The organism is Campylobacter sp. 2014D-0258 (genome assembly GCF_008000495.1).
Classification (GTDB): domain Bacteria; phylum Campylobacterota; class Campylobacteria; order Campylobacterales; family Campylobacteraceae; genus Campylobacter_D; species Campylobacter_D jejuni.
This window is the reverse complement of record NZ_VOAR01000025.1, coordinates 230,277-287,947: the sequence shown is the minus strand read 5'-3', so window position 1 is coordinate 287,947 and position 57,671 is coordinate 230,277. Positions and strand designations below refer to the sequence as shown.

At 30.7% G+C, this 57,671-nt stretch carries 57 protein-coding genes and 1 tRNA gene (2 of these 58 cut by a window edge); 23 read left to right on the top strand and 35 right to left on the bottom strand.

What is annotated here, in order from left to right; genetic code table 11:
- Positions 1-507, top strand: the 3' portion of a protein-coding gene (gene cybH, locus SR62_RS06240; protein WP_002855770.1) for a Ni/Fe-hydrogenase, b-type cytochrome subunit. Its footprint begins 186 nt before the window's first position; only the last 507 of its 693 coding nucleotides appear in the window; the start codon falls outside the window, past its left edge; the stop codon is at positions 505-507.
- Positions 504-1,040: a HyaD/HybD family hydrogenase maturation endopeptidase gene (locus SR62_RS06235; protein WP_002859319.1), complete on the top strand. Its 537-nt coding sequence runs from the start codon at positions 504-506 to the stop codon at positions 1,038-1,040. The genes cybH and SR62_RS06235 overlap by 4 nt, the downstream gene beginning before the upstream one ends.
- Here the strand turns inward: SR62_RS06235 and recR are convergent.
- The 3 genes from recR to SR62_RS06220 are packed head-to-tail and all read right to left on the bottom strand — an operon-like array spanning position 1,037 to position 3,512.
- Complete coding sequence (gene recR, locus SR62_RS06230; RefSeq protein WP_002853446.1) at positions 1,037-1,609, bottom strand: recombination mediator RecR; 573 nt, start codon at positions 1,607-1,609, stop codon at positions 1,037-1,039. The two genes, SR62_RS06235 and recR, sit on opposite strands and share 4 nt — an antisense overlap.
- Positions 1,609-2,844, bottom strand: coding sequence for an ArsS family sensor histidine kinase (locus tag SR62_RS06225; protein ID WP_070317211.1), 1,236 nt, complete (start codon positions 2,842-2,844; stop codon positions 1,609-1,611). The genes recR and SR62_RS06225 overlap by 1 nt, the downstream gene beginning before the upstream one ends.
- Positions 2,841-3,512, bottom strand: a complete 672-nt coding sequence (locus SR62_RS06220; protein ID WP_002874431.1) for a response regulator transcription factor — start codon at positions 3,510-3,512, stop codon at positions 2,841-2,843. Before SR62_RS06220 ends, SR62_RS06225 begins: the two co-directional genes overlap by 4 nt.
- Before the next feature lie 156 nt (positions 3,513-3,668).
- Between SR62_RS06220 and dnaJ the strand changes: the two genes are divergently transcribed.
- Positions 3,669-4,790 (top strand): molecular chaperone DnaJ, encoded by a 1,122-nt coding sequence (gene dnaJ / locus SR62_RS06215; RefSeq protein ID WP_002867350.1) that lies wholly within the window; start codon positions 3,669-3,671, stop codon positions 4,788-4,790.
- Between the two features lie 115 nt (positions 4,791-4,905).
- Here dnaJ and porA read toward each other — a convergent pair whose 3' ends face one another.
- Positions 4,906-6,201, bottom strand: a complete 1,296-nt coding sequence (gene porA, locus SR62_RS06210) for a group 2 major outer membrane porin protein PorA (RefSeq protein WP_002912362.1) — start codon at positions 6,199-6,201, stop codon at positions 4,906-4,908.
- Between the two features lie 251 nt (positions 6,202-6,452).
- Positions 6,453-6,908, bottom strand: coding sequence for a low molecular weight protein-tyrosine-phosphatase (locus SR62_RS06205; protein ID WP_002853170.1), 456 nt, complete (start codon positions 6,906-6,908; stop codon positions 6,453-6,455).
- Positions 6,909-6,961: 53 nt separating this feature from the next.
- Between SR62_RS06205 and SR62_RS06200 the strand changes: the two genes are divergently transcribed.
- Both SR62_RS06200 and SR62_RS06195 read left to right on the top strand, forming a co-directional pair.
- Positions 6,962-8,146: an MFS transporter gene (locus SR62_RS06200; protein ID WP_002878587.1), complete on the top strand. Its 1,185-nt coding sequence runs from the start codon at positions 6,962-6,964 to the stop codon at positions 8,144-8,146.
- Positions 8,147-8,163: 17 nt separating this feature from the next.
- Positions 8,164-8,826: a DUF4230 domain-containing protein gene (locus SR62_RS06195; RefSeq protein WP_002859315.1), complete on the top strand. Its 663-nt coding sequence runs from the start codon at positions 8,164-8,166 to the stop codon at positions 8,824-8,826.
- A 43-nt stretch (positions 8,827-8,869) separates the two neighbouring features.
- Here the strand turns inward: SR62_RS06195 and SR62_RS06190 are convergent, their stop codons facing one another.
- From SR62_RS06190 to guaA, 7 genes are all read right to left on the bottom strand, one after another.
- The gene (locus SR62_RS06190) at positions 8,870-9,352 is read right to left on the bottom strand and encodes a DNA-deoxyinosine glycosylase (RefSeq protein ID WP_002892777.1); all 483 of its coding nucleotides are present in this window, start codon (positions 9,350-9,352) and stop codon (positions 8,870-8,872) included.
- Positions 9,349-11,508, bottom strand: coding sequence for a polyribonucleotide nucleotidyltransferase (locus tag SR62_RS06185; protein ID WP_002892775.1), 2,160 nt, complete (start codon positions 11,506-11,508; stop codon positions 9,349-9,351). Before SR62_RS06185 ends, SR62_RS06190 begins: the two co-directional genes overlap by 4 nt.
- A gap of 69 nt (positions 11,509-11,577) precedes the next feature.
- Positions 11,578-13,626, bottom strand: a complete 2,049-nt coding sequence (locus SR62_RS06180; RefSeq protein ID WP_002892772.1) for an LPS-assembly protein LptD — start codon at positions 13,624-13,626, stop codon at positions 11,578-11,580.
- Positions 13,616-14,068: an RDD family protein gene (locus SR62_RS06175; RefSeq protein ID WP_002853161.1), complete on the bottom strand. Its 453-nt coding sequence runs from the start codon at positions 14,066-14,068 to the stop codon at positions 13,616-13,618. Before SR62_RS06175 ends, SR62_RS06180 begins: the two co-directional genes overlap by 11 nt.
- Positions 14,065-15,315 carry a phosphoribosylamine--glycine ligase gene (gene purD / locus SR62_RS06170; RefSeq protein ID WP_002859311.1) on the bottom strand — a complete coding sequence of 417 codons (1,251 nt, stop codon included), beginning with the start codon at positions 15,313-15,315 and terminating at the stop codon, positions 14,065-14,067. Before purD ends, SR62_RS06175 begins: the two co-directional genes overlap by 4 nt.
- Before the next feature lie 239 nt (positions 15,316-15,554).
- Positions 15,555-17,015 (bottom strand): hypothetical protein, encoded by a 1,461-nt coding sequence (locus SR62_RS06165; RefSeq protein WP_002892769.1) that lies wholly within the window; start codon positions 17,013-17,015, stop codon positions 15,555-15,557.
- Positions 17,016-17,100: 85 nt separating this feature from the next.
- Positions 17,101-18,636 carry a glutamine-hydrolyzing GMP synthase gene (guaA, locus tag SR62_RS06160; RefSeq protein ID WP_002872471.1) on the bottom strand — a complete coding sequence of 512 codons (1,536 nt, stop codon included), beginning with the start codon at positions 18,634-18,636 and terminating at the stop codon, positions 17,101-17,103.
- A gap of 138 nt (positions 18,637-18,774) precedes the next feature.
- On the opposite strand from guaA, the gene SR62_RS06155 reads away from it, so the two are divergent.
- The 3 genes from SR62_RS06155 to SR62_RS06145 are packed head-to-tail and all read left to right on the top strand — an operon-like array spanning position 18,775 to position 22,262.
- Positions 18,775-19,269 (top strand): hypothetical protein, encoded by a 495-nt coding sequence (locus tag SR62_RS06155; protein ID WP_002892767.1) that lies wholly within the window; start codon positions 18,775-18,777, stop codon positions 19,267-19,269.
- The gene (uvrC, locus tag SR62_RS06150) at positions 19,262-21,064 is read left to right on the top strand and encodes an excinuclease ABC subunit UvrC (RefSeq protein WP_002892765.1); all 1,803 of its coding nucleotides are present in this window, start codon (positions 19,262-19,264) and stop codon (positions 21,062-21,064) included. Before SR62_RS06155 ends, uvrC begins: the two co-directional genes overlap by 8 nt.
- 1 nt (position 21,065) lies before the next feature.
- Positions 21,066-22,262, top strand: a complete 1,197-nt coding sequence (locus SR62_RS06145; RefSeq protein ID WP_002892763.1) for a hypothetical protein — start codon at positions 21,066-21,068, stop codon at positions 22,260-22,262.
- On the opposite strand, the gene SR62_RS06140 is transcribed toward SR62_RS06145, so the two are convergent.
- The 5 genes from SR62_RS06140 to SR62_RS06120 all read right to left on the bottom strand — a co-directional run bounded on the left by SR62_RS06140 (position 22,259) and on the right by SR62_RS06120 (position 26,363).
- A complete protein-coding gene (locus tag SR62_RS06140) occupies positions 22,259-23,161 on the bottom strand; it encodes a radical SAM protein (RefSeq protein ID WP_147502309.1) in 903 nt (300 codons plus the stop codon). The genes SR62_RS06145 and SR62_RS06140 overlap by 4 nt on opposite strands.
- Complete coding sequence (gene hemE / locus SR62_RS06135; RefSeq protein ID WP_002859305.1) at positions 23,158-24,180, bottom strand: uroporphyrinogen decarboxylase; 1,023 nt, start codon at positions 24,178-24,180, stop codon at positions 23,158-23,160. The genes SR62_RS06140 and hemE overlap by 4 nt, the downstream gene beginning before the upstream one ends.
- A gap of 72 nt (positions 24,181-24,252) precedes the next feature.
- Positions 24,253-24,786 (bottom strand): hypothetical protein, encoded by a 534-nt coding sequence (locus SR62_RS06130; protein ID WP_002892759.1) that lies wholly within the window; start codon positions 24,784-24,786, stop codon positions 24,253-24,255.
- Between the two features lies 1 nt (position 24,787).
- A complete protein-coding gene (locus tag SR62_RS06125; RefSeq protein WP_002892758.1) occupies positions 24,788-25,108 on the bottom strand; it encodes a hypothetical protein in 321 nt (106 codons plus the stop codon).
- A 55-nt stretch (positions 25,109-25,163) separates the two neighbouring features.
- Complete coding sequence (locus SR62_RS06120; RefSeq protein ID WP_002892757.1) at positions 25,164-26,363, bottom strand: MFS transporter; 1,200 nt, start codon at positions 26,361-26,363, stop codon at positions 25,164-25,166.
- A 113-nt stretch (positions 26,364-26,476) separates the two neighbouring features.
- Between SR62_RS06120 and SR62_RS06115 the strand changes: the two genes are divergently transcribed.
- Positions 26,477-27,079: a hypothetical protein gene (locus SR62_RS06115; protein ID WP_002892755.1), complete on the top strand. Its 603-nt coding sequence runs from the start codon at positions 26,477-26,479 to the stop codon at positions 27,077-27,079.
- Here the strand turns inward: SR62_RS06115 and pdxA are convergent.
- Positions 27,069-28,163, bottom strand: coding sequence for a 4-hydroxythreonine-4-phosphate dehydrogenase (gene pdxA / locus SR62_RS06110; RefSeq protein ID WP_002892754.1), 1,095 nt, complete (start codon positions 28,161-28,163; stop codon positions 27,069-27,071). The two genes, SR62_RS06115 and pdxA, sit on opposite strands and share 11 nt — an antisense overlap.
- On the bottom strand, positions 28,160-28,933 hold the full coding sequence (locus SR62_RS06105; RefSeq protein ID WP_002892753.1) for a pyridoxine 5'-phosphate synthase: 774 nt from the start codon (positions 28,931-28,933) through the stop codon (positions 28,160-28,162). Before SR62_RS06105 ends, pdxA begins: the two co-directional genes overlap by 4 nt.
- Positions 28,934-28,988: 55 nt before the next feature.
- Between SR62_RS06105 and SR62_RS06100 the strand changes: the two genes are divergently transcribed.
- Entirely contained in the window at positions 28,989-29,963 is a 975-nt protein-coding gene (locus SR62_RS06100; RefSeq protein WP_002892752.1) for an exopolyphosphatase, read from the top strand.
- Here SR62_RS06100 and SR62_RS06095 read toward each other — a convergent pair.
- The 8 genes from SR62_RS06095 to SR62_RS06060 are packed head-to-tail and all read right to left on the bottom strand — an operon-like array spanning position 29,960 to position 37,649.
- Positions 29,960-30,910, bottom strand: a complete 951-nt coding sequence (locus tag SR62_RS06095) for an SAM-dependent methyltransferase (protein WP_002892751.1) — start codon at positions 30,908-30,910, stop codon at positions 29,960-29,962. The genes SR62_RS06100 and SR62_RS06095 overlap by 4 nt on opposite strands.
- Positions 30,907-31,728, bottom strand: a complete 822-nt coding sequence (locus SR62_RS06090) for a M23 family metallopeptidase (RefSeq protein WP_002892750.1) — start codon at positions 31,726-31,728, stop codon at positions 30,907-30,909. The genes SR62_RS06095 and SR62_RS06090 overlap by 4 nt, the downstream gene beginning before the upstream one ends.
- The gene (glyS, locus tag SR62_RS06085; protein ID WP_002892748.1) at positions 31,725-33,719 is read right to left on the bottom strand and encodes a glycine--tRNA ligase subunit beta; all 1,995 of its coding nucleotides are present in this window, start codon (positions 33,717-33,719) and stop codon (positions 31,725-31,727) included. Before glyS ends, SR62_RS06090 begins: the two co-directional genes overlap by 4 nt.
- Before the next feature lie 55 nt (positions 33,720-33,774).
- A complete protein-coding gene (locus SR62_RS06080; RefSeq protein WP_002892746.1) occupies positions 33,775-34,395 on the bottom strand; it encodes an HAD family hydrolase in 621 nt (206 codons plus the stop codon).
- Positions 34,392-34,724, bottom strand: coding sequence for a hypothetical protein (locus SR62_RS06075; RefSeq protein WP_002853180.1), 333 nt, complete (start codon positions 34,722-34,724; stop codon positions 34,392-34,394). The genes SR62_RS06080 and SR62_RS06075 overlap by 4 nt, the downstream gene beginning before the upstream one ends.
- A gap of 9 nt (positions 34,725-34,733) precedes the next feature.
- The gene (locus SR62_RS06070; protein WP_002892745.1) at positions 34,734-36,359 is read right to left on the bottom strand and encodes a cation:proton antiporter; all 1,626 of its coding nucleotides are present in this window, start codon (positions 36,357-36,359) and stop codon (positions 34,734-34,736) included.
- Between the two features lie 6 nt (positions 36,360-36,365).
- Entirely contained in the window at positions 36,366-36,740 is a 375-nt protein-coding gene (hspR, locus tag SR62_RS06065) for a heat shock transcriptional regulator HspR (RefSeq protein WP_002861924.1), read from the bottom strand.
- 15 nt (positions 36,741-36,755) lie between these two features.
- Complete coding sequence (locus SR62_RS06060; RefSeq protein ID WP_002876803.1) at positions 36,756-37,649, bottom strand: DnaJ family protein; 894 nt, start codon at positions 37,647-37,649, stop codon at positions 36,756-36,758.
- 199 nt (positions 37,650-37,848) lie between these two features.
- Here SR62_RS06060 and htrA point away from each other — a divergent pair, with 199 nt between their 5' ends.
- The 4 genes from htrA (at position 37,849) to SR62_RS06040 (ending at position 41,428) form a co-directional block, all read left to right on the top strand.
- Positions 37,849-39,267, top strand: coding sequence for a serine protease HtrA (gene htrA, locus SR62_RS06055; protein ID WP_002892744.1), 1,419 nt, complete (start codon positions 37,849-37,851; stop codon positions 39,265-39,267).
- Positions 39,268-39,342: 75 nt separating this feature from the next.
- The gene (locus SR62_RS06050) at positions 39,343-40,017 is read left to right on the top strand and encodes a response regulator transcription factor (protein WP_002853196.1); all 675 of its coding nucleotides are present in this window, start codon (positions 39,343-39,345) and stop codon (positions 40,015-40,017) included.
- A complete protein-coding gene (locus SR62_RS06045) occupies positions 40,014-41,261 on the top strand; it encodes an ArsS family sensor histidine kinase (RefSeq protein ID WP_002892743.1) in 1,248 nt (415 codons plus the stop codon). The genes SR62_RS06050 and SR62_RS06045 overlap by 4 nt, the downstream gene beginning before the upstream one ends.
- Positions 41,262-41,353: 92 nt before the next feature.
- Positions 41,354-41,428 (top strand) — tRNA-Asn (locus SR62_RS06040).
- A 91-nt stretch (positions 41,429-41,519) separates the two neighbouring features.
- Here the strand turns inward: SR62_RS06040 and SR62_RS06035 are convergent.
- Together SR62_RS06035 and SR62_RS06030 are read right to left on the bottom strand one after the other, a co-directional pair.
- The gene (locus SR62_RS06035; RefSeq protein WP_002853192.1) at positions 41,520-41,768 is read right to left on the bottom strand and encodes a ribbon-helix-helix domain-containing protein; all 249 of its coding nucleotides are present in this window, start codon (positions 41,766-41,768) and stop codon (positions 41,520-41,522) included.
- 10 nt (positions 41,769-41,778) lie between these two features.
- Positions 41,779-42,378 carry a bacteriohemerythrin gene (locus tag SR62_RS06030; protein WP_002859294.1) on the bottom strand — a complete coding sequence of 200 codons (600 nt, stop codon included), beginning with the start codon at positions 42,376-42,378 and terminating at the stop codon, positions 41,779-41,781.
- 147 nt (positions 42,379-42,525) lie between these two features.
- On the opposite strand from SR62_RS06030, the gene dccR reads away from it, so the two are divergent.
- On the top strand, positions 42,526-43,191 hold the full coding sequence (gene dccR / locus SR62_RS06025; protein WP_002884392.1) for a two-component system response regulator DccR: 666 nt from the start codon (positions 42,526-42,528) through the stop codon (positions 43,189-43,191).
- Entirely contained in the window at positions 43,184-44,374 is a 1,191-nt protein-coding gene (gene dccS, locus SR62_RS06020) for a two-component system sensor histidine kinase DccS (RefSeq protein ID WP_147502308.1), read from the top strand. The genes dccR and dccS overlap by 8 nt, the downstream gene beginning before the upstream one ends.
- 42 nt (positions 44,375-44,416) lie before the next feature.
- Here the strand turns inward: dccS and groL are convergent, their stop codons facing one another.
- Both groL and groES read right to left on the bottom strand, forming a co-directional pair.
- A complete protein-coding gene (gene groL / locus SR62_RS06015) occupies positions 44,417-46,054 on the bottom strand; it encodes a chaperonin GroEL (RefSeq protein WP_002859291.1) in 1,638 nt (545 codons plus the stop codon).
- A gap of 20 nt (positions 46,055-46,074) precedes the next feature.
- Complete coding sequence (groES, locus tag SR62_RS06010; RefSeq protein ID WP_002892739.1) at positions 46,075-46,335, bottom strand: co-chaperone GroES; 261 nt, start codon at positions 46,333-46,335, stop codon at positions 46,075-46,077.
- Between the two features lie 161 nt (positions 46,336-46,496).
- On the opposite strand from groES, the gene SR62_RS06005 reads away from it, so the two are divergent.
- Genes SR62_RS06005 through SR62_RS05990 form a run of 4 tightly spaced genes read left to right on the top strand, consistent with a single transcriptional unit; the run spans position 46,497 to position 50,506 of the window.
- On the top strand, positions 46,497-49,037 hold the full coding sequence (locus SR62_RS06005) for a hypothetical protein (RefSeq protein WP_074484120.1): 2,541 nt from the start codon (positions 46,497-46,499) through the stop codon (positions 49,035-49,037).
- Between the two features lie 8 nt (positions 49,038-49,045).
- Entirely contained in the window at positions 49,046-49,657 is a 612-nt protein-coding gene (locus SR62_RS06000; RefSeq protein WP_002892735.1) for a riboflavin synthase, read from the top strand.
- Positions 49,621-50,301 (top strand): polyphenol oxidase family protein, encoded by a 681-nt coding sequence (locus tag SR62_RS05995; RefSeq protein WP_002892734.1) that lies wholly within the window; start codon positions 49,621-49,623, stop codon positions 50,299-50,301. Before SR62_RS06000 ends, SR62_RS05995 begins: the two co-directional genes overlap by 37 nt.
- A 1-nt stretch (position 50,302) precedes the next feature.
- Complete coding sequence (locus SR62_RS05990; RefSeq protein WP_002853612.1) at positions 50,303-50,506, top strand: hypothetical protein; 204 nt, start codon at positions 50,303-50,305, stop codon at positions 50,504-50,506.
- Here SR62_RS05990 and SR62_RS05985 read toward each other — a convergent pair.
- Complete coding sequence (locus SR62_RS05985) at positions 50,503-51,663, bottom strand: M23 family metallopeptidase (protein WP_002852845.1); 1,161 nt, start codon at positions 51,661-51,663, stop codon at positions 50,503-50,505. The two genes, SR62_RS05990 and SR62_RS05985, sit on opposite strands and share 4 nt — an antisense overlap.
- Positions 51,664-51,784: 121 nt before the next feature.
- On the opposite strand from SR62_RS05985, the gene SR62_RS05980 reads away from it, so the two are divergent.
- From SR62_RS05980 to SR62_RS05970, 3 genes are read left to right on the top strand one after another with little or no spacing between them, the layout of a single operon-like run.
- A complete protein-coding gene (locus SR62_RS05980; protein ID WP_002853792.1) occupies positions 51,785-52,510 on the top strand; it encodes a plasminogen-binding N-terminal domain-containing protein in 726 nt (241 codons plus the stop codon).
- A 2-nt stretch (positions 52,511-52,512) separates the two neighbouring features.
- Complete coding sequence (locus SR62_RS05975; protein WP_002892730.1) at positions 52,513-53,895, top strand: FAD-linked oxidase C-terminal domain-containing protein; 1,383 nt, start codon at positions 52,513-52,515, stop codon at positions 53,893-53,895.
- Positions 53,896-53,898: 3 nt separating this feature from the next.
- Positions 53,899-54,705: a YihY/virulence factor BrkB family protein gene (locus SR62_RS05970; RefSeq protein ID WP_002854134.1), complete on the top strand. Its 807-nt coding sequence runs from the start codon at positions 53,899-53,901 to the stop codon at positions 54,703-54,705.
- Here SR62_RS05970 and SR62_RS05965 read toward each other — a convergent pair.
- The 3 genes in view from SR62_RS05965 to rny are tightly spaced (at most 8 nt apart) and all read right to left on the bottom strand, a layout consistent with a single transcriptional unit that may run on beyond the window.
- Positions 54,649-55,908 (bottom strand): ComEC/Rec2 family competence protein, encoded by a 1,260-nt coding sequence (locus SR62_RS05965; protein ID WP_002892727.1) that lies wholly within the window; start codon positions 55,906-55,908, stop codon positions 54,649-54,651. The two genes, SR62_RS05970 and SR62_RS05965, sit on opposite strands and share 57 nt — an antisense overlap.
- Entirely contained in the window at positions 55,908-56,465 is a 558-nt protein-coding gene (locus SR62_RS05960; protein ID WP_002853883.1) for a DedA family protein, read from the bottom strand. Before SR62_RS05960 ends, SR62_RS05965 begins: the two co-directional genes overlap by 1 nt.
- An 8-nt stretch (positions 56,466-56,473) precedes the next feature.
- Positions 56,474-57,671, bottom strand: the 3' portion of a protein-coding gene (gene rny, locus SR62_RS05955) for a ribonuclease Y (protein WP_002853829.1). 356 nt of this gene lie beyond the right edge of the window; the window shows 1,198 of its 1,554 coding nt (coding positions 357-1,554); its start codon lies beyond the right edge, outside the window — the gene reads right to left on this strand; its stop codon occupies positions 56,474-56,476.

Sequence of the window (57,671 nt, the reverse complement as noted above, 5' to 3'; positions counted from 1 at the left end):
CGCTTAGTACATCAAGCGGTGGGTTTTGTTTTAATCGCTTGTATTATTTTTAAAGTATATTTGTTTTTCTGCGATAAGGTAAGCGCAAAAGAACGCAGAAGTGTATGGGATATTTTTAATATCAAATTATGGATAGAACAAGTAAAATTTTACATTTTCTTAGGAAAACATCCGCATTTAAAAGGGGTTTATAATCCTTTGCAATTTGTAACTTATTTTTTCTTTTATCTTGTGATGTTAGGTATCATTCTTACAGGGCTTATTCTTTATACTCATACTTACCATGAGGGCTTAGGTGGGCTTTTATATCATATTTTAAGACCGCTTGAAGCTGCAATGGGCGGTTTGGCCGATGTAAGAACTTATCATAGAATTTTGATGTGGGTAATTATGATTTTTGTGCCAGTACATATTTACATGGCGATTTTTAACGCAGTAAAAGGTAAAGATGGTGCTATGGATGCTATTATTAGCGGATATAAATTTGTAAAAGAAGAAAAGCATTGAAATTCTTAGTCCTTGGAATAGGTAATATCATGTTTGCGGATGAAGGCTTAGGCGTTCATCTTTGCAAACAACTTGAAAAAAACTACAAATTCACTCATTCTGAATTTACTTTAGATTTTGTTGATGGTGGAACTTTGGCTTTGCAGCTTAGCTATATCATCGCTCGATACGATAGACTTATCGTTTTAGACTGTATAGAAGCGCAAGGTGCGAGTATAGGAGATGTATTTTTCTTTCCTTATGATGCTATGCCTAATAAAATTAGCTGGAGTGGAAGTGCCCATGAAATAGAAATGCTTCAAACCTTACAATACATGGAACTTGCAGGAGATTTGCCTAAAACACACATCTTAGCTTGTGTGCCAAAGCGTATTGAAGCGATGAGTTTTAAGCTTTCAGATGAGCTTATACAAGGAGCTAAAATCATGGAAAAAACTTTACTTGATTTTTTAAGCAAGGAAGGTTTTGCTTATGAAAAGATTGCGGATTTTTCTTTGCAAGAATTAGCCGATATTTCTTATAAAAATTACTAAATTTTTGTTCTAAAATTCATAGCTTTATTTAAAGAGATTAAATCCACATTTTCTAAATTTACACCACTTGGAATTCCTTGAGCGATTTTACTAAAAGTTAGGTTTAAGCCTTTAAATTTATCCTCTATAAAAAAGATAGTTGCATCAGAATTAATGCTATGTGTCAATGCAAAAATGAGCTCAGAGATATTTAGCTTAAGTATGATTTGCTTTAGTTTTTCAAGTTTTTCTTCATTTAACTCATCTAAAACAAAATATAGCCCATTGTAACTTTGACTCTCTTCGAGTGTTAGTATATCTTTTGGGCTTTCAACTATACATAAAATGTTTTTATTTCTTTCTTCATCGCTACAAATTTCGCAAAGCTCATTTTCGCTTAAAGCACCGCATTGCTCACAAGGTTTTATAAAGCGGATAGCATTTTCTATATTGTGTGCGAGTTTCATACCATCGATTTGATTATTTATGCAAAGGTGATAAGCAAGCCTTATGGCGGTTTTTTTTCCTATGGTAGGTAAATTTGCAAAACTTTCAACAAGTTCATTGAATTTTTCCAGGCCTTTTACCATTATTTTTCTTTATCTCCAAAGAAAATTTTAAAGCAATGCTTTCCATCATCATAAAAATAAATCAAATCAAAATTATGCAGTTTACATACCTCTGAAACTATATAAAGTCCTAGTCCCATACCTTTGACTTGATTGTGTTTTTCTCTTGTAAAAGCTTCAAGATAATGCTCTATAGGTTCTGCTAAAGGTTTGCCTGGATTTTTAATGGTAAAACATTCTTTACAACAAAAAAGCTCACAAGTGCCATTGTTTGAGTATTTTAAGGCATTATCGATAAGATTTTTTAAAATTACAGAGAAAATTTCCATATCAACATTGATTAAAGCGTCATATCTTATATCGACTTTTACAACTTTATTAAAATCATCTATCATAAGGTGTTCTTTAGCTTCTTCAAGTATAGCGCTAAAACGACTAGGTTTAAAGTGTAAGTTGTAGTTTTTTGAAAATAAATTTTCGATTTTGGCAAATTCATTGATCAAAGAATCCATGCGTAAAAATATAGCGATAAGTCTTTCTTTTTGTCTGTCTTCTTTGATCATTTCAGAAATGATTCTCCCTTTTCCTATAGGGGTTTTTAACTCATGCATGATTGTTCTTAGGAAAAGTTGTCTTGATTGGATTAATTCTTGGTTTTTCTTGAAAGCTTTTTGAAATTCAAAGGCGATCTTGCCTACTTCATCTTCTTGATAGTCTAGAAAATCAGGTTGTTCCCAATTTGCAACTTCGGCAACTTGTCTTCTTAATTTTTTTAAAGGTTCTAAGGATTTTAATACAGAAAAATACATAAAAACAACCAACAAAGAAAAAGAGAAAAATCCTATCAATAAAAGATTATAAACCCTATCACTAGTATTTTCTTCATACAAGCCATCAAAATCTTTACATTGAACATCAAAATAAAGATTGCTATGATATTTTAAAGAAGAAAGAGTACAAAGCTCTCCGCCTGCTTTAAAAAGTGATTGTCCATTATTTCTTATAGCTTTTACAAGATTGGGATTTTGTACAGCGTTAAAACCGCTGTTTCCAAGATAAGCTCCTATTTCAACACCTGAAGTGTTTTCATAGGAGATGAGTAAATTTTTTATAAGATTTTCTTGTTTTAAACTTTCTTCTTCATTATAGGTATTCCCTTCTATTTTTAAAAGAACGATAAAAAGCACACAAACCAAGAAAAAAGTAACAACAAATAAAATAATCAGTTTGGTATGAATAGAATAATTTTTTGTCATCCTATCAGTTTATATCCTATACCTCTAACAGAAAAAATATGTTTTGGAGATTTTGAACTATCTCCTATTTTTACCCTTAAGCGACCGATGATAACATCAAGGCTTTTAGAATCTTTATCTTTTAGATTTTTACAGCGACTTACAAGCTGTTCTCTTGAAACACTATATCCGTGTTGTTGGATAAGGTATTCTAAAATTTCAAATTCAGCAGGAGTAAGTGTTAAAACCTTATCTTCATAGGTGATCTCATGTCTTCTTTCATCAATTTTGAAAGCAGAGTTAATATTTTCATTATTAGTGTGTTCAACTCTTTTTGTGCGACGAATAAGACTCATAATCCTTGCATACATTTCTTTTGGATCGTAAGGCTTTGGTAGATAATCATCAGCACCGATTTGAAGCCCCACAACTTTATCGCTTAAGTCACCTCTAGCCGATGAGATGATAATAGGAATATTGCTTTTTTGTCGGATTTCTCTACAAACTTCAAGACCATCAATTCCAGGTAAAGTTAAATCTAAAATCAGACAATCATAGCCTTGAATACCCACATTTAAAGCATTTTTAGGATTTTCAAAATTTGTGATTTTAATATTAAATTGCGCTAAATATTCAGATAATAATTGTGCAAAGTCAGGATCATCTTCTATCATCAACACATTAATCATTCTAGTGTCCTTGTAAATTTTTATGTAGTCTTTAAAATTTTTACATAATTTTATTTAAAATTTGATAAATTATTGATTTTATTTTTGCTAAAATTATATTTTTGAATTTTTAAAATTAAAATTCTAGTAAAATTTTAAATTTTTTAAAGGAATAATGTGGAAATAAGTTATTATGAAATTCTTGAAATCACGCAAAATGCTGATAAAGAAACCATAAAAAAAGCCTATAGAAAAATGGCTTTAAAATATCATCCTGATAGAAACCAAGGTGATAAAGAAGCAGAAGATAAATTCAAGCTTGTTAATGAAGCCTATGAAGTTTTAAGCAATGATGAAAAGCGAGCTATTTATGATAGATACGGAAAAGATGCTTTAAAAGGCGGTGGATTTGGTTCTAGTAGCTCAGGTTTTGGTGGTTTTGAGGATTTAGGAGATATATTTTCTAGTTTTTTTGGAGAAGGCTTTGGCTCATCGCGTCGTAGAAAAAGTTCAAATGATGAGAAAATCCCTTCAGATTTTATCGTTAATTTAAAATTAAGTTTTAAAGAAGCGGTTTTTGGTTGTAAGAAAAATATAGACTTTACTTATAAATGCTCTTGTAAAACTTGTAATGGAACAGGGGCTAAAGATGGAAAGCTTCAAACTTGTCCAAAGTGTCAAGGTAGAGGACAGGTTGGGGTTTCTCAAGGTTTTATCACTTTTGCACAAACTTGCCCTGATTGTCAAGGAATTGGAGAAAAGGCTAGTGAAAAATGTAGTGATTGTAAAGGTTTGGGTTATAATGAAAGCAAAGATAGTGTCGAGCTTAATATCCCAGAAGGTGTGGATACAGGTATGAAACTTCGTGTCAATGCTAAAGGCAATATCTTAAAAAATGGCACTAGAGGGGATATGTATGTTAAGATCATCGCTGCTGAAGACGATACTTTTATAAGAGATGATGATGATATATATATAGAATTTCCAGTGTTTTTTACCCAGGCTATCTTAGGAGAGAGTATAAAAGTACCCACCATACGCGGTGAAGCGACTTTAAATTTACCAAAGGGTGCTAAAGATGGACAAAGATTTGTTCTTGAAAAAGAAGGGGTAAAAGATGTTCATAGTTCTCGCATAGGAAATCAAATCGTTCAAATTTCTATCAAATTTCCAACTTCTTTAAACGATGAACAAAAAGAACTTTTAGAAAAACTAAGTGAAAGTTTTGGTATCAAAGATGGTATGCATCAAGAGCAAAAAGGACTTTTTGAAAAAATCGCTAATTGGTTTAAGTCTTAATTTTCCTAAAGCTTTTTAGCTTGGGAAAATCTTTTTATATAAATTTAAGTTTTAAAAATCAGGCATAAAAAAAGGCGGAGCAAAACCCCGCCTTGAAGTTAGACTTAAAAGCTTCTTAGAATTTGTAAAGAGCTTGAAGTCTTACAGCATCATGATGAGTGCTTTCAGGATCTGTATCAACATTTACATAAGAGTAGAATGCTGAGAAGTTAAGTTTTGGAGAGTATTTGTAATCTACTCTTGCAACAGCTTCAAGTTTTTTACCACCTTGACCAATTATATTTGTTTTTGTTCCACCGTATACAAAGTCAGCACCAACGCGAACTGTTTCATTAAAAGTATATCCAGCAGTTACATAACCAAAGATATTTCTACCAATATCGCCATTTAAATTAGAACCATTAGTATAGAAAATTTCTTCACCTGCAAGCAAAGAGCCAAGATTACCTTGATCTTCAATTGTGGTTAAAGTAACTTTATCTTTTTTACCATAGTATAAACCACCAAGACTTGCATCCCAACCATTTACCTCAACAGTGCCTCTTAAAGCAAAGAAATTACCATTTGCTGCATCTAATCTATCTTTAAGTTTATTATCTACAGAATTTCCTAGGTAAGCACCTTCGATAGTCCAGTTAATTCCATCAAAGATAGTTGTGCTATAAGCTGCATCTAAAGCATATAAGAATGCATTATCACTCATATAAGCTAACCATAATTGTGGGTTGAATTGTCCACCAGCGATATCATAAGAGCCGATAGCTGCAGCACCATAAATATTTTTGCTCCAATCTAAAGCACCACTTACATCACTATCACCTTTAGGATTTCCACGATTAAATTGAACTCCTGTAATTTTTTGACTATTATCTTGAGTAATTGTTACAGTAGTATCTGAAGCTTCATTGAAACTATCCATTGCAAAAGCAGCTAGAGTTAAACCATCGATACTGTTGTTTACTACTTTAACACCTGTTCCAACTAAACCATCGATACCATTGTCAGTCCAGATAGTGTTTAGTTGTTGTTTACCAGCGATTACGCTTGTAGCAACATCTTCATTTGTATAAGTTAAATATAATTGACGAACTGTTAAAGTATCGCTTGTGTTACTGATGCTATCTGTGCCATAACCACCATCTTGTGAGTTGTAGTCAAATTGAACGAAAGCTTTAAAGTTGTCTGATATAGCACCGCTGAAGTTAACTTGTGCTCTGTATTTATGATCTTGTTTTCCAGAAATACCAGAACCAAAATTTGCATTGCTCCATGGATTGCTACTTTCATATCTGTATCTTAATACTCCAGATACATCGATATCTTTGATCGCTTCTTCAAGTGGAGTAGCGTTAGCTGCTGAAAAAGCACCTGCAGCAAGAGCTGCAACTAAACTAAGTTTAACTAGTTTCATGAGAATTCTCCTTGTCAAAAATTAATAAAACATCGTAATTGTAGCACATAAATTTGGAGTTTTTTCTTAAGAAGCACTTAAAATAGTAAAAATTTTAAATCCGAAGGATAAAAACATCTAAAGAAAAGCCTAGCTAAAGGGATTTAAGCTAGGCGTGTAATTTTAAGGAGTTTTTCTTATGAATGTTTTTCGGTTCGTTTAGAAGTATAAGCCTAAAAAGTAAACAAGAAGTAATATATAGTTGTTTTAAATTATTTTGATAAAAAAACAAGTAAATTTTTACAAGCTAGGGATAAAATTTTATAAGTTTCATCAAAATTCCCACTATACCAAGGATCAGGGACTTCATCGTAGTTTAGACTAGGGCTAAAATCAGTGATTTTTAAAACTTTGTTTTGGGTGTTGGTGAAGTTTTTTAAAACATTTTTGAAGTTAGAATTGTCCATGGTGATTAAAAAATCGCTTTCATCGCAAAGCTTTTGAGTGAGTTTTTTGCTTGTGAAGTTTTTGTGTTCTATGTTAAGTTGAGCAAGTTTGTTTTTGGTGCCATAGTGCATACCTTCTCCATCGTGTTCTCCTGAAGTTCCAGCACTGCTTATAAAAAATTCTTTTTCTAAATTTGCTTTTTTGACAAGATCTTTCATGATAAATTCTGCCATAGGCGAACGGCATATATTGCCTAAGCATATAAAGAGTATTTTTTTCATTTTTATCCTTGAGTTTTAATTAAAAATTATAAAAAATATCATACAATAAATCCATGGAAAATTTCAATAGAACTTTGCTTGTGTGTTGGTTTGGTGTTTTTACCACAAGTATGGGGCTTAGTCAAATCGCTCCGATTTTGCCTTTTTATATCAAAGAACTAGGACATGTTGATACGAGTGAAATAGCGTTTTACTCAGGGCTTGCTTTTGGGATCACTCCACTTTTTATGGCTGTTTTTTCACCTTTGTGGGCTTTTTTGGGTGCAAAGTATGGTTATAAAAATATGCTTCTTCGTGCAAGTTTTGGGATGTCGGTTTTAACTTTATGGCTTAGCTTTGCTCATAGTGCTTTAGAAGTAGTTTTTGTGCGGGGTTTAACAGGGATAATTTCGGGTTTTACTTCTGCTGCTGTTGTGTTTATTGCTGTGATAGCACCTAAAGAAAAAGTCGCTTATGCTTTAGGAACTCTTTCTACGGCTTCTATAAGTGGAAGTTTGCTTGGGCCTTTGTTTGGTGGCTTTGTGGCTGAATTTTTTAGTATTAGTACGGTTTTTGATATGGTGGCTTTTTTGATCGCTTGTTCTTTTGTGACGATTTATTTTTTCATCCATGAGAGAAAAATTCAAAAAGAGGCGAAGAAAAATACTCAAAAAGTGAAAGAAAACAAAACCCTTATTATCGTTCTTTTTATCACTACTTTTGTGATACAATTTGGTACTTTTGGAGTGATGCCGATTTTAAGTATCTATGTTGAGCAAATTCATCAAGGTGGAAATTTGGCTCTTTGGGCGGGTATAGTAGTGGCTGCAAGTGGGATTAGCAATCTTTTTTTCGCACCAAAACTTGGAAAAATCGCCGATAAGATAGGGCCTAGTAAGATTATTTTTGGAGCTTTGATATTTTGTGGAATTTGCTTTTATTTGCAGGCTGTAGTAAGTAATGTTTATACGCTTATTTTCGTGCGTTTACTTATAGGTGTAGGACTTGGAGGGCTTTTGCCTTGTGTGAATGCCTTGCTTAAAAAAAGTGTGAGTGCTAAAAATTTAAGTGTGATTTTTGGTTTTAATCAAACTTGTCAATTTTTGGGAAATTTTTGTGGAGCTTTTGGCGGAGGGATTATGGCTTCACATTTTAGCGTGGAATTTGTTTTTACTTTTGTGTGTTTGATTTTTATCATTAATGCTTTTATTTTCTTAGCGTTTGAGAAAAAATATATCTTTTCAAATCAAGGTTTATAAATTTAGAAAGGTTTAAAATGGAAATGATTTTATTTGTTTTAGTGATGATTTTACTTGTACTTTTGTTTGTAGTGCTTTTTAGGCAGTATAAAAGCCCTAAAATAGAAGAAAAAAGCACGCAAAGTTTTAGTGATATCATGCAGCTTAAATCCATAGGAGAATTAAGTGTTTTTCAAGTTTTTAGTAAAGAGATTGTCACTAAAAAAGATAGCGCTTTTAATGGAATTTGGAAAAATCTTTTAGGATGGTCTTTGAGTGAAAGACAGATTGCTTTGATTTTTGAATTTGAGATCACTTTCTTGTATGATTTAAGGGATAAAAACTTTGATATTTTGCCTTTAGGGGACGATGCTTATAAGATCATCATGCCAGAGTGTAGATACAAACACAGCATCATAGATATGAAATTTTATGATGAAAAAAATGCTAAATTTTTACCTTTTTTGCTGCCTGATTCTATCAATAGTACGGGGATTAGTTTTAGCGAAAGTGATAAAAACAAACTCATAAAAGAAGCCAAAGATGAGGTTAAAGACTTGTCTTTAAATCTTATCCAAAATTTAGAAAGCAAAATTCATAAAAGCGCTAAGGATACTTTAGAAGCTATTGCTAAAGGTTTTGGAGCTAAGAGAGTGGAATTTGAATTTAAGGATAACACACAAAAGCTAGATATTAACTAGCTTTTTTCTTGTTTTACTTGGGGGGGGGGTAATGCTTAGTTTGTTATTTTGTAAATTTTTTGATTATTTCATAGTTTTGTAAAAGCTGTTCAAAAGAAAAATTTAAATTTGCAGGAGAAGTTGAGGGTAGGGCTATGGCTTCTAAGCGAGGGTGGAATTTAATAAAAAATTTATAAGCACTTTGTCCAGTAGTAAAAATGGCTTGGATTTTGGTTTGAGAAAGGATCGGGCTTAAATCATTGGCTTTTGCATAACTTATAGTTTTATCATCTGAATTTTTTATCTTGCAACTTTGAAGTACATCCCAAAGAGCGATATGTTTTTTTCTTAAAAAGGCTTGTTGTTCTGCGATATTTTCTAATTTTACATCAAAAAGTGTTTCTAGTATAGGCCAAAAACGATTTCTTGGGTGTTGATAATAAAAGCCGTCTTGTCTTGATTTAATAGAAGGAAAAGATCCTAAAATTAAGATTTTAGAATCTTTGTCAAAAAAAGGCTCAAAAGGATGAGTTAGAAATTCACTCACTCACACAAATCCACAGAAATTTTTCCGTTTTTAATTTCGCTGATTTTAACTTTTAAGCTTTGGTTTTCGCTTAAATTAAGATGCTTGCTTTTTGAACTATGCAATAAACCATCAACACCATTTTTAAGTTCCACAAAGGCTCCAAAAGGAGCGATTTTTTTCACAATACCTTGAAATTCTTGCCCAAGTTCAAAGCCTGATATATCTTTGTCTTTAGAGCCTTTTTTAGTTCCTTTTTGAGAGCTTGTGATGTTTATGATGTAGTCTTTTGCGGCTTTGATTTGCTCGTTTTGACTACCTGCTATTTTTACTTCACCTTTTTCGCGATCTAAGTCTATAGAAACGCCAAATTTTTCTATGATTTCTTTGATGGTTTTTCCAGCTTGTCCTATGATATCAACGATTTTTGAAGGATCAACGCTAAAAAGCTCAAGTTTAGGTAAAACTTCTTCATTGATTATGATTTCTTTTGCAGCTTCTTCCATGATATTTAGGATGTGAATTCTTCCTTCTTTGGCTTGGTATAAAGCTTGTTTTAGTGTTTCTTGATCGATTCCGCCTAGTTTTATATCCATTTGAAGAGCAGTAACGCCGTCTTTGCTACCAGCTACTTTAAAGTCCATATCCCCATCATGATCTTCAAGTCCCATGATATCTGTTAAAACAGCATGCTTGTTATCTTCAAAGATAAGCCCCATGGCTACTCCTGCAACAAGTTTTAAGCTTGGCACTCCTGCTGCTTTTAAGGCTAAAGATCCGCCACAAACCGTTGCCATAGAACTTGATCCATTGCTTTCTAAAATTTCACTGACTAAGCGGATTACATAAGGATAGTTTTCATCCACGCTTGGATAAAGTGCTCTTTTGGCTAAATTTCCATGTCCTAGTTCTCTTCTTCCTGGAGCTTTGATAGGACTTGCTTCGCCTACTGAAAAACCTGGAAAATTATAATTTACCATAAAGCGTTCGCTTATAGGATTTTTTTCTGTAAGCAAGTCTATCATTTGAGCGTCGTTTTCTCCGCCTAAGGTTGCAACAACTAGAGCTTGAGTTTGTCCACGAGTGAAAAGACAAGAGCCATGAGCGTTTGGCAAGATATTGGTTTCTATACTGATAGGACGAACCTCGTTTAAACTTCTACCATCAGCTCTTTTACCTTCATTTAAAATTTGCTCACGAATAAGTTTGCGTTTGACTTTAGCTAAGGTATTTAAGACACTTTCTTCGCTCCAGTCTTTAGCGATTTCAAGATTTAAAATTTCTTTAGCAATTTTATTTAGTTCGCTTGCTCTTTCGCTTTTTGCCATTTGGTTGATGGCTTCTTTGATTTGTTTTTGGAAATTATTTTCTATAAAAGCTAAAATTTCAGGATGTTCAATCTCATTTTTTAGTTCGATTTGAGAATTTTTTTTGTGTTTGCTAAAAGCTTCTTCATAAGCATTTGAACCATTTAATATAGCTTTTTGAGCTAAATTTAGAGCTTCTAAAATTTCATCTTCACTAAGTTCATTCATATTTTGTGAAGTGGTTTGAGTTAAAACATCAGCATAAGGAGCTTCGATAAAGATTTCATTTTCTTTTTGATCAGGTAAGGCTCTCATTTCTATCATCAAAAGCTCATCTTTTACACCTGCTACATAGAGATCTAGGGTGCTATTTTGAAGTTCTTCATTGTTTGGATTGAGTATGAAATTTCCATCTATCTTTCCTATACGCACACCACATACTGGAGCTTTCATAGGTATATCACTAAGATAAAGTGCCACACTTGCGGCATTTAAGCTCATTACTTGCAAATCTACTTTAGGATCAGCTGAGAGAACCATCACAACGATTTGAGTCGGATAAGTATAGCCTTTTGGAAAAAGAGGGCGTAAGCTTCTATCAATAATGCGCGCTGTTAAGGTTTCTGCATCGCTTGGCTTGGTTTCTCTTTTGACATAACCACCAGGGATTTTTCCTGCGGCATAAGCTTTTTCGATGTATTGGACGGTTAGAGGTAAAAAATCTTCTTCAACTTGTTTTTCTTCTCTTGCAACTGTAGCTAGAACAACGCTTTTGCCTTGTCTCATTAAAACAGCACCGGCAGCTTGTTTGGCAACTTTGTCTATATCAAATATTTCTGTATTTTTGTTAATTTCTATGCTGTATTGCATTACTTTTCCTTTTTTACCAGATAATAAATTCGTAAAATTTTTTAAAATATTTAGCAAATTTCATCCTTTTTAAATTTTGTTTTCACTTTCTGCTAAAGAGAAATCGTATTTTACTCCTCCTAAAGGATAGAAGTTGAAAATAAAATAAACTCCGCTTTGATTTTTAGCTGTGATACCACCACTTGTGAGTTGTGGATCGATTCTTTCTCTATACATTAAAGAATAGTTCCAACATTTTCTTTGGTAGGTATAACCAAGTTCCCACATGTTTGCATGAGCTCTTTGAGTATCAAACCAAATTCCACCAAATAAATTGTAATTAGGTGTGGCAATATAATTTGCCCTTGTACCAATAAAGCTATATTTTCCATACTCATCGTTTTGATAAGCATGAGAAAACATCCAATTAAATTTTGAATTTGTATTGACTTCTATTTGGCTGATGACATTGGTAAAGCGACTTTGTTCATAAGAGTAAAGCACTTCGCTGTTGAGATTGATGTTTTCATTAAAATAATAAGTTAAAAGATTTTCAAGTTCATAGAATTCATTTTGTTTATTGAGATAGTCAAGCGAAATTCTGTGTTTGAGTTTTTTTTGTCCTTCGTTGTTATAGAAATATTGCACAGCATAAAGACTTGTATGTTCGTTTTCTTTGTCGTATTCTTCAAGATAATCTTGCGTGATTTTACCTGATTTTGCTCCTGGCAAAATGTAATTCACCCCTAAATTTAAAGTATGAAAGAAATTTCCATAAGCTTTTGAAAGATCGGTGTAGAGATTAAAATCATGAGTGTTTCTGAAATAATGCTCATGGTTTCTTTCGGGATTGTTGCTATAATTTACAAAAGAAGCATAAAATCTTTCTGTAAAAGTAAAGTGTAAAAAGTCTCCAAAAAAAGCGTTGTGATACGAGATAGGCAAGTCTAAATTTAGCTCATTTGCATAAGAACCAGCAGGTCGGTAAAAATTATGAAATGAAGCATCAAATGAATAACGCAAGCGTTCATCAAAAAGGTTATTTAAAAATCTATGATATTGAAAGCTTGGATATTCTTGTAAGGTTGTATTGTTGCTAAGTTTAGATGTGTCGATATAATATCTTGCATAAGCTCCGTAAAAATTGTTTTCATCAGCTAAAAAATAATTGATTTTGGAGGTTACAAGCGAGTTAAGATCTCGATAATCCCTACTTCCTAAATTTAAATAATCCACATCGTTGAGATAGGTTGCATCTATCCATAGACCTTCTTGAAAATTATCACTGAGTAAAGATTTGATTAAATCATCTCTTGAGTATTTTAGTTCTATTCCATAGTGGGTTTGATTTTTCAAATTTTCATCGTGAAAATAGGAGCTATTTTCCCTAAAAGCACCAAAATTTAATTCTCCTGTTGAATATGGAGAATCAAGAAATCTTAAAGTAGAATAAAGTCCAAAACCACGGTTTGTTCGAATTTGTGGATTAAGTTCTAAATCCCAATTTTCTTGAGTGGCTATATAAATAGGTTGTTCATAGTATAAGCCTTCGCTACTTTTTAAAACGATTTTTGGGATTAAAAGCCCGCTTTGTCTATGAGTATCAGCGCTAAATCCAAAATAAGGTAGATAAAAAACTGGGGTATTTTTAACATATAATCTTGCATTGTAAAGATGAACAAAATTGGTTTCCCGGTTAAGCCAGCCTTTTGAAAAACGAATTTCCCAATCAGGATCTTCAACATTGCAGCTTGAAACTGCTGAAACTTTGCTTTCAAAGACTTTATCATTTAGATGACTTGTTTTGCTTTGAAACCATACTTCAAGATTGTTATTGGAAAAGAAAAAATTACTAAAATCGGCTTGATTGGAATTTAGGTTGATTTTAGCATAATCAGAATGTGATCTTTCGTTTTGTCCCCTTAGGATGTTAACATCGCCAAAAAGCTCAACATCTCCGGTTTTTTCATTGTAAATTGCTTTATTGGCAGTGATGAAATAAAAATCAGAAAAAATAATAACATCATTGTTCGCAGTAAGAATATCACCTTCTTTTTTTGCATCAAGAGCGTAAATATCAACTTGTGCTGCATTTAAAGCTATGCTAGTTCCTAGCAATAGGGAAAATTTACGCCACATCGACTACTATTGTCCTTGCTAGATAATCCTCCCAAGCTTTGCGTAAATCATTGCTTAAAGCCCAAGCAAATCCAAGCATAAACGCCATAGCACTAACTTGTCTTACGGCAGACCTGATGCAACTTTGAATGAGATTGGGTTTATCAAGAAGATTTTCATCCAAGATGATAATTTTGCATAATATTTTTCCCAAACTTGCCCCATAAAGATAGGTAAAAATTGCTTGATAACTAAAATGAAGCAAGATGAAGCCAAGGTAAAAATTTCCTACAATTTGAGTTGTTTCAAATAAATCTTTTGCTTGGATTAGACGATCATAAAAAATGATAAACACAATCAAAGAAATAACCATATCATCGATTAAAAAAGCTAGAACTCTTTTTCCAAAACTTGCTATTTTTAGATTTTCACGCTCTAAGCGGTCTTGTAAATTTTCTTTCATTTCAGAACCTGATGAGCGATGTCTTTTCTGTATTGTTTTCCTTTGAAATTTACATTATCACAAAGTTTATAAGCATTTTTTTGCGCTTCTTCTATACTTTTTCCTGTGCCAACGCAAACTAAAACTCTTCCACCATCAGCCATTAATTTGCCATCTTCTAGGCTTACTCCAGCATAAGAAATATGAGAGTTTTCAGGAATGTTATTTACAGTAATTTCACTTTTTGGTGAACTTTTGTAAGGATAGTTTTCACTCGCGCATACAACCCCTACTGCAAATTCTTTTTTGATTTTGATTTTTGCGTGTCTTAAGCGTCTTTGAGTAGCAGCTAAAATAAGCTCTAAAGGATCTTCGATTAAAGGCATTAAAACTTCACATTCAGGATCGCCAAAGCGAACATTAAATTCTAATACATAAGGTTTATTTCCAACGATCATAGCGCCTATAAATAAAACGCCACAAAATTCCGCTCCTTCTTTTTTCATACCTGCTAAAGTCGGTAAAATAATATCTTTTTGAACTTTTCTAAGCAAACTTTCATTCGCCAAAGAGCTAGGGGCGTAAGCACCCATTCCACCAGTATTTGGCCCTTGATCATTATCGAGTAATTTTTTGTGATCTTGTGCTGCAGGAAGTAAAACAAAATCATTGCCATCACATACTGCAAAAATGCTTAATTCATAACCATCTAAAAATTCTTCAATTACAACGAGTTTTCCAGCATCTCCAAAGCTTTCTCCGCTCAGCATTTTAGCTGTTTCTTCTATGGCTTCTTCATGAGTCTTAGCTATGATAACACCTTTTCCTGCGCAAAGTCCATCGGCTTTTACTACTATAGGAGGGGTTAAACTATATATAAAATTTTTTGCTTTTTCAATGTCATTTGTGTTTAAAAATTTGGCTGTTTTGATGCGGTATTTTTTAAGAAAGCTTTTCATAAAAGATTTTGAGGTTTCAAGCATTGCAGCAGCTTTACTTGGCCCAAAAATAGCAAGTCCTTGTTGTTTAAAAATATCTACAACCCCTTCAGCTAAAAAACTTTCACTTCCTACTATACAAAGATCAAAACCTTTTTCTTTTGCATAGGTTGCTAAAACTACTGGATCTTTTAGGTTTAAATTTGTTCCAAGACTTTCGGTAGCGCCATTTCCAGGAGCAAAATAAAACTCTAAATTTTTGTCTACTCTTCTTAAGGCTAAAGCAATAGAGTATTCTCTTGCACCACTACCCAAAATCATTATTTTCATTTATATCTCCTTTTAAACCCAAACAGCCGTTTAACAAAGATTGACCCCAAAAAGTCAAAGAAAACCGCTAGGTAATTTTTAAAGGCTGCAACTTCTCGCTTTTTTCAAAGCTCAAACGATGCCACAGAACACGGTAAATCACACAATCGCAGTTAATAAAAATGTGTTGGATCACTTTAAATACCACAAACTGTTTAGGCAAGGAAATTATAACTTAATTTAGCTTAAATTTCTATGTCTTAAATCAGTTTAAATTTGGTTTTTCCTGATTTGTCAAAATGCTTTCCTTGTAAAATAATATCGGCAACATTTTCCCAAACATGTTTTTCATCAATATAGACTATATCAAAGGTGTTATCACGCATTAAAGACTGATAATTCACTTTTTTAGGTGCGTATTTTACTAAATAATACGGATTTTGTGAAAAGTTTTCAATTTTTAATTTGCATAATAAATCTAAATCTGATGTGACAACTAAAAATTTTTTTCTTTGTTCTTTTGTGATTTTTTGAATATACACTAAAAGTTTTTGATCAAAAGGATTTAGAGCGGATTTATTTAAGCGGCTTAAGTAATGTTCTGCAAAAGAAAGAGAACAGAAAGAATTTTCTATATTACTCATAGTAAAATAAGAATTTTTAACCCCTGATGATTTTAAAGATAAGTGCCAAATTTTAACATCCATTATGGTTGCGCATAGATTTAAACCTGTGACAATTTTTTTAAAGAGCTTTTCTCGTGAAAGTTTAAAAGCATTTTCGAAAATATTGTAATTTTTCTTATAAAAATCTTCCCTTATAGCATCAAGTCTTTTTAGTGTTGTTCTGTAGTATTCTGCTTCTTTTTGTAGTTTAGCCAATCTTTCTTGTCTTGCTTTAAGTTTTTCAGGGTCTGCATTGGCCGCATTGCTTTTAAGATTTATTTCAGATTGTAAAGTTTTCATTTGTGCTTCAAGCGAGGCTAGACGATTTTTTCTTGTATCTATGGTGGCTACTAAAGCTTGGTAATGACACTGCAAAGATAAAAAAGTTTCGTTAAAAATTTTAGTGATATTTGGTTTTTGATCAGCTATCATTTGCTTGTATGAATTCTCTAAATGCATCATGATGCTTTTTAATGCGCTAAATTGGGTTTGGTCTATGCTATTATCCATAAAAATTAAAGTATCATAAGCTTTAAATAAAAATCTTTTAAGTATAAGATAATCAAGTATGCAAGGAATTTCCTTTTCATCTTGTAGATTGGCTTGAAGCGTTTCTACGGATAAAATTTCATGGGCAAAATATTTTTGTATAGCTTGAGGTATAGTAAAAGAAAGAGGAATTTTTTCTATAGTGTCAAAGTCTGTTGTTCTATAGAGTTCTGTTATATAAGCACTTCTTCTTGAGTTTTGCAAGTCTTCTAATTCATCATCATTATCAGTTTTCCAAAAATCATGCTCAGTGATAAAATCCCCTTCTTTGAATTCTTGAAATTTTGAAGGTTTTATACCTGTTATGGTTTTGCTTGTTTGAACGAGTTTGCCGTCTTCTGCTTTTTTTTCGCTAGAAAGAGTTCTAAATTCCACAAGCATACCAACACTTGGCATACTTTTTTTATCATTCCAAATTTGGCGATTAAAGTCAAAAAAGGTATTTGCTGAGTTTGTAACGGTTCCACGTCCTGTAGAATCCATATAAATAGCTATTTTTCCATGCATATTTCTTCCTTGAAATTTCTTAAATAAATTCTAGCCTTATTTTTATAAAAATTTTATATTAAAAATAAGAGCTAGAAAAAATGGATTATTCCCATTCTATAGTTGCAGGTGGTTTGCTTGAGATATCATAAACAACGCGATTTATACCTTCTACTTCATTGATGATACGGCGACTTATGTTTTCTAAAATTTCGTAAGGTAAATGCGAGAAGGTAGCTGTCATACCATCACTTGCATCTACAACGCGTATACAAACTGCATTATCATAAGTGCGGTTATCCCCCATAACTCCAACGCTTTTAACATTTAAAAGTACGCAAAATGCTTGCCAAGTTTTATCATACCAACCTGTACTTTTAAGTTCCTCAAGTAAAATTACATCAGCCTTGCGTAATAGTTCTAAGCTAGCGCGATTTACTTCTCCCATAATGCGTATAGCAAGACCTGGCCCAGGGAAAGGATGACGATAAACTACTTCTTTGCTAAGTCCAAGCTCAAGTCCTAAGGCACGCACTTCATCTTTAAAAATTTCTTTTAAAGGCTCTATGAGTTTAAGATTCATTTTTTCAGGTAAGCCCCCTACATTATGATGGCTTTTAATGGTTTTGCTTACACCTACAACAGAACTTTCTATGATATCAGTATAAAGTGTGCCTTGGGCAAGATATTTTACATCTTTATGTTTTTTTGCTTCTTCTTCAAAAACTTCTATAAAAGTATTTCCTATGATTTTTCTTTTTTGTTCAGGATCTGTGACATTAGCTAAGCGACTTAAGAAAATTTCACTTGCATCAATGCTGATGAGATCGATGCCTAAAGTGTTTTTAAACATAAATTCAACTTGTTCTTTTTCTTCACTTCTTAAAAGTCCATTATCTACAAAAACTACTATAACTTGCTCTTTTATAGCGCTAGCTAAAAGTGCAGCAACTACGCTACTATCTACTCCGCCACTTACAGCACAAAGCACTTTATCATTGCCTACTTCTTCGCGGATTTTTTCTGCTTGAGTTTTTGCAAAAGAACCCATATTCCAAACGCTTTCACAATTACAAGCGTATTTAGCAAAATTTTTTAAGATATTTTTGCCAAATTCGCTGTGTTGTACTTCTGGGTGAAATTGTAGAGCAAAGAATTTTTTATCCTCATTTCCAAAAACACAAAAAGGGCTATTTTCACTTGTGGCTAAAACTTCAAAACCTTGAGGTAAATTTTCTACTTTATCAGAATGACTCATCCAAACGGTTTGTTTTTTTGGAAGATTTTTAAATAAAGCGCTATCTTTTTTAACTTCTATGTTTGCTTTGCCGTATTCTTTATGTCCTGCAGGTGCTACTGTAGCTTTGTAATGATGTGCCATGAGTTGCATACCATAACAAATTCCAAGAATAGGTAGATTTAAGTCAAATATGCCTTTATCGCAAAAATACGCATCAGTTGCATATACGCTTGCTGGACCTCCGCTTAAAATAATACCTTTTGGTTCTTTCGCTTTAATATCAGCCAAGCTTACATTAAAAGGTAAAATTTCTGCATAAACTCCTTGTTCCCTTAAGCGTCTTGCTATAAGCTGAGTGTATTGAGAGCCAAAGTCTAAAACTAAAATATCTGCTTTTTTCATTATTTACCACCTATGTAATTGTTCGTATTTTTTAATGGTTTTTACCGAACCATTTTGTTCATAGCTTGTGTATTGAGGGTTGCCTTTATATCCGCAAGCACAGAAGAAAATTAAGAAAAGAAATGCTAAAATCATCTTATGGGAAAAAGAAATAATATTAAGATGACTAAAAACGCTAGTGCTGTTATTAATGAATTGATGGATAAACCTCATTATAAGCCTTTAAAAACCTTATTTTTTTGCAAAGATTTTTTAAGTTCTTTTCCGCTTGCTAAGCAACGTTTGATTGCTAAAATTTATGTAAAAAATCATATTTTAAATATAATAACCTTACATCCAGCAGCTTATCAAGAATTAAATCATGATGATAGCAAAATTTATATTAAATTTCTCATAAAAGCGTATGGACAAAAATATCCTTTAAGTGGATTTGTTGATATAAAAGATATAAAAATCTTTTCTCAAAAATACACTTATACGGTAAATAAAAACAAAAATGATGAAAAACTCTCTAAAAATTCTTATTTGGAGCTTTCTAAGGGTGAATTTAAAAATTGCTTTGAAGATGAAAAATTATTTAAGAAATTTGAAGATTTAAGAGAGCTTATAAAAAAAGGTTCTAATCTTGACTAAAGAGAATTTAGAAAATGAGTTAAAAACTCTTCCTAATAGTGCTGGAGTGTATCAATATTTTAATCAAGAAGGAAAACTTTTATATGTAGGTAAGGCTAAAAATCTTAAAAATCGTATCAAATCTTATTATGCTTTTACTCCAAATTTACATGCAAACCCAAGAAATTCTTTAAGAATTCAAAAAATGATTGAAGAAACAATACATTTGGAATTTATCACTACTAATTCAGAAGCCGATGCTTTGATTTTGGAAAATTCTTTTATCAAACAACTGCATCCAAAATATAATATTTTGCTAAGGGATGATAAAACTTATCCTTATATTTATGTGGATTTTGAAGAAGAATTTCCACGCTTTGAGATCACTAGAAAATTAGTAAAAAAAAGCAAAATTAAATATTTTGGCCCTTTTTTTAAAGGCGCTAGAGAGCTTTTAGATGCGCTTTATTTATACTATCCTTTAAAGCAAAAAGCAAGTTGTAAATCCCCTTGTATTTTTTATCAAATTTCTCGTTGTCTTGCACCTTGTGATAAACGCATCAGCAGGGAAAAATACCTTGAAATTTTAGATGAGGCTATGCACGCGCTTTTAAATCCTAGTATTTTAATAAAAAATTTAGAAAAACAAATGCTTGTTTTAGCACAGAATGAAAATTATGAAGAAGCAGCTAAAGTAAGAGATCAGATTGTAACGATTAAGGATTTAGAAGTTAAGGTTGAAATAGATATTGCAAAATTAGAAGATTTTGAAGTGTTTGCTTTAGCTTTTAAAAATTCTATGCTTTCAACCTTGCGTTTTGTAGTGCAAAATGGAAAAATTATCAGTGCAAATTCTAAGATTACTCCTATAAAAAATGATATACAATGGGATAAAAATGAAATTTACAAGCAATTGATTTTAGAAAATTTTAGCATGGATATTCCTTGGCTTGCAAATGTTATTTATGTTTATGAAGAATTTGAAGATAGAGTGCTTTTAGAAGAAATTTTAAGCCAAAGATTTGATAAAAAAATCAGTATTAAAATTCCTAAAATAGGAGAAAAAAGAAGAATTTGTGATTTGGCTTTTCAAAATGCCCTTTTAAATATAGAAAAAGAGCAAAAAAATCATGGTTTTACTATACAAAAAGAATTAAAGTCTTATTTTGAGCTTGAAAATTTACCAAATGATATAGAAATTTTTGATAATTCTCATTTGCAAGGCGTGGCAAATGTTGGAGCTATGGTAACTTATAGTGCAAATTCTTGGGATAAGTCAAAATATCGCAAATTTCATTTAAAACATAAAAATGATTATGATCAAATGCGTGAAGTTTTAATGCGTAGGGCTTTGGACTTTGATAAAATACCCCCTCCTGACTTATGGCTTATAGATGGAGGAAAGGCTTTGCTTGATTTGGCTAAAGAAATCATTGTAAGTAGTGGGGCAAATGTCGATATTTTAGCTATTTCAAAAGAAAAAATCGATGCAAAAGCACATAGGGCTAAAGGAGGTGCTAGAGATAAAATTCATTCCTTAAAAGGAGAATTTAGCCTAAGTATTAACGATAAAAAACTACAATTCTTACAGAAATTAAGAGATGAAGCGCATCGTTTTGCTATCAGTTTTCATCAAAATACTAAGAAAAAACAGGACTTGAATAGTTCTAAGCTTGTAAATTTAGGACTTAGTTCAGGGGTTATACAAAAACTTTTAGCGTATTATGGAAATTTTGAATCTATATATAAGGCTGATTTTAAAGATCTTGCAATGCTTGTAGGCAAGAAAGCGGCACAAAAGATAAAGGAAAATTGATTTGATATTAGCAGGGATAATTTTTATTTTTAATCTAATTTTAGCGTATTTAAGTATTGATATCTCAAAGCTTGATAGTGTTGCTGAACAACTGAAAATAGGTATGTTTTCTAGCATTTTTGTTTTATCTTTAACACTTTTTATTTTTGCTTTTAGACAAAATAGAAATATAAACAAAATATATCAAAAAATTTTTTACATGCAAAATGATTTTTTAAATTTTCAAAAAAAGATTGATGTTGATAGTGCGCTTGATTTGTTAAAGGAAAAATTTGAAACTACGGGGCAAAATTTAACTAAAATATCCCATGAAAAAGATAGATATTTGCATTTATTAGAGGAAAATTTATATCAGCTTGGAAATATATCTAATGCAATGCGTTGCTTAAATGAAGGGTATAATAAAGAAATTAATTCTTTGATTTTAAATGCCTTAAATTCTCAAAAAGATCAAATTAGATTAGAATTAAATGAGGCTTTAGAGCATCATAAAAGCATTATAGGGACATCTCACGGAAAGGTTTTGCAGTTTGAAGCAAGTGTGGCTATAGTTAATAATGATGAGCTTGAGAATTTTTTACTTGCAAATTTACTTTCGTATTTTGGCATAGAAAGTACTTGTTTTAAAAATTTAAGTTTTGATGTTAATGACTTTCACTTGATTTTTATCAAGGATAAAATTTTAAATGAAAATGTAAAGAAAAACTATGATTTTATAGTGATGGGTCGCCATAAAAATACACATTATGAGTATTTTTTAACTTTACCTTTTGAAAAAAAAGATCTTGAAAATATTTTGCAAAACAAGCTTGATAAGGTTTGCACTTTAAAATTTAAAACCCCTTATCAAAATAATGTATTGCTTTTTAAACAAAATGATTTTGATGCAACCTTATTTTTTAATATAATAGAAAAACAATGCGATAAAAATATATGTATAAATTCTTTTAGTCAATTAAAACAAGAATTAAGTAAAGAGACTTATCGTTTGATTTTGCTTGATTATGAATTAATTAAATTTGATCTTGAGCAAATGAGAAATTTGCTAAGTGCTTATAAAAAAAAGCATCCACAAAGCCATATCATCTTTTTTTCAAAGGAAAAAGTTAGGGATTTTGATTGTGTGAGTGAAGTTTTAAGTGATGTAAGTAGAAATGATCTTATAACTTTACTTAGAAAGTATTTACCAAAGGCCTAAACTTTATAAAATTTAACTCCAGCTAAATCGAGAATTTTTACCTTTTTTTCTTTGATAAGTTGATTTAAGAGAGTTTTGGATTGTTCATCAAATTTTACTTCAATGTCTATTTCGCTTTGTGAGCGTAAATGAAGCATTTTTAATAATTCTTCTTCATTAAAGCTTAGTTTTTTACCTTCATAATGCCTTTTGGCTAAGAGTACTGGAGTAGAATCTATAAGTTTAGAAAGTTCTAAAAGTTTTTCTTCGCTTACTTTTTTAACGGCATAAGCAGGAGGTCTATCTATGGTGCTTAGATCAACCCTTGAAGGCATGATTTTTTTTAAAGCTTGATTGAGTGCTTTAAATTCTTCTTCATTGTCGTTAAGATCTTTAACAACTAGAATTTCCATAATCAAATCTCCATTAAATCTAGCTCTAAAATCTGCCATTTTTTCTATCATTTTTTCTAAGTCAATGTTTTTTAAAGCTCTATCAATACGATAAAAAGTTTTAGCAACTGCACTATCCAGGCTAAATTTGACCACATCTAGTTTTAGCAAAGCATTAAATTTGTCTTCATCTAATACAGCTGTACCATTGCTTAAAATAAGCAATTTTTTATCTTTAGCAATGCTGCGTAAAGATAAAATAAGCTCATTTAAATAAGGATAAAGACTAGGCTCTCCGTTGGCAGTAAGGGTAAGAAAATCAAATTCAACATTTTTTTCAAGCATAACTTTAACTTCGGAGATAATTTTATCTATGCTGATAATTTCATCCTGTTTTTCTTGGGCTTTTTTTGGATCAAGCTCGCAATAAACACAATCAAAATTGCATTGTTTTTTACTAGGGCTTAAATCTATACCCAAAGATCTTCCAAAACGCCTTGAGCTAACAGGACCAAAGAGTATTTTCATTTAGCTGAACTTTCTTGTACAAGCTTGATAAAATATTTTGCATTTTCAACAGGAATATCAGGCAAGATCCCATGTCCTAAGTTGAAAATATGAGCTTTATTTTGCATGGTTTTTAGTATTTTTCCGACTCCTTCTTTGATGGCATTTTTATCATAAAGTCTACAAGGTTCCATGTTGCCTTGAAGAGTGTATTTGTGCGATAGTTTATCACGTGCTAAATCAAGCGGAGTGCTCCAATCAACTCCAAAAACATCAAAATTACCATCGATTCTATCCAAATAACCGCTAATGCCTTTAGGGAATAAAATTACAGGTATATTTGGGTATTTGCTTTTAATAAAATTTGAAATTTCAAGCATATAATTAAAAGAGAATTCAAAAAACTTATCATATTCTAAAGCACTTGCCCAGCTATCAAAAATTTGTATAGCATTAGCACCTGCTTTAATTTGCTCTTCTAAATAAAGTTTTAAAACTTGAGTTAGTTTGTTTAGAATTTTATGTAAAAGTTCTGGGTTTTGATAAAGCATTTTTTTACACTTTGCATAATTTTTACTTCCACTTCCTTCTATCATATAGGTAGCTATAGTCCAAGGGCTTCCGCAAAATCCTATTAAAGCCTTGTTTTGAGATAATTTTTCTCTTGTAAGCTTTAAGGCATCATAGACATAATTTAATTTTTTATGTGCATTTTGATCGTCAAGTTTTTCTAAATCTTCTAGGGTTGAAATAGGATTATCAAAAACAGGCCCTTCTCCTTTTTCAAAACGTAAATTCATACCCATTTCAAGAGGAACAACTAAGATATCTGAAAAAATGATTGCTGCATCTACATCTAAAATATCAATAGGCTGTAAAGAAACTTCAGAAGCTTTTTTATAGTCTTTGCATAAAGAGAGAAAATCACCCGCTTGTTTTCTTACTTCCATATATTCTGGCAAATACCTTCCTGCTTGACGCATCATCCAAATAGGGGTGTAGGGTGTAGGTTTTTTAAAGCAAGCATCAATAAAAATCATTATTTTCCTTTGTTTTTAGCAAAATTATAACAGAAATTGATAAATTAAATTATCAATTTCTCGATATTTGCTTTACACAGAAGAGCCAACAGGCGCTGAAAAAACATTAAAAAAATCTTTATTATTTTCTTCTTGTTTTTTGCTATTGCCAAAGATTGGACTATTTTTAGTGTGATATTTAGCTTCGGCTTGCATTTGCATATAGCTTATTCCTTCTTGTGTATTTGACTTTCTGGAATTAAATTCTTGCTTGTTGTTTTTTATATCTTGTTTTTCAAGATCGAGATTAAGTTTCCCGTTAATTTTTTCATTAACTTGAGTGCTGATTTTTTCTTTGGTTTGTTCTTCTAGCTTTAATCTTATGTGTTCCCTATAAGCTTCTTCATCAGGAACCATTTTTTTTTCGTACTCTCCTGTTTTTTTGTTTAATACAAGTTCTTCCTTAAATTTTTTAATTTTGGAGCCGACAAATTCTTCTACTTCTTTAAGTAAAACTTTAAAAGGGGTATTCCATAAAGAATTTTCATCTTGCTTGAAGTTATTAGAAATTTTACGAGAATTATTAGAATTCTCGTTTATGTAGTTTGAGTTTTGATTGATTTGCATATTAAGCCTTTGTATTGTTTGCGGCATTTCCTGCGTCAATTGTAGCAAAAAGCTTATTTAGCAAAGTCTCCTCATTTTTTTTGTATTGATCTTCTCTCATTTTTTGCCAAGCATAAGATCTAAAATCTTCTCTAACAGCACTAAGATCAATATCTTCGTTAGTAAATTTGCTTGAGCTTGTTTTTTCTTCTTCCTTTTCTTCTTTGTTTTTTACTTCATTTAATATGGCTTGAAATTCATCTGCTGAAGTATTTTTCTCTTTAACCTTTGTTGTGGTGCTAAAAATAGCATTTGATGTTTTTTGAGTATTATCTACTACCATTTTCTCCTCCTTTATTTAACTTTACATTAAACAAACAAGCAATTTCTATTCCAATTTATATCTTTTTTAAACTTTTTCTTTGAAATTTTTTATAATTTAATTTATCTTTGGCAAAAAGTAAGGCAAAAATCAAAGCAGGGCTTACAAAAAGTGCCGAAAATAAAGCATTAAATTCTATACCCAATCCTGCTAAAACAATCCCACCTAAAAAACTTGCTAAGGCTATGCCTACATTAAAAGCTGCTTCATTCACACTTACTGTACTATCTATGACTTTATAAGTATGGCGTTTAGCTTTAGCAATGCTAAGCATTTTTAGCGCAGGTATAGTGGAAAAGGCAAAAAATCCTATCAAAGCTACGCTAAAAATGATTAAAATTTTAGAATGCATGGTGAGAAATACGCTTAAAAATACTAGAACTTGTATGCTTAAAATAAGACGCAGGGAAAAAATAGCACCCTTTTTATCTACTATTTTTCCGCCCCATAAATTCCCGCAAATTGCGCAAATTCCATATAAAAGCAAGATATAAGCTGTATCTTGGACTTTAAAACCGCTTATTTCTACAAGTAATTTTTGCAAATAAGTGTAAAGAACGAATTGAGCCCCACAACTACAAATGGTTATAGTATAAGTTTTTAACAAATTTTGATGCGAAAAAGCAGGGATTAGATTTTTAAGACTTGTTGGACTAGGATGTAAATTTTTGGGCATCATATGCCATACTCCAAAAAATGCTAGGCTTGTAATGATAAAAATAAGTAAAAAGATAAATTTAAAGCCAAAATAATGTCCTATAAAAGTTCCAAGTGGTACTCCAGTAACTAAGGCTACGGTAAGTCCTGTGACCATTATAGCTAGAGCACTTGATTTTTTATCATTAGGTACTATAGCACTTACAGCTAAGGTAGCAATGACAAAAAACACCCCATGCTGTGTTCCTGCTATAAAACGCGCAAATGCTGTAAGATAGAAATTTTGGCTAAAAAAGATGATGAAATTTGCTAAAGCAAAAATTCCAAGATTGATTAAAAGTTGTGTATGTCTATGAAAATGACTTAAAGGTATGGTGATAAGAGGAGCACCTATAACAACACCTATGGCATATAAAGTTGTAAGATATCCTGCGGTTTTTGCATCTACGCTAAAATACGCTTCAACATCAACCAAAACTCCTGCCATGACAAATTCGGTTACACCCATACAAAAAGCACTAAGAGCTAGTGCAAAAAGAGCTTTTTTGTAATTTTGCATTTTAATTTCCTTATAAAAAATAAAAACGCATTATAATAAAATAAAGGCTTAATTTCCTTAAAAAATTCAAAATATTTTTGTTAAAATAAAATAAAAATTTTAAAGGAGTAAAAATGAAAAAAATTATTTTATTGCTCGGTTTAAGTTTGGTGAGTTTAGGGGCTTTGAGTTTTGATGAGCTTATTTACAAAGATGAAGTAAAACCTAGTTTTGATTGTTCTAAGGTGAAAGATGATGGCAAAAGTGATGATGAGCTTATGATATGCAATGAAATTGGCGTGCGTAATGAATTTGATAATAAAAAACTTGCTTTAGTAGATAACATTTATAGTAGTTTGTATCAAAATATTTCAAAAAAAGCAGATAAAAAGACAAAAAAAGATTTTAAAGCTATTTCAAAAAAGATGATTAAAGAAAGAAAAATTTGTATAAAAAATATGCAAAATACAAAAGCAGGGGAAAATCCTATTTTACCTTTACTCAATGCAAGTGATTGCATGCAAGAAGCTTATGCTAAAGCTTTATTAGAGCTTACGCAAAGAGCAAAAAAAGATACAAAAACTAAAGAAGCTTTAGGGCAAATTTTTAAAAATAAAGTTGATAAATATGAAAATTTACTCACTCAAAGTTTAAATACCAATAAAGATTTGCAAGATTTTATAGATAGCTTGGCTAAAGAAGATTTGATTGATTCTAGGGCTAAATTTAAGTTTTAGGGCTTAAATTGATTGCAAATTTAGCTGCTTCAAAATAACTTTTAGTGCTGATTTTGGTATTTTTATAGGCCTTATCAAAGGCCGTGCCATGATCAACACTAACGCGTATGATAGGTAAATTTAAACTCACATTGATGCTTTTATCAAAATACAAGGCCTTTAAAGGAGCAAGGGCAAGATCGTGATACATAGCCACTAAACGATTGCAGTTTTTTAAACCAGCCTTAGTAAAAGCAGTATCAGCTACTAAAGGATAGGGTAGATAAGCGCCCTTGCCTTTAAAATTTAAAAGCAATTCTTTTTGTAAATTTTCATCTTTTAAGGCTTTTTTGAAAAATTTTTCATCTTTTTTAGAGTGTAAAAAGGCATTAACAAAGGCTATAGCTTTTTCCATGATCTTTTCTTCTTCTCCACCTATAACTCCATAATCTCCAGCGTGAGGATTAAAACCTAAAAGCCCCATTTTTTTAAAATGCGTTTCTTTGTAAAAATCTTTTAAAAAGATGCTTAAATTTTTAAAAGTGATTTTTTTACTCACCTTAGCCAAAGGTACATGTTCGCTAAAAAGCCCTACAAAAAGTTCTTTACAACCTAACATCATAATGGCATTTTTTTTAAAAAAATCCCTTAAAGCATCGGTGTGTCCTTTGTATTTAAGTCCTGCATTTTCCCAAGCTTTTTTGTGTATAGGTAGAGTAAGCAAGGCATGGGCGTGTTTTTCATAGACAAAATAACTTGCCGCCTTAAAACTTAGAAAACCATAAAGTCCACTTTTTGCATCTATTTCTCCGGCTTTGATTTCAAAATTTTCATCCACTTTAAAGCCTAAAGGAAGGCAAAAAGAGTAAATTTCAAGAGAATTTTCTTTTTTTATAAAATTAAACTCATAGTCTTTGTCATCTTTAAAAGCTACGATTTTTGCATTAAAAAGTTTTAAATTTAAAAGTTTTAAAGCTTTATTAAGTAAGCTTTCGTGGATAAAATAAAAAGGTGTGCAGATTTTGCTTAGTTCTTCATGAGAACGCACTAAAATTTCAAGTCCTATGCTGTTTATATCGCCTATACTAATGGCTAGTTTTTTCATCTTTTAATAAGTTCTTTCATTTCTAAAATAGCGTTTTGAAGTCCTGTAAATACAGATCTTGCTATAATGCTTTGTCCTATATTTAGCTCGCAAATTTCTTTAATTTTTACTATGGATTTTACATTTTTGTAATTTAAACCATGTCCTGCAGCTACTTTTAAACCAAGTTCTGTGCCTTTTTTGGCACAGAGTTCTAAATTTTGCAATTCTTTTTCAAATTGAGTTTGCAGGGTTTTTTTATCTTGATCAAGTTCTTTTAAAGCAAAAGCAGTATGAGAGATATTGCTAAAAAGTGCGTTGTGTAAATTCGCATAATGTCCTGTATGAAGCTCTATGAATTGGGCTTTTAAAATTTTTGATTTTTCTATATCTTCTAAACTAGGATTGATAAAAAGTGAAACTTCAATGTTTGCATTTTGAAGTTTTTCTATGCTTTGTTTTAATTTAGCATGATTTAAACAAAGTCCCCCTTCTGTAGTAAGCTCTTCTCTTTTTTCAGGCACTAAAGTAACGCGGTGGGGTTTGAGTTTAAGAGCTAAATTTAAAATTTCATCATTTAAAGCACATTCTAAATTGATAGGGCTTTTACAAAATTTTATAATATTTTCCAAGTCAAAATCCTGAGCATGACGGCGATCTTCTCTTACATGCAAAGTGATTTGATCTCCGTGTTTAGCTGCTATAAAAGCAGCCTCTAAAAGATCAGGATCATTTACCATTCTAGCTTGTCTTAACACTGCGATATGATCGATATTTACACCTAAAAGCATATTTTTCCTTTAGAACTTTTTTGCTATTATACTATAAAATCAAACAAGGAAAGTCATGTTAGGTATAGATCTTGGTTCGAATACTTTAAGAGCAGTACAAATGGATGAAAAATTAAATAAATTAAAAGAATATGAATTTGTTATTGGGGCAGCGAAAAATCTAAATCAAAGTGGAGAAATTTCTAAAGAAGCCATACAAAGATTAAAAAATGCTTTGAGTATTTTAGCCAAAGAGCAAGATTTAAGCAAGGCAAGAGCTGTAGCGACTGCAGCTTTTAGAAAAGCAAGCAATACAAATGAAATTTTTGCCCATTTAAAAGAAGAATTTGGGATTGATTTTAAGCTTATAGATGCCAAAAGTGAAGCTAAGATCAGTGTTTTAGGTATGCAATCAGGTTTAAGAAGGCTTAAAATTTGGGGAGAGTTTGCGTATTGTGATTTAGGAGGGGCTTCTTGTGAGCTTTCTTTTAGAAAAAGTTTTAAAAGTTTTGATTTTGGTATTATTAGTTTTTATGAAAAAAATTGCCATTCTTATTATAAAACTTGTATTCCTTATAAAAAATTGATAAAAAAATATCCTAAATTTATCATCAATATTAAAGATAAAAAACTTAAAATTCATTTTTTAATTGCAAATCCCTATTTAAAGCATTTAGCTTTTAGGGCTTTTGATGAGGTGGCTATGATTAAAAAGGAACTTCGTTCTTTAGGGGCTAAAACGGTGGTTTTAAATTCCGGAGTTCCTACTACACTTAGCGCATTAAAACAAAATATAAGCTATGAAAAGTATGAAGCAACTAGAGTAAATGGTAAAAAACTTTGCCATAAGGATTTTTTAAATTATGCTATTAAACTTTTTCATATGGAAGAAAAAAAGGCTATAAAAGAAGTAGGCACGATGAGAAAAAATTATTTGAGTGCAGGTTGTTTATTGTTTTATGCTTTGTTTGATAAACATAAACTTCTAGTCGTTGATGAGGGTTTAAGAGAGGGGGTTTGTTTAGCGAGTATGAAAAATATAAAATTTTAGTTTTTTTGAAATTCGAAAAAATGAAATTTTTCATCAAAATTAAAAAATAAAATTTTAGCTTGAGATAAAAAACTTTCGTAAGTTTTAATGTTTTTATTTTTTGTGTATTCTAATAAATCTTCAAAACCAAAATCCATTAAAGCAAGACTTTGTTTTTTAAAAGCTAAAGGTTTAAAATCATATTCTTTGATGAGTTTTTGAAGATGAGTAAAATTGACATTATAAGTTAGATCGCTTTTGCTGAAAAAATCTTTTAAAGATACTTCAAAAGGGCTAAAAACTTCGTGCTTTTGATAGATTCTTAGGCTAAAATTTTGTGGATTCAAAGTTCCATAGTCAAATCCCGCAAATATAAATCTCTCGCAAGCTTGATCTAAATCTTTAAAAAAATTTTCAAGCTCTAAGCTGAGTTCACCTTTTTTAAGATTTAAAGCTTTGCATTTTATGATCAAATTTTCATCCATATTTTTAAAAATAAGTTTAAAATTTTCTACAAATGCCATTTTATCATGATCTATAAGTTCGCAGGTAAAACTATCAAAAAGTTCATTGCAAAAGAAAAAAGCGTTCTTAAAATGGCATTCTTTAAGACTATTTTTGTGAGTAAATTCCACTCCTTCTAAAGTCTTTTTTTGTAAAGTTCTTAATTTTTCATGTGGTTCTATGATGAAAAAAGAAATTTGAGAAAAAATTTCAGGTCTTAATTCAAGCAAAGCGGCTAAAAAATCACGACTTAAATAGCCTTCATTAGCGCCTATTTCTACAAGTTCTAAAGGGGGTTGTAAAATTTTTTTATCTATTAAATTTAAAAAATGCTTGGCTAAAAGTGTGCCAAAAAGATTTCCTACGCTCACAGCAGTAAAAAAATCTCCGTTTTTTCCTATACTTACAGCATTTTTATAATAGCTTTCATGTAGCCAAGCATGGAAAAAGTCACTAAATTTCATTGAAAAATAGCATTAAATTTAGATACAAAATCCAAAGGATCGACTTGTTTGCCTCCAGCTAAAATTCCAAAATGCAAATGCGGCCCACTTACCCTACCACTAGCTCCGCTAAGTCCTATAAGCTCATCTTTTTTTATCTTTTGTCCTACTTTAACATTGATTTTAGAAAGATGATAGTATTGTGAATAAATTCCAAAGCCATGATCAATGACTACCGAATTTCCTGCAAAATAACGATCTTTTGCGATTTTTACTATACCTGAATTGGCTGCATAAATAGGTGTTCCTGTAGCGGCTCTAAAGTCCGTTCCGCTATGATAACTTGCTACTTTTTCATTAAAAGTTCTTGCTTTGCCAAAATCACTTGTGATAAAAGAATTTAAAGGTATATTAAAAGCACCGTTAAATAAAGCTTTTGGAGTATAAGAACTATAAATTGCATTGGCTTCTTTTAGTTCTTTAGCGATGCGTTCTTGTACGGTTTTTGGCGGAAAAATCTTTTTGTTTTCAACTTGCAATTTTTCACTTTTATAATTACCTTCTAAAGTTTTTATGAAAATTTCTTCTTTTCTATCTTTATAAAATGCTATAAGTTTTGTATTTTGCGGGGGATTTTTGTAAGGTAAGGAAAAAATAGCTAGAATTTTTTCTTGATTTTTAGGATGTGCAAAGGTGGGAATATTTTTATCATTATTTTTCAAAGATAAAAAATCTTTCTTATCTAGTTCCAAAAATAAAGCTTGACCTTTGATGAGTTCTAAATTTTGAGCTCCAAAAAGCCAAAGAGTAAAGCTTAAAAAAAGCCATAAGGCTTTCATAGGCTTAACTCTTTAAGATCGGCGATTTTTAAAAACTCCGCATAAATTTCATAAACCAAAGCTTGGCGATTATTTTTAAGTTTTTCATCTTCAGCATTAATCATCACTTGATTAAAAAACTCATCAATAAAAGGCTTAAGTGCAAAAAGATTTTCAAGTTTTTCTTGTAAAGAGTTGGCTTTAGTTTTTTCTTGAAAAGCTTTGTAAAGTTTGCTTTCTGCTTCTTGAACAAAAAGACTTTCATCAACTTTATGAGGATTTTTAGTGGCGATATTGGCCAGTCTTTTAAAGGTTGCAAAATTTTCATTAAAATTGTCTTTTTTGCTAAGTTCTATAAGAGCATTTACGCTTTGATTGATATGGATAAGATCTGTATTTTGTGAGCTTAAAACCGCTTTTACAAAAGAAGCATTGACCGTATAAAAAGTATAAAGCCTTTCAAAAATAAAATCTTTTAAAATTTGCATATCAAAGCTTTTATAATGACTTGAAAGTTTTTCTAATAAAATTTGGATATCAAATTCTTTATTTAAATTTAGAGCGATTTTAATGATCCCATTGGCAGCTCTTCTTAAGGCATAAGGATCCTTTGTTCCGCTTGGAATTTTTCCTATGCTAAAAAGTCCTATAAGGGTATCAAGCTTGTTTGCAAGGGCTACTATGCTTGAAAATTCCGTGCTTGGAAGTGGAGCTTGTTCGGAATTAGGAAGATATTGTTCTTTGATGGCTAAGCAAATTTCATAATCTAAGTCCATTTTTTGCGCATAATAACTTCCCATAATGCCTTGCAAATCAGTAAATTCATAAACCATTTGTGTGGCTAAGTCTGCTTTGGCGTATTTTAGTGCTGTGCTGATATTTTCGATTTTATCATTATGAAGCATTTGACATAAAATTTCAGCAATTTTAATCTCTCTTAAACTTTTATCTTGCATTGTGCCTAAACCTTCAAGATAGGTCATTTTGGCAAGTTTTTCAGGTTTTAAACCATTTTGTAAATCATTTTGATAAAAAAACATTGCATCGCTAAGTCTTGCACGCAAAACTCTTTCATTTCCATGTATGATTTTTGAATAATCTTTACATGCTGCATTACTTACTACTATAAAATGATTGCTTAAGCCCTTATCGTTAAAAACTGCAAAATAGCGTTGATTTTCTCTCATTGAAGTGATGATGACTTCGCTAGGAATTTCTAAAAATTCTTCTTCAAAGCTTCCTAAAAGTGCATTAGGATATTCTGTGATAGCAACTACTTCAGCTAAAAGTTCTTCATCCTCTCCAATTTGTATATTTTTTTGACTTTCTATGAGTTTAAATTGCTCAAGTATTTTTTCTTTTCTTTTGATTGGATCAAGGATGATATAGTTTTTTTCTAGTAGTTCAAAATATTCTTTTGCATTGTTAAAATCTTGCAAATCATAACTTACGCTTCTGTGAACGAAAGTTTTTTTAGCACTTTTTACCCCATAACTTTGAAAATTAACAAGTTCATCATTTAAAATGCAAGCTATAGAACGGATCGCACGGATGAATTCAAAAGAATTTGCACCCCAGCGCATACTTTTGCCAAAACTAAGACTTTTTAGAAATTTTTCTATCATTTCTCCTAAAATTTCTTGACTTTGCAAACCTTTGATAGCTTTTTGATGGTATAAAACTTCTTTGCCTTTGATTTCTTTAAAAGCGAGTTCATTTTCACTGATCCCTGCTTTTTGTAGGAAGCTTTGCCCTGCAGGAGTTAAAACTCCATCTTTATAGGCGACATTTTTAGGTGCTCCTATAAATTCAGCAAAGCTATCTTCTTGTTTGTCTGCAAAATTTTCATGAAAAAAAACTAAACGACGCGGAGTATAATAAAATTTAAAATCACTTACCAAGCGGTATTCTTCTAAAACATTTTTCCATTTTTTTTCTATATTAGCTAATTCTTTTAGCAAAGGAATAGCAGGTAATTCTTCTGTGCCAATTTCTATTAATAATTCACTCATAATTTACTCTTTTTAAAATTTATTTCTAATTTTAACTAAAATTTCATTAAAAAACTTATAAATACTTTTCTAAAAAGCCTTTAAGTTCACTAGCGTTGCTAAATTCATTTTCTTTTAAATCTTTTTGATACCATTTGGCATGAAAATAAGGCAAATTAGCATTTTTAGCACATTCTTTATCTTTTTGACTATCCCCTATAAAAACGCTTGTTTTATATGGAGCCTCACTTTTTAAAAGCTCTAGCATCATAGGATGAGGTTTGGGTTCTATGCCTAAACTTACGCCTAAAATTTTATCAAAATAAGGAATGATTTGATGTTTTTTAAGTATGTTTGAAAGTGAGCTTTGCGGGGCGTTAGTAGCAATAGCTAAAAAACAATTTTTGCTTTTTAAAAATTCTAACAGTTCTTTCACTCCTTCAAAAAGCACCACGCTTTGTTCATAGTGTTTGACAAAATATTTTTCATAGCCTTCTTTAAAACTAGAATGATGGAAATTTTCTATATTATAAAGTTCTTTTGCCCAGTCAATATTAGGAGTATTGATGGTTTGCATAATGATTTCTCTTGAAAGTGGAGCTAGGTTTAAATCCTGCCTTATTTCATTAACTGCACAAGAAATGGCATTTGCGCTATCGATTAAAGTTCCATCCATATCAAAAAATACATTAATCATTCATAATCCTTTAAATAATTTTTGTGTTTTTCTTTTTTCTCACCTTGTTTTTTTTGCTTATCTAAAGCATTGGCAAGATTTAAAAGTTCGCTTTTTTCTTTGGAAAAATCTAAACAAGCATTGACAAAAAATTCAAGATTTTTTGCATAGGTTGAGTTAAGATTTACCGCGGGATTTTTTTCAAAAAATTTAGCATTTTTTAACATTCTTTCTTCAAATTTAGTTTTATCAAAATCTTCTTTTTTAAGTGCAGATATAGCGCCATTGAAAAATTTTTCAAGATTTCTTAGGTATTTTACGCGTAAGGCTTTTTCTTCATTTTTTGTCAAAATTCTTCCTTAGGTATTTTTATGAATGCGGCATTCTAGTGCTTCTTGAACTAAATTTCTAGCGATTACTTTTTCAGAGCGAATGATGCGTATATTTTCATCTATGCTAGAAAAAAGCATCTTTTTCAAAGTTCCATTTACATGAATGATAGTATCTATAGGTTTTGGATAATTAGCTAGCACTTGACATAAAATTTCAAGTTTAGCTTCATTTGTAACTGTGATAATAGCTACGGCACATTCTTCTATATTGGCAATTTTTAAGGTTTCTTCTTGAGCAGCATTGGCAAAAACGACATTTTCACCCCGACTAACTCCAAGTTCTACTAAATTTAAATCACTTTCTAAAACAAGATAAGGTACGCCTGTGTTTTTGATTTTTTGTACGACTTCTTGTCCTAAGCGTCCATAGCCAAAAACAATAAGATGATTTTTAAGCTTGATATTGCTGTCAATATTTTGCACAGCGTTGGTATTAAGTGCTATATCTTCTACAACATTGGTAATTTTTCTTATATTGTTTAAAATAAAAGGCGTGATAATCATGGTTAAAATAGAAACAACAATTAAAATTTGTGAAGTTTTGATATCAAGCATATTTTTTGCTTGTAAAAGAGAAAAAATTGCTAGGGCAAATTCGCCAATTTGCGCTATGGCAAAAGCTGTTTTAAGCGCTACTCTTTTTTTGGTGTAAAGAAATAAAAAGCCAAAAACTATGCCAAATTTTAAAGCCATTACAAGAAGAGTTAAAACTATGATTAAAAACCAATTTTGCGCCACTACATCAAGTTGAATTTGCATGCCTACAGTTATGAAAAAAAGCCCTAAAAGCAAATCTCTAAATGGGATTAAGTCCGCTTCTATTTTGTGTTTATATTTTGTTTCTGCTATCAAAGCACCTGCTATAAAAGCACCCAAAGAATAAGAAAATCCAAAATAATTTGCTAGAAAACTTGCTCCAATAACCATAAATAAAACAGTACTAATAAAAATTTCCTGAGAAGAGGTGTGGATAATGAGTCTAAAAATTCTATCCACTAGATATTTACCTATGAAAAATAATAAAGTGATTAAAATAAGTGCTGAAATTAAAGTGGTAAAAAGGAGTTTTTCTATGTTTTGATTGTTGGATGAAAAAATATCTACAAGCAAAAGCAAAGGAATAACGGCTATATCCTGAAAAAGCAAAATTCCCAATGCTTTTCTACCATATTGCTCATTTATATCGCCATTATCATTTAAAATTTTAAGCACCACTGCGGTTGAAGAAAGTGCTAGTGCAAAGCCTACTATGGTAGCGCTTTTATCTCCAAGTCCTAAAATTCCTATAGCAAGTAGCATAAAAACAAAGCCACAAGTAAGCATCTGCAAAGAGCCGTTTAAAAAAACTTCTTGTTTCATTGCCATTAAATGCTTAAAAGAAAATTCAAGCCCTATGGTAAACATTAAAAACACTATACCAAATTCGGCTATATGGGTGATTTCGCCTTTGCCACTTAAATGATAAATTTCAGAAATGATTTCTCCAGCAGCTATATATCCAATGATAGTTGGAATTTCAAATTTTTTAAATATGACATTTAAAACTATAGCTATAGCAACGGTGATTAAAAAAATTTCTAAAAAATTATCCATTATTTTTTATTTTTTCTCATAAAAAATCAAATCAAAGCTATTTTTATGCTTAACAACGGCTTTGCTAGCCGCTTCTTTATCCTGTTGTTTGCTTAATTCTAAGCGTAGTTCATCAATTAAATTTTCAAATTCGTGAAGTTGGTTTTTCAATTTTAAGATAACATCTACTCCAGCAAGATTGATTCCCATGTCTCTTGTTAAACGCAATATAAGTTTAATACGGTCAATATCCCTTTGAGAATAAAGTCTTATTTTTCCATCGGTTCTACTTGGCTCTATCAATCCTTCTCTTTCGTATTGCCTTAAGGTTTGTGGATGTATGCTTAAAACTTTAGCCACAACACTGATTAAATATACAGGTTCATCATAATGGTGTTCCATATTTTATTCCTTTCTTTAAGGTAATTTTTCTTTTAAGAGTTCTATAAATTTTTCATCAAGGGTATCTAAATTTGGCAAAACAACATTTAAAATCAAATACATATCCCCATAAATATCACTTTTTCTATTTTGCACCCCATAACCTTTTAAACGAATTTTTTGGTTATTTTTTGAATTAGGCGTTATGTTAATTGTCGCTTCTTCCTTGCCTTCTTTGAGTGTTTTTATATTTATTTTTCCACCAAAAAGTGCAGTTTTTAAAGAAATATCAACCTTTTGATATAAATCATCATCTTCTCTTGTGTAAATAGGACTTTCTTCTATTTTTACAATAATGATTAAATCGCCTCTAGCTCCATTTCTGCTTTGTTTTCCTTTAGAGCGAATTCTTAGTTTCTCGCCTTCTTTTATACCGTGTGGAATTTTAAATTTAATGGTTTCGCCTTGAAAATTAAAACTATGTTCCCCGCCTTTAACAGCTTTTTCGAAAGGAATGTGAAGCTCTAGATTGCTGTCTAAATTTTCTTCTTCAAAACCTCCAAATCCTCCAAAACCACTGCTAAAGCCTTTTGAAGAAAAGCCGTTAAAACCCCCTCTTGAGCGTCCACCAAAGCCTCCTCCAAAGAGATCTTTTAAAATATCGTCTAAATTTACCCCACCAGCATTTCTTGAAAAATCATGAAAACTTTGTCCACCAAACATAGAATCGCCGTATTGGTCATACTGAGCTCGTTTTTTTTCGTCACTTAAAATTTCATAAGCAGCATTAATTTCTTTAAATTTTTCTTCTGCGCCTTTTTCTTTGTTGATATCAGGATGATATTTTCTAGCTAGGCGACGGTAAGCTTTTTTTATTTCATCTGCACTAGCATTTTTGCTAACTCCAAGAGTTTCGTATAAACTATTCATGTTATATTTCCTTAAAAATTTTTACTTGATTATATAAAGGATTAAATTATAACATAAACTTTAGCCTAAGTCAATCAAGTTTTATAAATTTTTATCACTCAAGGTTTTATTTACAATTTTGTAAATTTTCGGTTTTATACTATGAAGACAGTAAAATATTTTACGAGATAATTTATCTTTAAGAACAAAAGGAAATGAAATGAAAAAGATTTTTTTATCATTAAGTTTAGCAAGTGCTTTATTTGCTGCAAGTATTAATTTTAACGAATCGACCACAACGGCTAATCGTGTCAATCCTGCTGCTGGAAATGCAGTGCTTTCTTATCATGATTCTATTAAAGATGCAAAAAAATCAGTGGTTAATATTTCTACCTCAAAAACTATTACAAGAGCAAATCGTCCAAGTCCTTTGGATGATTTTTTTAATGATCCTTATTTTAAACAATTTTTTGATTTTGATTTTCCTCAAAGAAAAGGAAAAAATGATAAAGAAGTGGTGAGTTCTTTGGGATCAGGGGTGATTATTTCAAAAGATGGTTATATAGTAACAAATAATCACGTTGTAGATGATGCTGATACGATTACAGTGAATTTACCAGGAAGCGATACAGAATATAAAGCAAAACTTATAGGTAAAGATCCAAAAACAGATTTGGCTGTTATAAAAATAGAGGCTAATAATCTTTCAGCTATTACTTTTACAAATTCTGATGATTTAATGGAAGGAGATGTTGTTTTTGCACTTGGAAATCCTTTTGGAGTCGGTTTTAGTGTTACAAGTGGAATAATATCTGCTTTAAACAAAGACAATATAGGTTTAAATCAATATGAAAATTTTATACAAACAGATGCTTCTATCAATCCAGGAAATTCAGGTGGAGCTTTGGTGGATAGTCGTGGATATTTAGTAGGTATTAATTCAGCTATTCTTTCTCGTGGCGGTGGAAATAACGGCATAGGTTTTGCTATACCTTCAAATATGGTTAAAGATATAGCTAAAAAACTTATTGAAAAAGGCAAGATTGATAGAGGATTTTTAGGTGTGACTATTTCAGCTTTGCAAGGTGATACTAAAAAAGCTTACAAAAATCAAGAAGGAGCTTTAATCACTGATGTTCAAAAAGGTTCAAGTGCTGATGAAGCAGGGCTTAAGCGTGGAGATTTAGTTACTAAAGTTAATGATAAGATTATAAAAAGTCCTATTGATCTTAAAAATTATATAGGAACTTTAGAGATTGGTCAAAAAATTTCATTAAGTTACGAAAGAGATGGAGAAAATAAGCAAGCAAGTTTTACTCTTAAAGGTGAAAAAGAAAATCCTAAAGGCGTACAAAGTGATCTGATTGATGGTTTGAGTTTGAGAAATTTAGATCCAAGACTTAAGGATCGTTTGCAAATTCCAAAAGATGTTAATGGTGTTTTGGTTGATAGTGTTAAAGAAAAGAGCAAAGGAAAAAATTCTGGTTTCCAAGAGGGTGATATTATCATAGGTGTTGGACAAAGTGAAATTAAAAATTTAAAAGATTTAGAACAAGCTTTAAAACAAGTTAATAAAAAAGAATTTACCAAAGTTTGGGTATATCGCAATGGTTTTGCGACTTTGCTTCTGCTTAAATAAAAATAACGGAAGGATTTTCCTTTCGTTATAAATTTTAGTTTAAAATTAAAATTAAGTTTAAAATAAAGGAAAACTATGACAAATATTCTTATGATAGAAGATGATTTAGAATTAGCAGAAATTACAGCTGAATATTTGGAAAAATTTGATATGAAAGTTGATATAGCTCATGAACCTTATATAGGTCTTTCTAAGCTTGCATTAAAAGAATATCAGCTTATCATTTTAGACCTTTCTTTGCCAGGGCTTGATGGGCTTGAAGTGTGTGAAGAGATTCGTAAAAAGTATGATACGCCTATTATTGTTTCAAGCGCAAGACATGATATTACAGATAAGGTTAATGCTTTAGAGCTTGGAGCAGATGATTACCTACCAAAACCTTATAATCCAAAAGAATTACAAGCACGTATTAAAAGTCATTTAAGACGTATTTCAAATACAAAAAGCGCCATAGCAAAAAGTGTAAAAGATCTTGTTTATGATCAATATAAGCATATTATTACCATGAAAGGACAAGAGCTTACTTTAACTAATGCTGAATTTGATATTTTAAGCTATTTGATTAAAAAAGAGGGTGGAGTGGTAAGTCGTGAAGAGCTTGTTTATAATTGTTCTTCTATTAGTGAGGATTCTAGTAATAAAAGTATAGATGTTATTATCAGTAGAATTCGTCAAAAGATGGGAGATGATCCAAAAACTCCAAAATATATTCACTCTATACGTGGAATAGGTTATAAGCTTACTCAATGAATAAATCTTCGATTTTTTATACTATAACTTTTATTTTTATTTTTGCTGGGGTTAGTGTTGTACTTGGCTTTTTGTGGCTTATAGAATATGATCAGCAAAATTATACTAGAGAATTAAATACAAAATATTCTTTGATAGCTAATGCAAGGCTCTTAAATTTTGCAGGAGTTATCAGTGAAAAAGAATTTGAAGAGCAGACAAAAAATTATAATAAAATGGATGAGATAACAGAAGCAAAGCAGATCCGTAAAATTCTTTTTAGAGGTGATGTTTTAGCTAGGGTTGAGGTTAACAATGGCTTAATCGAGATTATTTCTTATAATAGACAGGTGTATTTAAATATTATTTATGATGGAAAGGTTTATCTTTATAAGGATCAAGATTATCAAACCTATAGGTATTTTATTATCAAAGCTATAGCTGTAGCTGTGATTTGTATTCTTGTATTGCTTTATATTTATATATTTAAAAAATTAAAACCACTTAAAAGACTTAAAAAACAAATTGATAAATTTGCCCAAGGAAAGCTCAGTGATATAGAAGATGTAAGCACTGGGGTGGATGAAATTTCACAAGTAAGTGAAGCTTTTTATCAAGCCATTGTTCAAATTCGAAAGCTAAACCAATCTCGTCAGTTTTTTTTAAGAAATATTATGCATGAACTCAAAACTCCTATTACTAAGGGGCTCTTAACTTTAGAAATGATAGAAGATAATAAATATAAAGAGCGCTTAAATGGGGTTTTTACTAGACTTGAAATTTTAATTAATGAATTTGCTGCTATTGAGCAAATTACTTCAGGGGCTGCTTTTATAAATAGAAAAAAATACAATATTTTAGATGTTTTAGATGAAGCCAAAGAAATTGCAATGCGAGATGATAGCAATATACGTATTTTTATGGAAGAAAGTTTTTTTGTAAATGTGGATTTTAAACTTTTTACTACGGCGATTAAAAATATGATAGATAATGGTATTAAACATTCTGAAGATGGGTTTGTGCAAATTGATATTATAGATGATTATATTTGTTTTAAAAATCGTGGTCCTGAGCTTAACAATACTTTAGAATACTATACTCAAGCTTTTACTCAAGGATCAAAACAAAAATCAAGTTTTGGATTAGGGCTTTATATTGTAAATACTATTTTAGAAACACATGGAATGAAGCTTGATTATTTATATGAAGATGGGGTAAATTTGTTTTATTTTAGAAATTTAAAAAGTGTTATTGTTAAGGAGTAAATTAATTTTTTTACATAAAAAATGTATTTTTGTGTAAAAACCCTTGACAAAGTTTTTTAATTTCACTATAATCACATTTTACTTTTAAATATTCCGGATTAGCTCAGCGGTAGAGTAGTCGGCTGTTAACCGATTGGTCGTAGGTTCGAATCCTACATCCGGAGCCACTTTTTTAACTCCATTTTTAATATTCATAAATGTATTTTAATATAAAAAATTAATAAGTCTTTATCACAAAAAAAATTGTGATAAAGTTTTTTATTTTGTTTGTTTAAGATTTTTGACAATTTTATCTATTTTTTTACTTGCCTTTTGATAATCCCCATCTTTAAGTTCTTCTAGGGCATTAACAGCAAAAGAAAAATCTTCAACTTCATTAAGATAAGCCTCTATAGCTTCTTTTACTATGGTTGATTTTGGTTTAGAAAGATTTTTACTTAAATTATCCAAACGCTCCTTAAGCTCTAAAGGCATTCTAAAAGAATAAGTTTTTACATTGCGTTTCATTTTATCCTCCTTAAGAATATTTTTTGTAAAATTTTATAGCTTGTTTACAAGTTTTACAAGTAAATTTATGACCTTGTAATTCTATTTTTTGATGAATGCTATAAGGAACATCGTGAATTTTACCAGGACAATTACAGGTATAAAGATAAAATTGTGGATGCTCATTATCTTCATCTTCTGCTGCTTCAAAGCTAACATCGCCACCATCATCTGTAGACAAAGAAGAACTTCTCCATTTTTCAACTTTCATGTCTTCATATAGTATGTGTTCTAAAAGCCACTTTTTAGCCACTATATAAAGTTTTTCTTTAAGATCATTGGTTGATTTGATATCTTTGATTAAATTAATCATGGTTTGGATGATTTCTTTATGTATTTTTCGATGTTCTTCTAAATTTGGATAGCCTATTAGCTGCATGTATTTTTCTTCATCATTAAAGTGATCTTTCATATAATTAAAAAATTCAGCCAAAAGTTCTTTGACTTCATTTTTACTTACAGATCTATCTGATACAACTTCAACTTTTGCAGCAAGTTTAAAAAGCTTTTTATGCTGCTCATCAATTTTAGCATTGTGCACACTATAGCTGTTATCCCATTTTGGAAGCATTTTAACTCCTTAAGGAAAAATTTATTTGTATGAAAGGATTATAGATAAAAATAAATTAAATAAAAATGAAATTTTATTAAATAATTGATAAGAATTTTGATACAATGATATATATTTAAGAGATTTGAAGTTAGAAAGATTTAAATTATGGCTGCTAAAATTTTACTTTTAGAAGATGATTTGAGCTTGAGTGAGATCATTGAAGAGTTTTTAAACGATGAGGGATATGAAGTATTTTTATGCGATAATGCGCAAGAAGCTTTAGATATGGCTTATGAAAGATATTTTGATCTTTGGATTTTAGATGTAAAAGTTCCTTTAGGAGATGGATTTTCATTACTTAAAGAATTAAGAAAAAGCGGAAAGCAAACTCCAGCAATTTTCATGACTTCTTTAAACACAACAAACGATTTAAAACAAGGCTTTGACGCAGGTTGTGATGATTATATAAAAAAACCTTTTGAACTTGCCGAGTTATCTATCAGGGTTAAAGCTTTGCTTAAAAGAGCTTTTTCACATAAAAATGAAGATTTTGAAGATTTAGGGGATGGACTTAGGTTCGAATTTACTACACAAATTCTTTATCATAATAATAAAGCTTTGGCTTTGCCGAGTAAAGAGATTAAACTTTTGTCTTTATTACTTAAAAATAAAAACAACTTTTTAAGTACAGAGAGAATTTTTGAAGAACTCTGGGATTATGATGAGGAGCCTAGTGAGCTAAGTTTAAGGGCTTATGTGAAAAATTTACGTAAAATTTTAGGAAAAGAAAAAATTATAAATCAAAGAGGCAGGGGATATTGCTATGGCTAAAAAAGTCATTAGGCAAATTTTATTAATCTACCTAACAACTACAGGTATTTTTTTAACTATTTTTTTTGCATTATGGTATCAAAAATTATATGAAGAATTAGTTGTTTTAAAGGGTACCACTTTGAGAGAAAATCATAGAAACATTGTTATAAGCATCTTAAATTCTCGTTTTACCCCTATAGATATAAGTGCAAAAAATATTGCTCAAAGCACAGCACTAAAATTTGCTATATTTGATGCTAAAAAGATTGTTTTTAGTAATATAGATTTTGATTTAAGAAAGGCAAAGATAGAGCTTAAAGGTAGAGGTATTTGTGATAATAAGGTTTTTTTCCTTGCTCCTATGAGTGCAGATCATTATTTTTTAAGACATGCTAGCAATGAAGAAGTAAATACTAACGATGGTTTGCAAATTTTAATACAGGGTGAAGATGTTGACAAAGATCTTTTTTGGATTAGAACGAAAGTTTTTAGTTTTGCTATTATGGCTTTTTGCATATTGGGTTTAATATCTTATATTTTAGTAAAAATTGCTCTAAAGCCTTTGGAGGATAAAATCAGCACACTAAATCGTTTTATTAAAGATTCAACTCATGAACTCAATACCCCATTAAGTGTTATTTTGATGAGTATAGAACAACTTGAGCATCAAAATTTAGGAGATAATACTAAATTTACAAGGATTAAGCTTGCTGCAAAAAGTTTGTCTCAAGTGTACTCTGATCTTGTTTTTTATAATTTCCCTAATACCTTAGAAACAGAAAAACAAAAATTTGATTTAAGAATACTACTTGAAGAAAGATTGGAATATTTTAAAGTATTTTTTGAGCAAAAAAAAATTACACTAAAGCTTGATTTAAATCAAGCAAATATTTTTGCTCCTAAAAGTCAAATTTCTAAATTGATTGATAATCTTATAAGCAATGCTATTAAATACAATAAAAAAGGTGGAGTAATTTCTATAATTTTAAAAGCCAATTTTTTAAGTATCGCGGATACAGGTTGTGGAATTTCAAAGTCAAATTTAAATCATATTTTTGATAGATATACAAGATTTAATACCGATCAAGGAGGATTTGGTATAGGGCTTTCTTTGGTAAAAAAAGTTTGTGATGATAATGATATTAAGATTATTTGCGAATCTGTAGAAAATCAAGGGAGTGTTTTTAAATTAAATTGGTAATCAGCAAGGAAAATCCTTGCTGATAAGAGGTTGGAGCAGATATTACATCATTCCGCCCATGCCACCCATTCCTCCCATACCGCTCATATCTGGCATAGCAGGTTTATCTTCTTTAATTTCACTAATTGTTGCTTCTGTGGTTAAAAGCATACTAGCTACAGAAACTGCATTGAGTAAAGCTACTCTTTCTACTTTAACAGGATCGATAATTCCACTTTCAAGCATATTAACATATTCACCTTTTGCAGCATCAAATCCTGTGTTTTCATCTTTAGCATTTTCTACGCTATTTACAACCACACCTGCATCAAAGCCTGCATTTTCAGCAATTTGTCTTAAAGGTGCTCTTAAAGCTCTTTCAACGATAGCTGCGCCGATTGCTTCATCACCTTGTAGATCAAGTTTGATTTTAGCTTTTGCTTTGATAAGCGCTGCGCCACCACCAATTACTATACCTTCTTCAACTGCTGCTTTAGTAGCACTTAAAGCATCATCAACACGATCTTTTTTCTCTTTCATTTCAGTTTCAGTTGCTGCACCTACTTTAATAACTGCAACACCGCCACTTAATTTTGCAAGTCTTTCTTGTAATTTTTCTCTATCATAATCTGAAGTTGTTTCAGCAATTTGTGCTTTGATTTGATTTACCCTTGCGTCAATATTTGCTTTTTCACCTGCGCCATTTACTATGGTTGTGTTGTCTTTATCGATGATTACGCTAGAAGCTTGTCCAAGATCTTGTATGGTCGCACTTTCAAGAGTTCTTCCAAGTTCTTCAGAAATCACTTCTCCACCTGTTAAAATCGCTATATCTTCAAGCATAGCTTTTCTTCTATCGCCAAAACCTGGAGCTTTTACTGCTGAAATATTAAGAACACCGCGAAGTTTATTTACAACTAAAGTTGCAAGCGCTTCACCTTCAATATCTTCAGCGATAATTAAAAGTGGTTTGCCTGTTTTTTGAATTTGTTCTAAAACCGGTAATAAATCTTTTAAATTTGCAATTTTTTTATCAAAAAGAAGGATATAAGGGCTTGAAAGCTCTACTGTCATTTTTTCTGCATTAGTGATAAAATAAGGGCTTAAATAACCTCTGTCAAATTGCATACCTTCAACTACATTTAATTCATCATTGATTGATTTTGCCTCTTCAACAGTGATAACACCATCTTTGCCCACTTTTTCCATAGCATCAGCGATTAAATTTCCGATTTTTTCATCAGAGTTGGCTGAGATTGTAGCAACTTGTGCGATTTCTTTTTTATCTTTTACTTCGCGAGAAAGTTTTTTAAGTTCTGCTACTATAGCTTCGCAAGCTTTATCCATACCGCGTTTTACTTCAATAGGATTTGCACCTGCTGTGATATTTCTTAAACCTTCTTTGAAAATTGCATGAGCTAAAACCGTTGCAGTAGTTGTTCCATCGCCTGCTTGATCAGCTGTTTTACTCGCTACTTCTCTTACAAGTGAAGCGCCCATATTTTCAAGACTATCTTTAAGTTCTACTTCTTTAGCAACACTTACGCCATCTTTAGTAATGCTTGGAGCACCAAAGCTTTTTTGGATTAAAACATTGCGTCCTCTTGGCCCCATAGTTACTTTTACCGCGTCATTAAGTTTTTTAACACCCTCATAAAGTTTATTTCTTGCTTCATCTGAAAAAATAATTTCTTTTGCCATTTTTTATCCTTTTTTATAAATTATTTTAAAATTCCTAAGATATCATCTAAATTTAAAACTAAATATTCATTATTATCAAGTTTAATTTCTGTTCCACCGTATTTAGCAAACACGATTTTATTACCATTTGCAATATCAGTGATTTCTTTACTTACTGCTACTACTTCACCCATTAAAGGCTTTTCTTTAGCATTATCTGGTATAATTATGCCTGAGGCTGTTGTTTTAGTTTCTTCTACGCGTTTAACTAGAACACGCTTTCCTAAAGGTTGAAAATTCATTTTTGTCCATCCTTAAAAATATTGATTTTAGCACTCTTTTATTTAGAGTGATAATATCATACTATAAAAAATGAATTTTGTCAATACTTTAAACTAAAATATTTATAAAAGTTTAGTTTTATAGACTAAAGTTATTTTATAAAATAAACTAAAGGATAAAAATGAAAAAGATTTTTTATGGAGTTATAGCTTTTGTTGTTGTGCTTTTAATTGCTATTTATACCATACTTTTTACAAGTTTTGGTAATAATATAGTGGCAAATATAGCGCAAAAAAAGATCAAAGAAAGTGCGGGATTAGATGTAAATATCACGCATTTTAATTTACGTTTTTCAAGTCTTGAGCTGCAAGCAAATATCGCAAATATGGTAGATTTTAATCTTAAGGGAGCTTTGAGTCCTTTTAAGCTTGGATTTGATCTTGACTATCTTATTTCTTTAAAGCAAAATTATGCTAAAAATTTAGGTTTAAATTTAAATCAAAACCTTTCTTTTGGCGGTAAAATTCAAGGTAAAGCAAGCGATTTTACTTTAGATGGAAAGGGTTATTTGTTAGGTTCAAATGTACTTTTAAATGCAAGAATGTATAATTACAGCCCTATTGCTTTAAATTTAGATGCGCAAAATCTTAAGATAGAAGAAATACTTCATCTTTTATCTTACCCTAGTTACGCTAAAGGTTTTTTAAATGCTCAAGCAAAAATTTCAGCACAGGATTTAAAACCTGATGGAAATATCATCATAAAACTTGATACAAATTATATAAACTATGAGGCGATAAAAAAAGATTTTTCTTTAGATTTGCCTTTAAATTCTAATCCTAAAGCAGAAATTTTGGCCAATGTTAAAGAAGATAAGATTTATGCTGTAAGTAAAATTTACAATGATTATCTTAACTTACAAACCCAAAAAACCCTTTATGATATGAGTAAGAATGCTTTAAGTATTGATTTTAATTTAAGTATTCCTTCTCTTGTAAAGCTTGAAAAACTTACAAAAACTAGACTAAATGGTAGTTTGGGTGTGATAGGTCAAACAAGTGTTGTAAATAATGCCTTATCAAGTTTAAATGCTCAAGTTATTGGACTTGGTGGAGAAGTAAAGGCAAGTTTGAAAAATAATAAAATTTTTGCAGATATTAATGAAGCAAGTTTGGAAAAATTATTAGCTCTTGCAGGATATGGAGCTTTGGTTTCTGGAAATTTAAATGCTAAACTTCTAAATGCGGATTTGGATTTTTCTAATTTTGATCTTGAAGCAAAAATAAACAATGCAAAGATTAACACCAATGAGCTTAAAAAAATAGCTAAAATAGAGCTTCCAAATACAATTTTTAGTTTTGATGCTAAAGCAAATGCAAAAAATAGCAATATTGCTTACAATGCTTTGCTTGCTTCAAATTTGCTTAATATCAAAAAACTTCAAGGAACTTATAATTTAAAAAATAGTGAGTTAAATACAGATTTAAATGCTTTTATTGATGACTTATCCCAGTTTAGTGCTATAGCAGGACAAAAATTACAAGGTAAGGCAGATCTTACTGCAAAAGCTCATATTATAGGCACTCAAATACAAAATTTAAATGCAAATGCAAATTTGGCAGATGGTGTAATCAAGGCTGATTCAAATGGTAAAAAACTTGATTTAAACATTGATAAACTTGATTTATCTAAACTTTTTGTTATAGCAGGTATGCCAAATTATGCCAGTGGGATTGTTAATGCAAAAATTAATTTAGATAATATCGATTTTAACAACCTTAATGGTAAAGCAAATTTAGAAGCTAAAGGTATTTTAAATGCTACAACTTTAAGTAAAATTTTAAATAAAAATTTTCCAAACAATACAAGTTATGATTTAAATACCAAAATTAATTTTAAAAACAATATCGCTCAATTTGATTCTGTTTTAAATTCATCTTTAGCTGATCTTACAAAGCTACAAGGAAGTTTTGATATAAGCAAAATGCTTTTAAATTCGGATTTTAATCTAAAGATAAATGATTTTTCAAAACTAGGCTTTTTGTTGGATAGAAAACTTAAAGGTAAGGCAGAATTTAATGGAAAGGTAGGTTTTGATAAGAATTTAAATTTTGTTGTAAATAGTCCAAATTTATTTGAAGGGAGGCTTCAAAGCACACTTAAAGATAACCTTTTGCTTGCTGATTTAAATGGAGTGGATTTAAGTAGTCTAGCTCAAGGTTTAGATTTTATGGATGTTTATCAAGGTAAGGCAGATGTGAAGGCAAATTACAATCTTTTAAGCGAAGAAGGAGAGGTTAATTTGGATATGAAAGAGGGTAAATTAAAACCAAATCTTATTACCAATGCTTTAAAAATTTTAACACTAAAAGATATTACCAATGATGTTTATCGCACTGCTAATGCTAAAGCTTTGATTAAAAAAGAAAATATCAAACTTGATCTTAATATGCAAGCAGATCGTTCTTATATTTTAGTACAATCAGGAGCTTTAAATTCTAAAAGCGGAGCTTTAAATTTGCCTTTTGATATTAAACTCGATAGAGCCAATTTTAAAGGAAGTATTACAGGAACTACGGAAAATCCTAAAGTGAATTTAAATGCAGGAAGTGTGTTAAATTCTATTAAAAATGTAGTAGGTGGCGGTGTGAGTGATGGTGCTAAAAGTACGGGCGATAAAGTTGATAAAGCGGTGAATAAATTATTAAATAAGATTTTTTAAGGTAAAAAATGTTTAATGGACTCATAAGAGAAATTGCTAAAGTTCAATCTTATCAAAACAATACTTTAAGCTTAAAAGCAAAATATCGCCCAAATCTTGGCGATAGCATAGCCGTAAATGGAGCTTGTTTAAGTGTAACAAAACTTTATGAAGGGGGTTTTGAAGTAGAGCTTTCTCGTGAAAGTCGCACTCATATGGCTATAGAAAATTTAAAAGATAAAGTTCATATAGAACCTGCTTTAAGATATGGCGATAGAATTGATGGACATCTTATGCAAGGACATATTGATTTTATCGGTATACTTGAAAAAATTCAAAAAGATGAAAATGGAGTGGATTTTCATATATCTTTACCTAAAGAAGCTATGAAATTTATGGCAGAAAAAGGAAGTATAGGCGTTGATGGAGTAAGTCTTACTATCAATGAAATTTTAAAAAATGGTATTAGGCTTACTATTATTCCTATTACTTTTAAAGAAACGCTTTTTAAAGACTATCAAGTAGGTAGAAAAATAAATATAGAAAGTGATTTACTTGCTCGTTATATTTATGCGCAATTGCAAGGTAAAAACAAAGGATTATCATGGGAAGAAGTCGAAAGAATTTCTTATCTTTATTAGAAAATGATAAAGTAGGTATTTTTTGTGCTTTTGATAAGGATTATAATGTTTTTAGGGCTAAAATTCATAATGAGAATTTATTTTCTCATTTAGGTTTTAAAGATATTGAAAAATGTGTTTTTATGGATCAAATTCACTCTCATAAAGTTATTATTTATGATGAAAATTTAAAAAATCTTAGCTGTGATGGACTTGTAAGTAAAGAAAAAAATACTGCTCTTTGTGTTTTAAGTGCGGATTGTTTGCCTTTGATCTTATATCATGAAAGTGGCATTATAGCAGCTTTGCATTCAGGTAGAAAAGGAAGCTTTGAAAATATCCTAAAAGAATGCGTTGATCAAATTGCTATGCAAAATTCACATTTAGATAAGAATAAATTTCATCTTTTTATCCTGCCTGGAATTTGTGCTAAAAATTATGAAATAGATGGAGAAATTTTAGAATTTGCTAAAAAAGAATTTAAAGAATTTGTTCAAGATGATAAACTTGATTTAAAAGCTTTAGTAAAATTTCAAGCGCAAAATTTAGGCATTGAAAATATTAAAGATTGTGGAATTTGTAGTTTTGATGATGAGAGTTTTTTTTCTTATCGTCGTGATAAAACGCCTAAGCGTTTTGTGAGTGTGGTTTATTTAAAGGATTAAAATGTATGAAAGAAAAGATTTAAGAGTGTTAAAAATCATTCAAAAAGCTAGAGAATTTGGCGATGGAGATTTGTTAAATGAAGCTTTGGTAAAACAATTGATTGATGCAGATTTTTGTGAAATTAATGAAAAAGAAAAAGAAGAGCTTGCAACTCTTCTAAATTCTTTAATCAATGCAAAAGATAAAGCGTTGTTGAGTAATTAAAATTCTATATAGTTTTCAAAATCTTCTTCTTTTGGAGGATTAGGCTGATTCGAGGCTAGGGCTTCTTTAACAACCTGCTCGTATCCAGCTATGATATGTTTAAAATTCTCTTTTGCTTTTCCACTAAGTTCTGATTTGGCGATTTTTACAACAGATGCAGGATTTATAGCTTTATTATTTAAATATACTCCAAAATGCAAATGAGGACCTGTGCTCATACCTGTTGAACCAACATATGCAATTACTTGTCCTTGATTTACCTTTTGTCCGTTTTTAATTTTTGCAAAACGACTAAGATGGGCATATAAAGTCATATAACCTGAGTCATGCTTGATTTGAATTACATTTCCATAACCACCTTTTGTGCCTATAAAGGTTACTACTCCTTTGCCAGCACTTTTCACAGGAGTTCCAGTAGGTGCAGCATAGTCTATACCAAGATGGGCGCGATAGCGTTTTAATATAGGATGATATCTTGCTGTTGTAAAAGGAGAGGAAATTCTAGTGTAGTTCACAGGTTTTGTAAGTAAAAAAGATTCTAATTCTTTGCCATCGCGATCATAGAATATATCATTATAAGAAAAGACTTCTCTAGCGCTTTTATTGATTTCTACCATTGCCATTTTTATATTTATATCGCCCCAAAGTTTACCCATGCGTCTTTTTTGTTCATAATATAGGGTTACTTCATCACCTTTTTGGATATTGCGAAAATTTATACTTCCTCGAAAAGCACGAACCATAGCACGAGCTAAAGTACTGCTACCACTTTCTTCATAGACATCTTGATAAGCAGAGCTTTTAATGGTTAAATGTAAAATTCTATCTTCTTTTTGATAAGATACAGGAGTAAAAGCAAGAGTGTATTGTCCATCTTTATCTTTATAGATATGAATTTGTAAATCATCACTAATTGGAATTAAAACTTGTTCTATGTTGTTGTTTTCATCTTTTAAAACTTGATATTTTATTTTATAGGCTATATCAGAAGCAAGTTCTTGATCTTCTCTATCAAGTCCATAATAAAGCGACATAGGTATGGAATTTCTTTGTAAGAATTTAAGCAAGGTATCTCCATTATCCCAAGTTAGCTCTTCAACACTTAAAGCTGCAAAACTTTGAACAACAAAAATAAATAAAAGCAATAATTTTTTCATGAGATAACCTTAATTTTTAAAAGAATTTTGAAATTTGAAAGCTATATTTTACTTTATTTTTCTTACAATTGCTTAACAAAAAAGGATTATAATTCTATAAATTTTTATTTAAGGAGCAAATTTGTTTAAAACTATAGTGTGTTTTTTAGCTTTAAACCTTAGCCTCTTTGCGGTTGGATTTGATTTAAAACCTATAAAAAGTGAACTTGTAAAAGTTGATGATATTTATGGTTATATTAAAGATAGTGATGATATAAAACTTTATTCAAGTGGCGTAGTAGTGCAACATTTTAGCAATTCGCAAAGTATCATCGCTAGAGCAAGTGTTATAGATAAAAAAAATGGTTTGGCAAAATTAGAATTTAGTGTTTTTTCAGCTCTTAAGCAAGATGCTTTGCCTTTACCAAATGTTTTACCTAAAGTAGGTGATGAGGTTGTTTTAAATTTTCTTTATGATAGAGGATTGGTAATTGCTCCTGATGAACAAACTTATAATGAACTTGTTAGAGAATTTCCGCAGATATATTTTACCCATATTGACATTTTTGGAGCACAATTAATTAGAACGGCCACTCTTTCTCCTAAGCGTTCAGATTTTAGGCAATTTTGTGATGATAATGCGGTTGGCATTTTGGTTGTGGCTTTGGAAAATCAAGCAGAAGTTGTGGATTGTCAAGATTTTAATAAGCTTTATGAAGTGCCTATAAGCAAGCCAACTAGCGTTCAGGTTCCTTTTTATTCTCGTATAGGTGGATATAAAAGTAATTTTTTTGATTTTAACTCTCAAGAAATAGGGAATTATTATAGATATTATGATGCTTTGATTAATCTTCCTAAGGTGCAATAAACATGAAAAAAGAATTTGAACAATATTTTAAACGATTTTTAGGAGAAGAAAACGCTTATTTTGATGAAATTCACAAAAGAGCTTATAGCTATGATGCGACAAAAAAACATTATTTACCCGATGGGGTTCTTTTTCCAAGAAATGAAGAAGATATTGCTCAAATTTTAAAATTTTGCAATGAAAATAATATCATAGTCATACCACGAGGCTCAGGATCTGGTTTTACAGGAGGAGCTTTAGCTGTTAATGGCGGTGTGGTGCTTGCTTTTGAAAAGCATATGAATAAAATTTTGGAAATTGATCTTGAAAATTTAGTGGCTGTTGTGCAACCTGGGGTTATTAATATACATTTACAAAAAGAAGTGGCTAAATACGGACTTTTTTATCCGCCTGACCCTGCTAGCATGGAGTATTCTAGCTTAGGGGGTAATGTAAGCGAAAATGCTGGGGGAATGAGAGCTGCAAAATATGGCATTACAAAAGATTATGTGATGGCTTTAAGGGCTGTTTTGTCTAGCGGAGAAATCATTCGTGCAGGAAAACGCACTATTAAAGATGTAGCAGGTTATAATTTGGCAGGAATTTTAATCGCTAGTGAAGGTTCTTTGGCAGTTTTAAGTGAGCTTACTTTAAAATTAATACCTTTACCTAAATTCAAAAAAACTGCTTTTGCTATTTTTCCAAGTGTAAAAAGTGCTATGAATGCGGTTTACAAAAGTCTTGCTAGCGGTGTAAGTCCTGTATCTATGGAATTTTTAGATAATCTTAGCATTAGAGCGGTTGAGAGTAAATTTAACAAAGGTTTGCCTATAGAAGCTGGAGCTATTTTGATTGCTGATGTGGATGGTAATGTTAAAGAGGCTATTGATGAGGATTTAAGAAATTTAGAACATTATTTTTTAGAAGCTGGAGCTAGTGAATTTAAAATAGCAAAAGACGAACAAGAAGCCGCAGATATTTGGTTTGCTAGAAGAAATTGTTCTCAAAGCATTGCCATGTATGGAACTTTAAAACTTAATGAAGATATTACAGTTCCGCGTTCTAAACTACCTGCTTTGCTTGAAGGTATAGATGAGATTTCTAAAAAATATGGTTTTAAAATTCCTTGTTTTGGACATACAGGGGATGGAAATGTGCATACTAATGTTATGGTTCCTGATAAAAATGATAAAGAGCAGGTGAAAAAAGGCTATGAAGCTGTGGAAGAAATTTTTAAATTAACAGTGAAACTTGGAGGAACTTTAAGCGGAGAGCATGGTATTGGGCTTTCTAAAGCACCTTTTATGAATTTAGCTTTTTCTGAAGCCGAAATGAATTTAATGAGAAATATTAAAAAAGCTTTTGATCCAAATAATATACTAAATCCTTTTAAAATGGGACTTTAGAAGGTGAAAAATTTTTTTACTATTTTGCTAAATTTGCGTGATAAGGAAATTTTAAATTATGCAGCAGCGCTTAGTTTTTATACTGTATTATCTTTAATACCTATTTTATTTGTATGTTTTTCTGTTTTTACGCAAATTTCTAGTTTTAAAGCTTATTATGAAAAAGCAAAGCAAGTAATTTTTGCTTTTTTAATACCAACGCAACAAGATGTTGTTGCTACTTACATCGATACTTTTTTAAAAAATAGTGTAAATTTGGGTATTGTAGGTCTTATTGCTATGGCATTTACTTCTTTAGCTTTTTTTTCAGGCTATGATTTTGTAATCAATCGTATTACTAAAAATGAACCTAAAGGACTTTGGCAAAGCATTAGTTCTTATTGGACTCTTTTAACTCTTGTTCCTTTGGGGCTTGGGCTTAGTTTTTATATTTCAGGTTTTATCCAACAAACTTTAGATGATTATAAAATAGGGTTTAATTTTTTTGAAATTTTACCCTTTGTAATTATTTGGGGTTTATTTTTTATATCTTATTCAAGTTCTGTTCATAAGGGAACTCTTAAAAGTTTAGCTTTAGTATCTTTTGGAGCGGGTGCTATTTGGTATATAGGAAAAAATTTATTTGTATATTATGTGGTATATAATAAAACATACGCTAGTGTTTATGGATCTTTTTCTACTATTTTATTCTTTTTTATTTGGATTTATATTTCTTGGATTATTTATCTTTTTGGGCTTAAACTCTATTATTTTCTAAATTACAATCATAATGAAGGGAATAAAATTCGCAAAAATACAAAGAAAAGCTAGATATTTAAATCGCACAGAGATTAAAGAAGCAATAAGATAACTTATAAAAATCCAAAATGGGATATAGATATTAGTTCCATAAATTTTAAATTTAAAAAATTCATCTAAGATAAAATTGAGCAAATCTCCATAGTTTATAAGATGCAAAAATAATACTAAAGGATAAAATATTACAAAAATTCCACTCAAAATAATACCTAAAATTTGTTGGTAGCTTATAAGTGGAAAAAAATAAAGCACAGGTAAAACCATAGCAAAAAAAGTCCAAATATTAAGCAAAATAATATTTATAAGATTATTAAATTTATTTGCAAAATGATGCATATATAAAAAAATATAAAAAACACCTAAAATAGAAAATAAAAATCCAATACTAAATAAAAGTCTAGGGTAAAGAGAAATACACAATAAAATACTACAAAAAAGCGTAAAGAAATTAATAATTTTTATATTTTTACACAATAGATAAAAAACCCAAAAAGCCATAATCAAGGAGCGCACAAAAGAAGGGACAAATCCTATTAAACAAGCATAAGCTAAAAGTAGTGTAAAAATTAAAATACTTAAATCTAAACGTAAATTTCTATAAGGAAAATATCTTTTTTGGAAAAAACTATAAATTGGAGCTAAAATAAAGAAAATTAAACTAAAAAGCAAGCCTATGTGATAACCGCTAATTGCTATAAGGTGTGCTATGCCGTAGTAATTTACATCGTTTCTAAGCTCTAAAGATATGGGCAGTGCAAAAAATAAAGCACCATAAAATTCTTTAATTTTTTCATTTGTATGTTGATTTAAGAAGTAAGATATAATGGGATTGTATTCTTTTTCTTTTAATTTTTCAAAATCGTAAGAAGGTGCATAAAAACTTTTGCTCAGATAGTCTTTAAAGTTAATATTATGGGTGATAATTCTAAGGCTTAAAAGTTGATTATTGCTTAAATTTAAATCCTTAAAACTTGTAGTATAAAAAGTGAAGTTTTCAGTTTGTAACTTTAAAACCCAGTATTTTTTATTTTTTTTATTATATTTTGTATATTGGTGCGTTAATAGAGCGTTATTTATAAAGTAATGTTTTTGGTTTTTAAAGTTTAAAAAATTATTATATTCTAAAAGGATATTAAAAATAAAAATAATAACAACAGATAAAAATAAATAATGAAATTCTTTAAAAGAGTAAGAAAAAGAATTCCATAGAGACATTATTTTTTGGAAAATTTACTTAAATAGAGCCAAATTATTCCAGCTAAAAATAATAAAAATAAAGGAGCAGTATAAGGATATAAACTCAGTTTATCAAAAATTGCTTCAATAACATACCCAAAAGTATAAGCAGCAAAACCTAGAACAATAGCCCATGCCAAACTAGCTAGAGTATTGATAATAAAAAATTTAATAAAATTATATTTTGCCATACCTGCAGCTATGGGAATGAAAGTTTTTAAACCATAAATAAATTTTTGAGTTACAAGCAAAATAATTCCGTGTTGTTTTGTTTTCATCATAGCAAGGGCTAGCTTGCGTCGGTGTTTTTTAAAATAAGGCATAATATCTTTTTTATAATATTTTCCAAGTATAAAAAGCAAAGTTGAACCTATGGTATTAGCAATAAAAGCAAGAGCAATGCAAAAACTAAGATCCATTTTTCCTTGAGAACTTAAAACTCCTGCGGCTAAAATTCCAACCATTCCGCCCCCTAAAGAGTAAAAGAATAAAACAATATAACCATATTTTATTAAAGTATCAATCATATCTTGCATAATAAACCTTATTTAGCGTATTCTACAGCTCTAAGTTCACGTATAACATTGACTTTAATTTCACCAGGATATTGCATTTTTTCTTGAATTTCAGCTGCTATTTCCTTAGCCAAAAGTACACTTTCATCATCATTAACAAGCTGAGCATTGGCTATGACGCGAATTTCTCTTCCGGCATTGATTGCATAGGCATTTTTAATTCCTTCTTTGCTTTTAGCGATATCTTCTAGCTCACTGACTCTTTTTAAGAAAGCTTCTAATACTTCTCTTCTAGCTCCAGGTCGTGCAGCACTTAAAGTATCTGCTGCACAAACAGCTGCTGATTCTATGCTTGTAGCTTCTTCGTGTCCATGATGTGCGTAAATAGCATTGATTACTACAGGATGCTCTTTATAGCGTTTGCAAAGTTCTGCGCCTAAATCCACATGAGATCCTTCAAAATCATGGGTTAATGCTTTTCCTATATCATGTAAAATTCCCGCACGACGTGCTAAATTCTCATCCCCACCACACTCAGCGGCAATGATTCCTGCAAGGTGAGCCACTTCCAAAGAATGTGCTAAAGCGTTTTGTCCATAGCTTGCTCGGTATTTGAGTTTTCCTATGAGTTTTACAATTTCAGGGTGTATTTTATTTAAACCTAGATCCATAACTATGGTTTCGCCTTCTTCTAGAATAGCACTATCAAATTCTTTACACACTTTTTCGTGAATTTCTTCTATGCGCGCGGGTTGAATTCTACCATCTTCAACTAAAAGTTCTATAACTTTTGTAGCAATAGCACGGCGATAAAGATTAAAACAACTTACTATAATAGCACCTGGTGTATCATCGATGATAATATCAACACCTAAAACCATTTCTAAGGTTTTAACATTGCGCCCTTCTTTACCAATGATACGTCCTTTAAGTTCATCGTTTTTAATGTTAATAACATTGATAAGTCTTTCAGCTGCAAATTCACCTGCAAAACGAGAGGTAGCTTGAGCAATGATGAAATTAGCTTTTCTTTTGGCTTCATTTTTTGCTTCTTCTTCATATTTTCTTACTATATGTGCAATTTGCTCGCGAGAATTTTCTTCTACTTTTTTAAGAATGATTTCTTTGGCTTCATTTTGTGTAAGTCCTGTAGAATGTTCTAAAATTTTTAAAACATCGTCAAGTTTTTCTTGATATTTGTTTTTTAATTTATCAACATCAGATTGT

Bases quoted from the DNA above. Each gene is read 5' to 3' on its own strand.
- recR (WP_002853446.1), bottom strand. From the start codon at position 1,609: ATGGTAAAAGGCCTGGAAAAATTCAATGAACTTGTTGAAAGTTTTGCA.
- SR62_RS06225 (WP_070317211.1), bottom strand. From the start codon at position 2,844: ATGACAAAAAATTATTCTATTCATACCAAACTGATTATTTTATTTGTT.
- SR62_RS06220 (WP_002874431.1), bottom strand. From the start codon at position 3,512: ATGATTAATGTGTTGATGATAGAAGATGATCCTGACTTTGCACAATTA.
- porA (WP_002912362.1), bottom strand. From the start codon at position 6,201: ATGAAACTAGTTAAACTTAGTTTAGTTGCAGCTCTTGCTGCAGGTGCT.
- SR62_RS06205 (WP_002853170.1), bottom strand. From the start codon at position 6,908: ATGAAAAAAATACTCTTTATATGCTTAGGCAATATATGCCGTTCGCCT.
- SR62_RS06200 (WP_002878587.1), top strand. From the start codon at position 6,962: ATGGAAAATTTCAATAGAACTTTGCTTGTGTGTTGGTTTGGTGTTTTT.
- SR62_RS06195 (WP_002859315.1), top strand. From the start codon at position 8,164: ATGGAAATGATTTTATTTGTTTTAGTGATGATTTTACTTGTACTTTTG.
- SR62_RS06185 (WP_002892775.1), bottom strand. From the start codon at position 11,508: ATGCAATACAGCATAGAAATTAACAAAAATACAGAAATATTTGATATA.
- SR62_RS06180 (WP_002892772.1), bottom strand. From the start codon at position 13,626: ATGTGGCGTAAATTTTCCCTATTGCTAGGAACTAGCATAGCTTTAAAT.
- SR62_RS06175 (WP_002853161.1), bottom strand. From the start codon at position 14,068: ATGAAAGAAAATTTACAAGACCGCTTAGAGCGTGAAAATCTAAAAATA.
- purD (WP_002859311.1), bottom strand. From the start codon at position 15,315: ATGAAAATAATGATTTTGGGTAGTGGTGCAAGAGAATACTCTATTGCT.
- SR62_RS06165 (WP_002892769.1), bottom strand. From the start codon at position 17,015: ATGCATGGAAAAATAGCTATTTATATGGATTCTACAGGACGTGGAACC.
- guaA (WP_002872471.1), bottom strand. From the start codon at position 18,636: ATGAAAAAAGCAGATATTTTAGTTTTAGACTTTGGCTCTCAATACACT.
- SR62_RS06155 (WP_002892767.1), top strand. From the start codon at position 18,775: ATGGGAAAAAGAAATAATATTAAGATGACTAAAAACGCTAGTGCTGTT.
- SR62_RS06140 (WP_147502309.1), bottom strand. From the start codon at position 23,161: ATGAAAATACTCTTTGGTCCTGTTAGCTCAAGGCGTTTTGGAAGATCT.
- hemE (WP_002859305.1), bottom strand. From the start codon at position 24,180: ATGATTTTTATTGATGCTTGCTTTAAAAAACCTACACCCTACACCCCT.
- SR62_RS06130 (WP_002892759.1), bottom strand. From the start codon at position 24,786: ATGCAAATCAATCAAAACTCAAACTACATAAACGAGAATTCTAATAAT.
- SR62_RS06125 (WP_002892758.1), bottom strand. From the start codon at position 25,108: ATGGTAGTAGATAATACTCAAAAAACATCAAATGCTATTTTTAGCACC.
- SR62_RS06120 (WP_002892757.1), bottom strand. From the start codon at position 26,363: ATGCAAAATTACAAAAAAGCTCTTTTTGCACTAGCTCTTAGTGCTTTT.
- SR62_RS06115 (WP_002892755.1), top strand. From the start codon at position 26,477: ATGAAAAAAATTATTTTATTGCTCGGTTTAAGTTTGGTGAGTTTAGGG.
- pdxA (WP_002892754.1), bottom strand. From the start codon at position 28,163: ATGAAAAAACTAGCCATTAGTATAGGCGATATAAACAGCATAGGACTT.
- SR62_RS06105 (WP_002892753.1), bottom strand. From the start codon at position 28,933: ATGCTTTTAGGTGTAAATATCGATCATATCGCAGTGTTAAGACAAGCT.
- SR62_RS06100 (WP_002892752.1), top strand. From the start codon at position 28,989: ATGTTAGGTATAGATCTTGGTTCGAATACTTTAAGAGCAGTACAAATG.
- SR62_RS06095 (WP_002892751.1), bottom strand. From the start codon at position 30,910: ATGAAATTTAGTGACTTTTTCCATGCTTGGCTACATGAAAGCTATTAT.
- SR62_RS06090 (WP_002892750.1), bottom strand. From the start codon at position 31,728: ATGAAAGCCTTATGGCTTTTTTTAAGCTTTACTCTTTGGCTTTTTGGA.
- glyS (WP_002892748.1), bottom strand. From the start codon at position 33,719: ATGAGTGAATTATTAATAGAAATTGGCACAGAAGAATTACCTGCTATT.
- SR62_RS06080 (WP_002892746.1), bottom strand. From the start codon at position 34,395: ATGATTAATGTATTTTTTGATATGGATGGAACTTTAATCGATAGCGCA.
- SR62_RS06070 (WP_002892745.1), bottom strand. From the start codon at position 36,359: ATGGATAATTTTTTAGAAATTTTTTTAATCACCGTTGCTATAGCTATA.
- hspR (WP_002861924.1), bottom strand. From the start codon at position 36,740: ATGGAACACCATTATGATGAACCTGTATATTTAATCAGTGTTGTGGCT.
- SR62_RS06060 (WP_002876803.1), bottom strand. From the start codon at position 37,649: ATGAATAGTTTATACGAAACTCTTGGAGTTAGCAAAAATGCTAGTGCA.
- htrA (WP_002892744.1), top strand. From the start codon at position 37,849: ATGAAAAAGATTTTTTTATCATTAAGTTTAGCAAGTGCTTTATTTGCT.
- SR62_RS06050 (WP_002853196.1), top strand. From the start codon at position 39,343: ATGACAAATATTCTTATGATAGAAGATGATTTAGAATTAGCAGAAATT.
- SR62_RS06045 (WP_002892743.1), top strand. From the start codon at position 40,014: ATGAATAAATCTTCGATTTTTTATACTATAACTTTTATTTTTATTTTT.
- SR62_RS06035 (WP_002853192.1), bottom strand. From the start codon at position 41,768: ATGAAACGCAATGTAAAAACTTATTCTTTTAGAATGCCTTTAGAGCTT.
- SR62_RS06030 (WP_002859294.1), bottom strand. From the start codon at position 42,378: ATGCTTCCAAAATGGGATAACAGCTATAGTGTGCACAATGCTAAAATT.
- dccR (WP_002884392.1), top strand. From the start codon at position 42,526: ATGGCTGCTAAAATTTTACTTTTAGAAGATGATTTGAGCTTGAGTGAG.
- dccS (WP_147502308.1), top strand. From the start codon at position 43,184: ATGGCTAAAAAAGTCATTAGGCAAATTTTATTAATCTACCTAACAACT.
- groL (WP_002859291.1), bottom strand. From the start codon at position 46,054: ATGGCAAAAGAAATTATTTTTTCAGATGAAGCAAGAAATAAACTTTAT.
- groES (WP_002892739.1), bottom strand. From the start codon at position 46,335: ATGAATTTTCAACCTTTAGGAAAGCGTGTTCTAGTTAAACGCGTAGAA.
- SR62_RS06005 (WP_074484120.1), top strand. From the start codon at position 46,497: ATGAAAAAGATTTTTTATGGAGTTATAGCTTTTGTTGTTGTGCTTTTA.
- SR62_RS06000 (WP_002892735.1), top strand. From the start codon at position 49,046: ATGTTTAATGGACTCATAAGAGAAATTGCTAAAGTTCAATCTTATCAA.
- SR62_RS05995 (WP_002892734.1), top strand. From the start codon at position 49,621: ATGGGAAGAAGTCGAAAGAATTTCTTATCTTTATTAGAAAATGATAAA.
- SR62_RS05990 (WP_002853612.1), top strand. From the start codon at position 50,303: ATGTATGAAAGAAAAGATTTAAGAGTGTTAAAAATCATTCAAAAAGCT.
- SR62_RS05985 (WP_002852845.1), bottom strand. From the start codon at position 51,663: ATGAAAAAATTATTGCTTTTATTTATTTTTGTTGTTCAAAGTTTTGCA.
- SR62_RS05975 (WP_002892730.1), top strand. From the start codon at position 52,513: ATGAAAAAAGAATTTGAACAATATTTTAAACGATTTTTAGGAGAAGAA.
- SR62_RS05965 (WP_002892727.1), bottom strand. From the start codon at position 55,908: ATGTCTCTATGGAATTCTTTTTCTTACTCTTTTAAAGAATTTCATTAT.
- SR62_RS05960 (WP_002853883.1), bottom strand. From the start codon at position 56,465: ATGCAAGATATGATTGATACTTTAATAAAATATGGTTATATTGTTTTA.